Origin of the sequence: Cellulomonas edaphi, from assembly GCF_030362815.1 — a bacterium.
Lineage (GTDB): Bacteria > Actinomycetota > Actinomycetes > Actinomycetales > Cellulomonadaceae > Cellulomonas > Cellulomonas edaphi.
This window is the reverse complement of record NZ_JAUCGR010000001.1, coordinates 453,826-511,356: the sequence shown is the minus strand read 5'-3', so window position 1 is coordinate 511,356 and position 57,531 is coordinate 453,826. Positions and strand designations below refer to the sequence as shown.

Genomic DNA, 57,531 nt, shown 5'->3' with positions numbered 1-57,531 from the left:
GTGGTGCCGGTACTCGTGCCGGTGCCGACGCCGGTGCAACCGCACCACCATGCCCGAGGCGACCTCGTGCGTGGGGGACCTGACGGGTCGACGCGCGAGTGAGCCGCCACCGGCGTGCCGCGGGCCGTCGTGTCAGTGGTCGGGCGCACCCTGGAGCCATGGTGACGATCTCCTGCTCGTGCGGCTCCGCCTCGACCACTCGCGCCAACCCGCTGCGTGGCCTGTCCCTGCCCGACCGGGTCGACCTCGTTCGAGCGGCGTACTCCGTGCACGCCGGGTTCCTCTCCCTCGAGGTGGACGCGTCCTGGCACCCGTCCCAGGACGACGCGGCCGAGTCGTGCGTCGTCCTGGTGGACCTGGATGCGCTCGATGCCACGGAAGGCCTCGACCCGGCGGACGCGCGCACCCTGCGCAACCTGCTGGAGGTGGCGCACGTGCGGGGCCGTCTGCTGCCCCAGGCGGTGGAGCACGGCTCGGTGCGCTTCCGGGTCGCCCCGGCCGACGACTTCGACGGCACGGTGACCTATCTGGTGCTCGATGGCGCCACCACGGTGCTCGAGCAGTCCGGCCCTCTCGAGCGGGACCTCCTGGACCAGCTGGTGGGGCTCTACCAGAGCTTCGGGGTCGCGGCCCTCGTGCAGGTGGACGGCCTCGCGCCCCGCCTCGGGCTGCGCTCGGCGATGGATGGCGTGCTGCGGGCCCGGACGCCCTCGGTGGCCTGAGCCGGGCGGTCGGTCGCCGGCGCGCGGCACCTGCCGTCGTCGACGGCCCCTAGAGGGCCAGGTACTGGTGCGCGAAGGCGATCGCCATCCCGCCCTCGCCCACCCCGGACGCCACCCGCTTGACCGATCCCGACCGCACGTCGCCGGCGGCGAAGATCCCCGGGGCGGTGGTCTCCAGCGCGAACGGCTCGCGCGGCTGCGTCCAGCGACCGGAGTCGCGGGCGTCCGGTCCGGTCAGCACGAAGCCGTGCGAGTCGCGCGCCACCTCGGGCGGCAGCCACGACGTGACCGCGTCCGCCCCGATCATCACGAAGAGCACCTCGGCGTCTCGCTGCCGGACCGTGCCCGTCCGCCGGTCGGCGACCTCGATCGCCTGGAGCGCGTCCTGGCCGTGCAGGGCCACCACCTCGGACCGCGTCTCGACCACGATGTGCCGGTTCGAGGCGATCTGGTCGATGAGGTACTGCGACATGCTTGCCGCGAGCGACTCGCCGCGGACCACCAGGGTCACCGACCGGGCGTGCCGGGAGAAGAACAGCGCCGCCTGCCCGGCGGAGTTGCCGGCGCCGATGATGAACACGTCCTGGCCGTGCGCCAGGCCCGAGTCGCTGCGCGCGGCGCCGTAGTAGACGCCGTTGCCGACGAAGCGGTCGATCCCCGCGAGGTCGACGTGCCGCCACTCCACACCGGAGGTCACGAGGACCACCTGCGCGCTGATCTGCGCCCCGCCGTCGAGGGTCAGCGTCCTCGCGGACGCGTCGATCGCCTCGATCGCCCGCGTCACCACGATCTCGGCCCCGAGCCGCTTGGCCTGGCGCATCGCCTTGCTCGCGAGCTCGTCCCCCGAGACGCCGAACGGGAAGCCCGTGTAGTTCTCGATGCGCGTCGACGTGCCCGCCTGACCGCCCGGTGCGAACCTCTCGACCACCAGGGTGCGCAGCCCTTCGGCGGCACCGTTGACCGCCGCGGTGAGGCCCGTGGGACCCCCGCCGATGATCACGACCTCGTAGTGGTCGTGCGCCGGGAACACCGCGAGGCCGCCGGCGAGCGCGACCTCCCGCATGCTCGGGTCCACGAGCCTGCGTCCGTCGGCGAGCTCGACGACCGGGAAAGGGCCCGCGTGGTGGTCGGTGCTGATCGTCTCGAACGAGATGCGGTTGCGGTTGAGGAACGTGCGGACCTCGTGGACCCGGGGGTCGACCGGGGGCCCGATCACCACCATGTCCGGCGTCGGCTTCTCCGCCGCGATCTCCTTGAGCCCCTCCATGCGGCCCTTGGCCAGCGCACCGACGGTCGCCACCACCTGCGGAGCCGTCGCGGCCAGCGTGAAGAACGTGCCCACGTCGACCCGCAGGATGCGTGACGGCTCCACGGCGACGCACCCGGCGGGCATGTTCATGCTCAGCATCACCGGCACCTCGCCGTACAGCTCACCAGGTCCACGCGGCCCGATCACCCGCTCGACGCCGTTGACCTCCTTGGTGAGGTGGACGAGCCCCTCGACCACCGCGTAGAGCGCCCGGTCGTCGCCCTCGTGCACGGCGTACTCGCCGGGCACCAGGGAGATGTCCTCCACCGCCCGGGACAGAAAGGCCAGCTGCTCGGAGGTCAGGTCAGCGAACAGCGGGATGGCCCTCAACTCGTCGGCACTGATCACGTGAGCCTCGCCCTCGCCTCGTGGACCTCCTGTCCCTGCATCGTGGCAGAGGGGCGAGCGCCGCGGGCCGGCTCCCGGTGGATCAAGTACCCCGGCCTGGAGGGACCTTGGACCCGCGAGCGCGACCAGGGCCGGGAGGAGCGTAGGACCATGGCTGCCCTCCTGGTCTTCGAGTCGATGTACGGAAGCACGGCCGCCGTGGCCGAGGCGATCGCCGCCGGGCTGGCCGACGTGCGGGTCGGGGCGACGGTGTGCGAGGTCGGGCTCGTGCCGCCCGGCGCGGTGCAGGACGAGACGACGCTGCTCGTCGTCGGCGCTCCGACACACCAGCGCGGGCTCTCCACGCCCCGCTCACGCTCGGCCGCGCGCCACGACGGCGACCCCACGCTCTCGCCTGGTGACGGGGTGCGCGAGTGGCTCGACGCACTGCCCGGCCGGTGCGCGGGACGGCCCGCCGCGGTCTTCGACACCGCGCTGCTCGGGCGGCGCGCCGGCTCGGCCGCGCCCGCCATCGCGCGCCGCCTCGGCAAGGCCGGTGCCACGCTGGTGGTGCCCCCGGAGTCGTTCGCCGTCAGCGGCCGCAGCTCCGGGCTGCTGCCCGACGAGCTCGAGCGCGCCCGTTCCTGGGGGCGCTCGCTCGCCCTCTTCGCGGCGGCTGCTGCGCGCTGACCACGCCACGGCAACGCGGACGGCGCCCGCTCATCCCGTCCGGTTCCTTCCTCGGTATCGCTTTTCGCCCGGTACGGTCGCGTGATGACCTCCCCGCAGCACGGCCGGTCGGCGGCCGGGCCCGCGCGCGCCACCCTGGTCTTGCGGGCGCTGGCGGTCGTGGCGATCGTCGTCGCGGTCGCCGTCGCGGCGGCCATGGTGGGGCGGGGAGCCGACACGGCGACGATCGAGCCGCCGCCCGCGGTGACCACCGGAGCACCATCCCCGGCCGCGTCGAACCCCACCCCGCTGCCGTCCGCGTCGCCGGCCGAGCCCACGGCCACCCCGTCCGCGCGACCAACGGCGAAGCCCAGCCCCACCCGCACGACCGAGCCGCGAGCGGCGGCCAGGCCCTCGTCCGCGCCCGCCCGGTCCCCTGGCACCCGCGCGGAGGCTCGTCCGAAGGCGACCCCGAAGGCGACCCCGAAGCCGACTCCGAGGCCGGAGCCCTCCCGGACGTCGACCACACGCCCCACGCAGGAGGGCCGGCCGGGACCCCGCTCGCTGGTCGACGAGATCGTCACCCTGACCAACGCCGAGCGCGTTCGAGCGGGCCTGCCCCGCCTGGCGGTGTCGTCGTGCGCCACGAAGCAGGCGGCGTCCCGCACCGCCGTGCTCGTCGCCCAGGACCGCTTCGAGCATGACCCGCTCGGCCCCGTCGTCGAGGCGTGCGGCACGGGCACCGTGGGCGAGAATCTCGCGCTCGGCTACACGTCGGCCAAGGCGACGGTGGCGGGCTGGATGGGCTCCCCGGGGCACAAGGCGAACATCCTCGGCACGCAGTACACGAAGATCGGCGTCGGCTGCACCCAGGGGCCTCGAGGCCCGCTGTGCGCCCAGGTGTTCCTGGGCTGAGGCGCCGCCTACCTCTACCCTCGGCGTGTGACCGGGGTTCTCGACGACGACAGCGCAACGGGTGTGGACCCCTCGGCCACGCTCGAGCCGGACGTCCCACGCGTCGCCTCCCGCACCGCCCGCTGGGCCGCCGCGGGCATGGCGACCGCCGCCGCGCTGGTCTACGTCGCGTTCTCCTGGTCGCAGTGGCGCCGCTGGGAGTCCCCGTCGTGGGACCTGTCGATCTTCGCGCAGCTGGCCAGGCGGTACGCGCACCTCGAGGCGCCGATCGTCACCGTCAAGGGCGCCGACTTCAACCTCCTGGGTGACCACTTCCACCCGCTGCTGGCCACGCTCGGCATCCCCTACGCGATCTTCCCCAGCGCGTTCACGCTGCTGGTGGTCCAGGCCCTGCTCTTCGCGGTCTCCGTCTACGTCATCACCCGCCACGCGATCCGGGTCGTGGGTCTCGGCATCGGGCTCGCTCTCGGTGCCGCGTACTCGGTGAGCTTCGGGCTGGTGGGCGCGGTCGCGGTCCAGTTCCACGAGATCGCGTTCGCCGTCCCGCTGCTGGCGTTCTCGCTCGTGGCGCTCACCCGCGAGCGCTGGGTCGCGTGCGCCGCGTGGGCCGCTCCGCTCGTGCTGGTCAAGGAGGACCTGGGCCTCACGGTCGTCGCCATCGGACTGGTGCTCGCGTGGCGCAGCCGGGAGCGGATCGGGCTGTGGCTCGCGGCGTGGGGCGCGGTGTGGCTGGTGCTCACCACCAAGGTGCTGATCCCGGCCATGAGCAAGGGCGGGCAGTGGGACTACGCGGGCAAGATCGACCTGCGCCATCTCGTGACCCACCCGTGGGACGCGGCCATCTGGTTCGTCGACGACGGCCGCAAGGTCATCACCGTCCTGCTGCTGGTCGCCATCACCGGCGTGATCGGCCTGCGCTCGCCCCTCATGCTCGTGGCGATTCCGACGCTGCTGTGGCGCATGTGGTCCAGCAACTACGGCTACTGGGGCCACACGTGGCACTACAGCGCGGTGCTCATGCCGATCGCGTTCGTCGCGATGCTCGACGGCATCCAGCTGGCCGGCGCCTCCCCCCGTGCCTGGCTGCGGCGCGCAGCGGTCATGGCACCTGCGGTCGCCGTGACGGTGGCGGTCATGCTGGTCCCGCAGCTGGACATCCACCGGCTCGGTGATCCCGAGTTCTGGAGGCTGTCCGACCGCGACGCCGAGGCCCGCCAGGTGCTCGCGCTCATCCCCGACGACGCCGTGGTCGAGAGCGACATCGGCCTCATGAGCCACGTCGTGGACCGCACGGACGTCTACTACATGGGCAACGAGGGCAACCCCGCGCCGGACTTCGTGCTGCTCGACACGATCGCGGGCGGCTCGGGCACCGGGCCCGGCGAGGCCGCCACCTGGGCCGAGGCCCGGCACCCCGGAACCACCTACGAGCTGGAGTACGACGAGGCGGGATACGAGCTCGCCGTGCGCACGGGCGGCTGAGCCACCCCGCACGTTCACCCCGTGGCGGGTAGTGCGCGCCCACCCTGCGCGCCGCGACGATCCGCGTGTGTACTCCGGGATCCATGCCAACGTCACGGCGCGCGACGCCGCGGACGTGGGCGCGCCCGGCCGGGTCCCGCACCCTGCCGGCGCCTCGTCGTGGGAGATCCCGCGCGGGACGGCCCGCGACCGCCAGCTAACCAGCAGCATCGAGAAGGGATCCGACCGTGACTGAGCAACGCAACGGGTTTGCCGTGGGACTGACGCTGTTCGCCGCGACGATGATGATCGTCACGGGTGTGCTCCAGGCGCTGCAGGGACTGGTGGCGCTGTTCAACGACACCTTCTACGTGGCGGGCGCCACGTGGATCTTCGAGTTCGACATCACGGCGTGGGGCTGGATCCACCTGCTCGTGGGCGTGCTCGTCGCGGTGGCGGGCTTCTTCGTCCTCAGCGGGGCCGTGTGGGCCCGGACCATCGGCGTGATCGTGGCGAGCCTGAGCATCCTGCTGAACTTCGCGTGGCTGCCGTACTACCCGTGGTGGAGCATCATCATCATCGTCCTCGACGTCTTCGTGATCTGGGCGCTCACGGCGCACGGGCGCGAGGTGGCCGAGTGACATCGCCCGGTGCGGGCGGTCACCGCTCGCTCCTCCCCGCGGCACTGAGCCTCGCGGGGTGTCTGGCACTCGTGCTCACAGCGTGCTCGAGCACGCCCGAGTCCGACCTCACGGTCGCCCAGGCGAACGTGACGGCCAAGGAGAAGGCGCTGGCGGACGCCGAGCAGGCGGCGGCGGACGCCGGGGACGCCCTGTGCTCCGCCAGCTCGAGCTACATCACCGCGCTCGACCGGTACGGCGACGTCCTGCACCAGACCGCGGTGACCGTGGGCGACGTGCAGACGGCGGGCGCAGACCTGGGCAAGCCCGCCGCGGCCACGAAGGACGCCGCGCTGGACGCGAAGAAGGCCCAGGACGACGTGGCGCAGGCCCAGGAGGACCTTGACGACGCCCAGGCGGCGCTCGTCGAGGCGCAGGCCTCCGCGAGCGCCACGCCGCAGGAGCCGGCGAAGGCGGAGACGCCCACCCCGCTCGCGACCCTGCCCGCCGGCAGCGTCTCGCGCGTCGAGGAGGCGGAGGACGAGTTCGAGGCCACCCAGGAGGGCATCTCGGCGGACACGCCGCTGGTCGAGGCGGCTGAGAAGTTCAACGCCGCCGCCGTGGCCCTCGAGGCGGCGTGGATCCACCTGTTCGCCGACTCGGGCTGCCTCAGCGAGGACCAGGCCAAGCAGGCGGACGCGAACGTGAGCGCGTACACGAAGGCGCTGCAGACGTCGCTCAAGGAAGCCGAGCTCTACAAGGGCGACGTCGACGGGATCTACGGCCCGCAGACGGTCGCGGCCGTCGAGGAGCTGCAGAAGGCCAACGACCTGCCGGTCACGGGGACCATGGACAAGGCGAGCCAGCTCGCCCTCCAGAGCACCCTGGGTGCGAAGGCCGGGGTCGACGCCGCCGAGAGCACCGCGTCGACGGCGGCGCTGCAGCAGACGCTCACGCTGGCGGGCTACTGGGACGGTCCCGTCGACGGTGAGCCGTCCGACGAGCTCACCGCGGCCGTGAAGCAGGCCCAGAAGGACCTCGGCGTGCCGGCCACGGGGGAGGTCGACGCCGCGACCGTCGCCGCGTTCGAGCAGGCGCTCGCCGACCTGCAGGAGCCGGAGCCGGCCGCGTCTCCCGACCCGGCCGAGACGGCCGAGTCCGACCCCACGCCCAGCGAGACGCCGGAGGACTGAGGACGAGCACGAGGACGAGCCGGGAGCCCTCGGGTTCCCGGCTCGTTCGCGTGCGGGTCAGGCGCGGCGCCGACCGACCAGCGCCAGCACGGCCCCGGTCGCGCACGCGAGCGCACCGGCGATCGCGAGGTCCCGCGGCAGCGAGTCGGGGATCCCGAGGAACACCGTGATGCCCAGGATGCGGTGCAGGCCCCAGGGCAGGAGCGCCATCTGGTCGTTCCACGTCGCCAGGACCTGTTCCAGCCCAAGCGCGGCCACCACGACGCCGCCGACGAGCAGCACGGCGCCACCCGCGAGCGCGACGATCCCGCCGGCACGTCGGCGGCTGATCGATCCCGCCGAGCGCAGTGCCGCGAAGGTCGCCACGAACAGCCAGCAGAACGCGGCGAACGCCACCGTCACGTACGCGGTCCGCTGCCCGGGCAGGGTCCAGAAGCCGAACCAGTACCGTCCCGGGCCCCGCCAGGACAGGACCGCGAGGAGCAGCGCGCTCCGCAGCAGCGCCACGCCGCCGACGGCCGCGAGCACGGTCCACCACGACCGCCGGCCCAGGACACGGGCGGCCAGCACCCCGGCGACCAGGGCGAACAGCAGCCACGCGCCGAGAGTGAGAGCGAGGTGCGCGGGTGCCGCGAACCAGGTGTACGCGCAGCGCGACAGGACGAGCACCAGGGCCGGCACACCGATCACGACGATCCGGTCCGCAGCGCCGGACGGTCCGTCCACGCCCCCCAGCCGCCAGGGACGCACCGCCCCCGTCCACAGCAGGTGCAGCCCGCGGTGGCCCGGGAAGCGCGGACGCCCCTGCCTCCACGTGCCCAGCCCGAGCGCGACGACGAGCACCGCGAGCAGCCCGCGCGCCGTCCATGCCATCGCGAGGTCTCGACCGGCTCGCTCCAGACCCAGGTCCGCGGCCGTGAAGTTGTACGCGGGAAGCCGCGGGTCCGCTCCGTAGCGCGCCTCGTGGGCGGCGCGTGCCGTCGCGAAGCGCTGCCGCGCCGCCAGGCCCGCCGCGCGCGCGCTCGGCGACCCCGTGTCCAGCCACTGCGCGTGGCGCAGCACGGTCTCACGGTAGGCATCGAGGGTCGCGAACAGGTCCTGCTCGTACTCGACGGACGCGAGGAAGGCGGTCCGCTGCTCGGGGTCGGTCCACCCGGACGCAGAGGTGCCCGCGACGACGTCCCGCATCTGCGCCGCGGTGCGCGCGGCTCGGTGCCCCTGCTCGACGGCCTCGTCCAGGTGGTCCTTGGAGAGGGAGTAGATGGTGTCGAAGGTCGCGGTGTCGCCGGAGACGATGTCCCACTCGAAGATCCACATCATGGGCGGCGGCTCCAGGCCGAGCGCCTTCACCGACTGCTGCGCGTACGGGCCGATGTACAGGCCGTCGGTGATCGCCGACCGCGACAGCGCGAAGGCGCGCGAGATGGCCGCGACGGTCGCGCGGTCGGAGGAGAGCGTCTGGCGCACCCAGTCGGCACGTGCGGCGGCGAGGTCCACCTCGGGGTCGGCGGCGATCCGCGACGCGAGGTAGGAGTTGAGGTCCCACAGCTGCCAGAACCCCTGGCGCAGGTAGAGCGCGCGCGGCCCGGCATAGAGCGGACCACCGGTCTGGGACCAGTTCCAGATGCCCTCGACGTTCGGGTTGTCGGCGAGGAAGCGGCGCAGCGCACCCTGCTCGAGCGCGCCCAGGTCGTCCGGAACGGCGCCCTGCCCCTCGAACTCGCGCCGGGCCTGCAGCTCCACGATGCGTCGGTGGTCGCCCACGTCGAGCGTGGGGTTGAGCGACAGGTAGCTGTAGAAGTCCCCCGCCGAGTACTTGGTGGACACGATGAGGTGCGGGTCCGTGATCTTACCGAGCACCGTCTCGTAGGACTCCGGGTTGGTGTGCAGGTCACCGACGGCACCCAGCCCGACCGTCCAGGTGCGGAACACCACGTCCTTGTCCTGCTCCCCGGCGGTGGAGAGCAGCGCGCGCAGCATCGCCTGCACCGCGTCGGGCGTGGTCACGGCCACCTTCGAGCCGTAGTCCCAGCCCTCGAGCTGGTAGGCCGACCCGCCCTCGCCGATGCGGATCATCAGCCCGTCGACGAACGGCATGCTCGCGAACAGCTCGCGCACCCCCGCCTGGTACACCGACCACAGCTTCGGCGACGTAGTGTCCAGGCTGCCGACCGTCCGGTGCAGGTACTCCTCGAGCGGTGGGTTCACCGCGAGCATGTCCGTCATCAGGTAGACCTTCATGCCCATGTCGTGCGCGTACTGCCACACCGGGCCGAAGGCGCGGACCATCGCCCGCGCACGCGCCACGTGCGGGTCGCCCGCGGGGTAGACGCCGAGCTCGTCGAAGGTCACGTACTCGAGGAAGCCCTGGACGACCACGCCGTTGTAGCCCTGCTCCATGGCATGGTCCACGAGCGCGTGGAACTGGGTCTCGATCTCGGCCACCGCGTCGGCGTCCACCCACGGCGCCGCCGGCAGGAGCGCGGAACCGACCACGTCGGAGTTGAGCGAGTAGTCGTCCCCGGTCGCGAACTTCGCCGCGTCGTCGTCCAGCCCGACGGCCCCCACGTCGGTCAGGCGCGTCCCGAGCCGCGGGCCCTGCGTGACGTCCTGCTCCGCGACGGGGACGACCGTGGTCGCCGAGCGGATCCGGTCGGCGACCGTGTACAGACCGGCGCGTGCGCCGGCGGGCGTCCCGGCGACGACCGTCACGCCCGAGCCGGCTCGCAACCGGAACTGCTCACCCGTGAGGCCTGAGGCGGGGTCGACGTCCGCCGCGATGGTGCAGCACGTCGTCCTGGCCGCCGCGTCCGACGACACCCGCGGCCGCGGCAGCCCGCGCGCGCCGTACGCCGCGGCCACGGACCGCGCCGCCAGCTGCAGGTCCGGCGCGTCGGGTGCGACCACGGTGCGGACCTCGGGCGCGGGCACGTCGTCCCGGGCCGGCGCGGACGACTGCTCCTCCGCGGGCACCTGGGCGGGGCTGTGGCTCACCCCGAGCAGACCGCCCACCTGCCACGCGACGAGGGCGCCCAGCGCGAGCAGCACGACGACGACCACCGCGAGGGTGGCCGGGCGGGCGGAACGGTCATCGGTCCGACGGATCACGCGCGAAGTGTCGCACCCGGAGTCACCGGCGCCCAGCAATGTTGGGCACGTGTCCAACTAGTCACGACCGTCGCCCCGACGCGAACAGGCCGGACCCTGAGGGTCCGGCCTGTTCGATGATGTCCGGCGAAGACATCCTGTGTGCGCGAGGGGGGATTTGAACCCCCACGCCCTTTCGGACACTGGCACCTGAAGCCAGCGCGTCTGCCGTTCCGCCACTCGCGCGCGCCGAGAACATTAACACGTTCCGCACCCCACCCCGAACGAGCGGGCGAACCGGCCCGCCCGGAGGCGTTGAGCACCCCGCACACGGGTCTCGCGGATACCATCAAGGCGGATCGACCGCGATCATCGTCGCGCCGCTCCCACCGTCCGCACCCCGCGGCACGGGCGACGGCGTGAGAAGGAGGTGGGCGTGGGCTTCCTCGACAAGTTCGAGAACGGTGTGGAGCGGGTGGTCAACAACGCCTTCGCCAAGGCCTTCCGCGGCGAGCTCAAGCCGGTCGAGCTGGCGAGCGCGCTGCGCCGCGAGGTCGACGAGCGGGCCGCCGTGGTGGGCCGCGACAGGACCGTGGTCCCCAACGAGTTCACGATCGAGCTCTCGACTGCCGACTACGACCAGGTGGAGGCATGGGGTGCGGAGGCGCTGGCGGACGAGTTCGCCGCGAACGTCACCGACCACGCCGCGAGCCAGCGCTACGCCTTCGTCGGCCCCGTCACCGTGAGCTTCTCCGAGGACACCGCGCAGGAGGCCGGCCGCTTCAAGGTGCACAGCGCCACCGTGCGCGGCGCCGTGGCCCCGGCGGCCAGCAACGCCCCCAGCGCGCGCCACCCCCTGGTCGACATCGACGGGCAGCGCTACCTGCTCACCGGGCCGGTGACCGTGATCGGTCGCGGCTCGGAGGCCGACATCATCGTCGACGACCCCGGCGTCTCGCGGAAGCACCTCGAGATCCGCGTGACGCCCGAGGGCGTCGTCGCGAGCGACATGGGCTCGACCAACGGGCTGTTCGTCGAGGGGCACCAGGTGCCCGCGGCGACCCTCCTGGACGGCAACACCCTCACCATCGGTCGTACCCGGATCCTGTTCTGGACGGGTGGCGAACCGGACCCGGACGAGTGACGCCGACGCGATGAGCGAGCTGACGATCACCCTGCTGCGGCTGGGCTACCTGGCGCTGCTCTGGATCTTCGTGCTGTCCGCCATCGCCGTGCTGCGCCGTGACCTCTACGGCACGCGCATCGTCGAGCGCCGCGCCGCCCGCAAGCGCGTGGTCCCCGAGGCCGCGCCCCAGCAGGACGCGCCCCGGCCCAAGCAGCAGGCGCTGCGGCTCGTGGTCACCGAGGGCCCGCTGACCGGCACCATCGTCCCGCTGGGCTCGTCGTCCGTGCTGATCGGACGCGCGCCGGGCTGCACCCTGGTGCTCGACGACGACTACTCGTCCTCGCGCCACGCGCGGATCTTCCCGCAGAGCGGGTCCTGGTTCGTCGAGGACCTGGGCTCCACGAACGGAACCTTCCTCGGTGACCAGCGCGTCGAGTCCCCGACACAGCTCGCAACCGGTACACCAGTCCGCGTGGGCCAGAGCGTGATCGAGCTGCAGAGGTGACCGTCGCGCTCCGCTACGCGGCGCGGTCCGACGTCGGGCTCGTCCGCAGCAACAACCAGGACTCCGGCTACGCGGGTCCGCACCTGCTCATGGTCGCCGACGGCATGGGCGGTCACGCGGGCGGAGACGTCGCCTCGAGCGTCGCCGTCGCCGCGTTCGCCCCCCTGGACGGCGAGTCGCACGGTCCCGACGACGCGCTCGACGAGCTCGAGGCCGCGATGGAGGCCGCGCGCGACGAGATCATCGCCCGCAGCGAGGCCGAGCCCGAGCTCGCCGGCATGGGCACCACCGTCATCGCGATCCTGCGGGCAGGCAACAAGCTCGCGATGGTGCACCTCGGCGACTCGCGCGGCTACCTCATGCGCGACGGCGTCCTCACGCAGGTCACCACCGACCACACCTTCGTCCAGCACCTGGTCGACATCGGCCGGATCACCCCCGAGGAGGCCGAGCACCACCCGCAGCGCTCGGTGGTGATGCGCGTGCTGGGCGACTTCGACGCCGAGGTCACCCCTGACATGTCGGTGCGGGAGGCGCGGCCGGGCGACCGGTGGCTGCTGTGCTCGGACGGGCTGTCGGGCTTCGTCAGCGCCGACACCATCGCCGAGACGCTGCGCACGATCGACGACGTAGACCAGTGCGCGGACCGGCTGGTCCAGCTCGCGCTGCGGGCCGGCGGCGGCGACAACGTGACGGTCGTGCTGGCCGACGTCATCGAGCTCGACGACGTGGCCGACGGCGCAGGCCCCACGACGAACGCGACCGTGGTCGGCTCCGCCGCCGCGACGTTCGACGCGCCGACGAGCGCCGCCGACGGACCGGCAGCCCGCGCGGCGAACCTGACCAAGCCCGAGGCCGACGAGGCCCCGGAGTCCGACGAGGACGAGCCCGCCGGCTCCCCGCGCAGGCGCAAGCGCGTCTGGGCGCTCGCCGTCGGCGTCGTGGTGCTGCTCGTGGCGGTCGGGGTCGGCGCGTGGGCCTGGACCCAGACGCAGTACTACGTCGGTGTCTCCGAGGGCCAGGTGGCCATCTTCCGCGGGATCCCGCAGGCGCTGGGTCCCATCGAGCTGTCGACCGTCGTCGAGACGAGCGACGTCGCGGTCGCCGACCTGCAGTCCGCCTACCTGCGCGAGCGTGTCGACGAGACCATCCGCGCCGAGAGCCTCGAGGCGGCCCGCGTCCAGGTGCAGCTGCTCGCGCTCGACACCACGGTGCCGCTGCCGTCGCCCGAGCCCACCGTGGCGCCCACGGCCACCCCCACCGCCACGGCAACCCCCACCTCGACGCCGTCACCGAGCTCGCCGACGGTGTCGACCGCGCCATGACGACGATCGAACCGCACCGCGTCCGGGCCGGCCGAGGCTCGGAGCTCGGGCTGCTGCTGCTCGCGCTCATGGTCGGCATCGGCGCGTACGCCCTGGTGGGCCTGGGCGTCGAGGGCGAGGTGCCCGCCGACGTGGTCGGCTACAGCACGGGCCTGACCGCGCTCGCCCTGCTCATGCACGTGGTCCTGCGCTGGCGCGCGCCCTACGCCGACCCGGTGATCCTGCCCCTGACGGTCGGGCTCAACGGCGTGGGGCTCGCGATGATCTACCGGCTCGACCTCGCCTACGCCGCGAAGCCCAACCACGACAGCGGCTTCGCCGGACGCCAGCTCGCCTGGACCGCCATCTCCGTGGCCCTGGCCGCCGCCGTGCTGATCCTGCTGCGCGACCACCGCACCCTGCGCCGCTACACCTACACCGCGATGGTCGTCGGCCTCGGCCTGGTCGCCCTCCCGCTCGTGCCGGGCATCGGCCAGCAGATCAACGGCGCGCGCATCTGGGCGCACATCGGGCCCATCGGCATGCAGCCCGCCGAGTTCGCCAAGATCGCGCTGGCCGTGTTCTTCGCCGGCTACCTGGTCACGCACCGCGACACGCTCGCGCTGGCCGGCAGCAAGGTGCTGGGCCTGCAGCTTCCCCGCGCTCGCGACCTCGGGCCCATCATCATCGTCTGGGCCGCCTCGCTCGCGGTCCTGGTCTTCGAGCGGGACCTGGGCACCTCGCTGCTGCTGTTCGGCATGTTCGTGGCCATGCTCTACCTCGCCACCGAGCGCCTGAGCTGGGTCGTCATCGGCCTGCTCCTCTTCGTGGGCGGTGCGGCGCTGGCCGCGACCGCCTTCTCTCACGTCGGTGCCCGCTTCGAGGCCTGGCTGCACGCGTTCGACCCGGACGTCTACGGGCGCTCGCCCGGCGGGTCGGGTCAGCTGGTGCAGGGCCTGTTCGGGATGGCCGGCGGCGGGCTGTTCGGCACGGGTCTGGGCCAGGGGCGGCCGGACATGGTCCCCTACGCGGAGTCGGACTTCATCGTCGCCTCGCTCGGCGAGGAGCTGGGCCTGACGGGCCTCATGGCGCTGCTGATGATCTCGCTCGTGCTCGCGGAGCGCGGCCTGCGCACGGCGATCGGCGTGCGGGACGGCTTCGGCAAGCTGCTGGCCGGTGGCCTCGCGTTCGTCGTCGCGTTCCAGACGTTCGTCGTGGTGGGCGGCGTCACGCGCCTCATCCCGCTCACCGGCCTGACCACGCCGTTCCTGGCGTACGGCGGCTCGTCCCTGCTGGCGAACTGGGTGATCGTGGCCCTCCTGCTGCGCATCTCCAACGACGCGCGCCGCCCGGCGCCCGTGGTCTCCGCACTCACGCCGGCCGGCGGCATCCCCGTGCCGGCGCCGCAGGACGACCCGACCGAGCGGTTCGGGCGAGTCCGATGAACCAGCCGCTGCGCCGACTGGCCACCGTCGTCATCGTCATGTTCGTGGCGCTCATGGCCGGGGCCACCTGGGTCCAGTTCGCCCAGGCCAAGGACCTCAACGCCGACCCGCGCAACGCGCGCACGCTCTACCGGGAGTTCGGCAACGCGCGAGGACCCATCGTGGTCCAGGGCAAGGCCGTGGCCGAGTCGGTCAAGGTGGACGACCCCTTCCAGTACCAGCGCAGGTACAGCGACGGCGAGCTCTACTCCGCCGTGACCGGCTTCTACTCGATCGTCAACGGCAGCACCGAGCTCGAGTACGCCGAGAACGACAACCTCACGGGCCGCAGCGACCAGCTGTTCTTCACTCGCGTCCGCGACCTGCTCACCGGGCGCCAGCCGGAGGGCGCGGCCGTCGAGACGACGCTGAACCGGGCGGCGCAGAAGGCCGCCTTCGAGGGCCTAGGCGACCAGGAGGGCGCGGTGGTCGCCATCGAGCCCGCGACCGGCCGCATCCTCGCGCTCGTGTCGACGCCGGGCTACGACCCCAACGACCTCGCGTCGCACAGCAGCAAGAAGGCCTCCAGCGCGTACGCCCGGCTGCGCGACGAGGACGGGAACCCGCTGCGCAGCAACGCGACGCGCGAGACGTACCCGCCGGGCTCGACGTTCAAGCTGGTCACGGCCGCCGCCGCGCTCGAGAGCGGCGAGTACGACGAGACGAGCGAGATCCCCGCGCCGGTGCGGCTCGACCTGCCGCAGAGCACCGCGAGCATCGGCAACTTCGGCGGCGGCGGGTGCGGGGCGAACCCCATCACCCTGGCCCAGGCGCTGCGCGTGTCCTGCAACACGGCCTTCGCCCAGCTCGGCATGGACCTCGGCGACGACGCGCTGCGCGAGCAGGCCCAGCGCTTCGGGTTCGACGACGCGGACCTCACCATCCCCATGGGCACCGCGACGAGCCACTTCCCGGCCGACGCGAACGCCCCGCAGACCGCGCAGTCCGCGATCGGCCAGTTCGACGTCGCGGCGACGCCGCTGCAGATGGCGATGGTCTCGGCCGCGATCGCCAACGGCGGCCGCCTCATGACGCCGTACGTCGTCGACCGGGTGCGGGCGGCCGACCTCAGCGTCGTCTCCGAGACCAAGCCGTCGCTCCTGTCCACCGCGGTGTCGCCAGGAACCGCGAGCGCGCTCAAGGAGATGATGCTCGGGGTCGTCGAGAGCGGGACGGGCACCGCGGCGAAGATCTCCGGCGTGCAGGTGGCCGGCAAGACGGGCACGGCGCAGAACGCCGAGGGCCAGGCACCGCACGCGTGGTTCACCGCGTTCGCGCCCGCCGACAAGCCGCAGGTCGCGGTGGCCGTGATCGTCGAGCACGGCGGCAGCGCGGGCAACGAGGCGACCGGCGGCCGCGTCGCGGCACCGATCGCCCGTGCGGTCATCGAGGCGGTGCTGAACAAGTGAGGACTGCGGCGGGCGTGGCCCTGGGCGACCGGTACCGGCTGGTGCGGCAGATCGCCGTCGGTGGCATGGGCGAGGTGTGGGAGGCGTACGACGAGTCGCTCGCGCGCTCGGTCGCGGTCAAGGTGCTCAAGGCCGAGTTCGCGGGCGACCGGGGCTTCCTCGACCGGTTCCGCACCGAGGCGCGCAACTCCGCGGCTCTCTCGCACCCGAACATCGCCCAGCTCTTCGACTACGGCGAGCAGGACGGCTCCAGCTACCTCGTCATCGAGCTCGTCCTCGGCGAGCCGCTGTCCGACCTGCTCGAGCGCGAGCCGGTGCTGCCGTCGCGCAAGCTGCTGCCCGTGCTCGCGCAGACGGCGCGCGGCCTGCACCACGCGCACGAGATGGGCGTGGTGCACCGCGACGTGAAGCCCGGCAACATCCTGCTGGGGCGGGGGAGCCGCGTGAAGATCACCGACTTCGGCGTCTCGCTCGCCCAGAACCAGATGGTGATGACGGCCACCGGCATGGTGATGGGCACCGCCCAGTACCTCTCGCCGGAGCAGGCGGTCGGCCGGGCGGCGACGCCGCTGTCCGACCTCTACTCGCTGGGGATCATCGCGTACGAGGCGCTCGTCGGGCACCGCCCGTTCACCGGCCCCACGGCCGTCGACATCGCCGTCGCGCACGTGAACAACCCCGTGCCGCCGCTGCCCGCGACGGTCGACCGGCCGCTCGCCGACCTCGTGATGCGCCTGCTGTCCAAGGACCCCGCCGCGCGCCCGCAGTCGGGTGCCGAGCTGGCCGAGCAGTTCGACCGCCTCGTGCCGCGCACGCCGCCGACCGGCGTCCCGGTGCTCGTCACGACGACGCCGGAGCGCGCGCCCGACCCGCTCGTGCAGCCGGTGCGCGGCAACCCCGCCGCCCCGCCGTCGTTCCCCCCGCCCGCCGACCGCCGTCCGCCGGCGCGCACCTCCGGCCACGGCGCGCACGTGCACCGCACCGGGCGCGGCGAGACCGGCGTCCAGGTGGGCACGCGACGATTCGGATGGCCCCTGATCGCCCTGCTGCTGCTCCTCGTCGGGCTGCTCGGAGCCGCCCTGGCCGACAAGATGCTGGGCGCCTCCGGTACCGGTCCGGACACGATCCTGCTGGTCGCGCCGCAGGTCGTAGCCGGGCCGACAAGCGATCAGTACCCTCGTGACGGCGCGTTCGGTGCGATGATCCCCCAGGGTGAGCGTGACGCGGGCCCTCGAGCGACGGAAGTGAAGGACGCCTAGTGGTGGACGACGGATCCCGGATCCTCGCCGGACGGTACGAGGTCGGCGAGCTCATCGGCCGAGGTGGCATGGCCGAGGTGCACATCGGCCACGACACCCGGCTCGGACGCACGGTCGCGATCAAGATCCTGCGCTCCGACCTCGCTCGCGACCCCTCGTTCCAGAACCGCTTCCGCCGCGAGGCGCAGGCCGCGGCCTCCCTGAACCACCCCGCCATCGTCGCCGTGTACGACACCGGCGAGGACGTGATCACCGAGCCCACCGGCGTCGTCGGCCACGTGCCGTTCATCGTCATGGAGTACGTGGAGGGCCACACCGTCCGCGACATCCTGCGGGACGGGCACGCCGTCCCGATCGAGGAGGCCGTGGAGATCACGGCGGGCGTGCTCTCGGCCCTCGAGTACTCCCACCACGCGGGCATCGTCCACCGCGACATCAAGCCCGCCAACGTCATGCTCACGCCCACCGGCGCGGTCAAGGTGATGGACTTCGGCATCGCGCGCGCGGTGGCCGACTCCGCCGCGACCATGACCCAGACGCAGGCCGTCATCGGCACCGCGCAGTACCTGTCGCCCGAGCAGGCGCGCGGCGAGACCGTCGACACCCGGTCCGACCTGTACTCGACCGGGTGCCTGCTCTTCGAGCTGCTCACCGGCCGGCCGCCCTTCGTCGGCGACTCGCCCGTCTCCGTGGCCTACCAGCACGTGCGCGAGGCCGCGCCGGTCCCCAGCTCGCTCGCCTCCGACGTCCCGGACAGCCTGGACCGCATCACGCTCAAGGCGCTGGCCAAGGAGCGCGACTCGCGCTACTCCACGGCCGCGGAGTTCCGCTCCGAGCTCGAGGCCGTGCTGCGCGGCGGCGCTGTCTCGGCGCCGGCGGTCGGCGCGATCGTGCCGGCCGTGGCCGCCGCCGAGGCGACCCAGCTGCTCGCCCCGCAGGTCCCGGTCACGCAGACGCTTCCGCCGGCGCAGCCGCCGTGGGGCACCACCGGCCTGGCCGAGGTCGCCACCGTGCCCGACGAGGAGGAGCGCAAGCGCCCCTGGCTCGTGTGGCTGCTGGTCGCGATCGCGGTGCTGGCCGTCGCCGGCATCGCGGCCCTGCTCATCGCGAACGCCAACAAGAACGCGGGGCCCACCACGGTGGCGGTCCCCAACGTGGTCGGCAAGTCGGAGGCGGACGCGGTGAATGCGCTGACCGCCGCGGACCTGGTCCCGGTGCGCGCCGAGGGCTCGTCGACGACCGTGCCCGAGGGCGACGTCATCTCGACCAACCCCCCGGCCGACCAGGAGGTCGAGGAGAAGTCCAACGTCACCTACACCGTCTCGACGGGTCCGGGTGAGGTGGACGTCCCCGACGTCACGGGACGCACGGAGGCCGACGCGACGAAGATGCTCACGGACGTGGGTCTCGTCGTCGACCCCACGCGCAAGGACGACGACAACCCGAACTACCCCAAGGGCCAGGTCACCAAGACCAACCCGGAGGGCGGCCAGAGCGTCGAGGCCGGCACGTCCGTCCAGCTCTCGGTGTCCACGGGCAACGTCGACGTGCCGAGCTTCGTCGGCAAGGACCAGAAGGAAGCCGTCGACACCCTGAGCAACAAGCTCAACATGCGGCCGAACACCAAGGAGGTCGAGTCGGCCGACGAGGAGCCCGGGACCGTCCTGAGCCAGGACCGCGACGGGCTGCTCAAGCAGGGCACCGTCATCACGCTCGAGATCGCGGTGGCCCCCACCAACGCCGAGGTCCCCAACGTCATCGGGATGACGTACGAGGAGGCGGTTCAGGCCATCAAGGACGCCGGGATCACCGGCACGCCGAAGCGGATCGACGAGCCGTCCGAGACGGAGCCGGCCGGCAACGTGCTGTTCCCCGACCCGGGCGTCGGCTCGCAGGTCGAGCTCGACCAGGTGATCGAGCTGCACGTGTCCTCCGGCCCGCCGCAGACCCCGCCGGACCCCACCACTCCGGGGAACGACGACGGCACGAACCCCTGACCCGAGGTGCATGCAACGAGGGCCGGTGACCCGATGGTCACCGGCCCTCGCGGCGTCTGCAGGCTCGACTCAGAGGCGGACGAGCGGGTGCAGCCCTTCCGAGCGGGCCACCGCGTCCGTCGACCCGCACACCTCGAGCCAGTTGGCGAGCAGGCGGTGGCCGCCCTCGGTGAGCACGGACTCGGGGTGGAACTGCACCCCGTGCAGCGGCAGGGTGCGGTGCTGCAGACCCATGATGATGCCGTGCGTCGTCGCGGTGACCTCGAGCTCGTCGGAGACGGTCCCGGCGACGACCGCGAGGGAGTGGTAGCGCGTCGCGGTGAACGGCTGCGGCAGGCCGGCGAGCACGCCCGCGCCGTCGTGCGCGACCTCGCTGGTCTTGCCGTGCATGAGCTCGGGCGCGTGCGTCACGACGCCGCCGAAGACCTCGCCGAGCGCCTGGTGGCCCAGGCACACGCCGAGCATCGGCGTACCCGTTGCCGCGCAGTCGCGGATGACGTCCATGCTGGCGCCCGCGTCGGCGGGCGTCCCCGGTCCGGGGGAGACGAGGATGCCGTCGAAGTCACCGCGCTCGGCGAGCGGGGGGACGGCGTCGTTGCGCACCACGACCGTCTCGGCCCCGAGCTGGTCGAGGTAGCCGACGATCGTGTAGACGAACGAGTCGTAGTTGTCGATCACCAGGATCCTGGTCATCACTCACCCACCGTGGTCTCGTTGAAGGGCATGTGCGGGGCGATGGCGGGGTACACCCAGGCGAAGCAGGCCACGAGCACCGCCGCCGCCAGGGCCAGCAAGATGAGCACGCGCACCACCGTCGGCCCGGGGAGGTGCCGCCACAACCATCCGTACATCATCGTCCCTTCCTGGCTCGTCCTCAGCCAGCGTTCGAGACCAGCTCGGCGGGGGTCCCGCTCGAGACCGGCGCCCAGTAGTCGAGCTCGAGGTGCACGATGAACCGCTCGCGCGCGGAGTACATCGGGTGGCACGTGGTCATGGTCATCATGCGCTTGGTGGGCTTGGCGTACGGCTCGTTGGGGACCGGCGCGATCACGTCCACGTCGGTCGGGGGAACCACCTGGGTCGACACCACCCGGTAGACGTACCAGGTGTCGGTACCCTCGCTGCCGTCCAGCGTCGTGGTCCGCACGACGACCGGATCGCCCTTCTTGAGCTCGAGGATGCGGTTGAACGGCTTGGCGTACGTGGTGCGGTGGCCGGCGACGGCGAAGTTGCCGATGTCGCCCGGCATCGCGGTGCCCTCGTAGTGCCCCACCCCAAGGACATCGAGCACGGTCGCGCGGTCGGTGCCCTCGCTGATGGGCCGCTCGGGCTCCCCGTCCCAGCGCGGCACCTGCATGGTCGCGAAGGTGGTCGCGTGCTTCTGGTCCTTGAGCACGGGCGGATCGTCGTGGCGCGGCTTCGCGACCACCTCAGCCGGCTTCGTGGATCCCGGCGACGGCGCGACGGTCGGCGGCGCCTCGCGCACCACCTCGCGCACGATCTCGGCCTGCGCGCGGTTGCCCTGCACATCGGTCCACCACAGCTGCCAGACGAGGAAGCCGAACAGCAGGAGGCCGAGAGTGATGAGGATCTCGCCGATGACGCCGATCACCCCGTAGACCACGCGCGAGGCGCGCGACCGGCGTCGCGCCGCCGGTTCCGCGGGTTCGACGGCCGTCACGGGCCCACCTTGCCCGGGACGCCGCCGGCGTCGTCGAGGGCCGGCGACGGCTCGCCCGCCGCCGGCAGGCCCGGGAGGATCGGCGTCCCCGCGGGAACCGTCGCCGCCGTCAGCTCCGTGGCACCCGCGTAGGCCGGGAGGTCGAGCGCGCTCGACCTGACGCTCCAGCCCAGCCCCACCTCGGAGGCGTCGCGCTGGTAGGCCGCCACGTCCGGCGACGCGTCGAGCGCGGCGCGCAGGAGGTCCGGGTCGCCGATCGCCCGCACCTCGTACGGGGGGGAGTAGAGCTGGCCGTGCAGCCGGAGCACGTTGCCGACGCACCGGAACGCGCTGGTGGAGATCACCCGCTGGTCCATGAGTGCCATCGCCTCGGCGCCGCCCGCCCAGAGCGCGTTCATCACCGCCTGCAGGTCCTGCTGGTGGACGACGAGCACGTCGGGAGCGATGTCCTCGCGCAGGCGGGAGTCGGCGGGGGCGTCGTCGAGCCGCACCGTCAGGCCGCGCCCCGTGACCGGCGTGGCGCCCGACTCCACCAGGTAGGCGGCGGACGGCGTGCCCACGGTGGTGCCCGACGCCTCGTTGGCCGCCGCGGCGAGCTCGTCGACGTCCACGTGCAGGTCGTCGACCTCGCCGGTCAGGGTGTCGACCCGCGACAGCTCCTGCTTGGCGAGGTCGTCGAGGTCCTGCGGATGGCGGTCGCCGGACGCCTGCGCGAACTTCGCGTTGGCGGCGAAGAGCGCGCCGGACAGCGCCAGCACGATCGCCACCGACACCGTCCCGCGCGCGACCAGGCGCCGCGCGCGGTGCGGGTGGTCGCTCACGAGGTCTCCGGGTGCTCAGGGCGGTCGCTGCCGCGCACTACGCTAGGCCATGGTTCGCACGCGACGACGCGTTCGACCACCCATGCCCCACGGCCACCCGCGAAGCGCGCGGACCGGCCGCCGTCGGACAGGAGTAACCGGACGTGCCTGAGTCGAGGTCCCGCAAGAAGGCCGCGTACACCCCGCCGCCCGCCAAGTCGGCCGGTCCGAAGGTCAACCCTCCGTGGTTCGTCCCCGTGATGCTCGGGCTCATGGTGCTCGGCCTCGTCTGGATCGTCGTGACGTACCTGTCGCAGTCGCAGTACCCGATCCCGGCGCTCGGGCGCTGGAACCTGGCCGTCGGTGGCGCGCTCATCATCGCCGGGTTCGGCATGACGACGCGCTGGCGCTGAGCCCACAGCTTTCCCCGGTCTGTGCACAGGAGTTGCGCACACTGTGGATAACTACACCGGTGTAATTCCACAGGTGTGAGTAAGTCTGGGGACGGCTCAGAGGCTCGCGAGCGTGAAGTTCGCGTAGGTGATCCGGACCGCCACGAACATCGCCGCGGCGAGTGCCACGGGCACGAGGACGGCCACCAGACGGCGCTGGTTCTTGGGCGCGTAGGCGTACGCCGCGCCGAGCACGGCGCCGGTGACGAGGCCACCGGCGTGCGCCTGCCACGCGATTCCCGGCACCACGAACCCGATGACCACGTTCAGGACGATCACGCCGATGATCCCTGAGGCGTTGCCGCCCAGCCGCCGCATCACGAAGAAGATGGCGCCGAACAGGCCGAACACCGCGCCCGAGGCGCCCACCACCCAGGTGGTCCAGCTGTGGGTGGCGGTGGCCAGGAGCACCACGCCCACCTGGCCGCCGACGGCGCTCAGCAGGTACAGCGTGGCGAACCGCAGCCGCCCGAGCGCCTGCTCGAGGTACGGACCGACGAACCACAGCGCGATGAGGTTGGACGCGATGTGGATGGTCGACGCGTGCAGGAAGGCGGCGGTGACGAACCGGTAGGGCTCGGAGTCGCCCAGCACGGGGTTGAAGGCCAGCTGGTCCACCCAGGCGGGATTCACGAGCCCGACGATGTAGCTCGCGACGCACAGGCCGAGGAACGTCAGGGTGACCACGGGCAGGCCGGGCCGCGCGGTACCGCCGAGCACCGTCCTGCGCGCCGGTGCGGCCGCGGCAGCCTGCGCGACGCAGTCGACGCACTGGACGCCCACCGGTGCCGGTCGCTGACAGTCGGCGCAGACCGGCCGACCGCACCTCTGGCAGCGCACGTACGACACCCTGTCGGGGTGTCGCGGGCACACCGGAGGTGCGGTCGGCCGGCTGGCGGCGACGTCCTCGGAGATGTCAGTCCTCGATCTCGATGGACTCGATGGTGATGTCCTCGACCGGACGGTCACCCGGGCGGGTGCGCGTGGTCGCGATCGCGTCCACGACCGCCCGGCTCGCGTCGTCGGCGACCTTGCCGAAGATCGTGTGCTTGCCGGTGAGCCACTCGGTGGGGGCGACCGAGATGAAGAACTGCGAGCCGTTGGTGCCGCCGGGCTTGCCGGTGATCGGGTCGAGCTGCTTGCCGGCGTTGGCCATGGCCAGCAGGTAGGGCTGGTCGAAGCGCAGCTCCGGGTGGATCTCGTCGTCGAACCGGTAGCCCGGGCCGCCGCGGCCGGTGCCCAGCGGGTCACCGCCCTGGATCATGAAGTCGGGGATCACGCGGTGGAAGACCACACCGTTGTACAGGGGGTCGGTGCGCTCCTCGCCCGTGGCGGGGTCGGTCCACGGCTTGGAACCCGTGGCGAGGCCGACGAAGTTCTCGACCGTCGTCGGCGCGTGGTTGGGGTAGAGCTCGATCCGGATGTCTCCGGCGGACGTGTGCAGGGTCGCGAACATGGCGCCCAGTCTGTCACGCAGGCCCGCACGCGTCCGTGTGGGTTGTGTGCGATGACCCAGTTCCACCCTGCGCGCGTGCTGGCGGGATGGCAGAGTGAGCAGTCAGCGCAGCCGACCGAAACCGGGAGTGGACATGCCCTTCACGCGTCATCCGAACCTCGACGTCGACACGGAGAAGCTCAAGGAACAGGCTGCGGACCTCAGCTCCACCCTCAGCGGAGCGGCGAGCCAGGCCGCCGCCGGTGCGAAGCTGGCCGCAGGCAAGGCGCAGGACGCCGCCGGGAGTGCCAAGGAGTGGACGACGCCCAAGGTCGAGGCGTTCGTCGACTGGCTCGTCCCGCGCGTGGAGCACCTCTACAAGGAGAGCGTGAAGGCCGCAGCACCCAAGGTGCAGACGGCGGCCGAGAAGGCCAGCCCGGCCATCGACACCGCTCACGACAAGCTGGTGGACGAGGTGCTGCCGCGCTTGGTCCAGGCCATGAACGAGGCGGCCGTGCGCGCGGGCGCCGCAGCCCAGCACGCCGTCGACGCCGCGGCCGTCAAGGCGAACGCCGGCTCAGCCGCCGTCGCCGCAGCAGCCGCCGCCAAGGCGGAGAAGAAACACCGCGGCGGCAAGGTCCTGCTTCTCGTCCTCGGCCTGCTCGGCATCGGCGCGGCCTTCGCCGCGGCGCGGCGTTCGCGCTCCACGGTGGACCCGTGGGCCGAGCCGTGGGAGCCCACCGACTCGTTCGGCAGCACCACGACGTCGAGCGGGCGGGCCGACCTCGGGCACGCCGCCGACGCGCTCGGTGAGGCGGCCGGTTCCGCCGTCGCACGCGGCCGCGAGGCCGCGCACAAGGCCGCCGACGCGGTCACCTCGGCCACCGAGTCGCTCGGCGAGAAGGCGACCGAGGTCAAGGACGCCGCCGCGGAGAAGGTGGCCGAGGCCAAGGACGCCGCGGCCGAGACCGCCAAGAAGGTCACGCGCCGGGCGGCGCCCAAGAAGCCCACGACGCCCACGACGCCCGCGACGCCCACTACGACGCCTACGACACCCACGACGCCCGGCGACGCGGAGGCCTGAGCCACCCGCACTCGAGTCCGAGAGCCGCGACTGCCCCTCGGGGCGGTCGCGGCTCTCGCGTGTGTACCCCCCGCAGCTGTCGACGGTGGCCCGGCCGGCGTCAGTCCAGGAACAGCGCGCGCAGACGCTTGGTGGTGAACGTGAGGCCGATCGCGATCATGGCGACGAAGTAGGCGACGTGGAGCCCGGAGGCGCTCGAGAGCTCGCCCGTGGTCAGGCCGCGCACCAGCTCGGTGCCGTGCCACAAGGGCAGCGCCTGGATGAGCCACTGGATGGGCGTCGGGTAGACCGTGAGCGGGTAGAACGTCGCGGAGAACAGGAACATCGGCAGCAGGACGATGTTGATCCAGTCCATGTGCTGGAAGGTCTTCATGTAGCTCGTGATCGCCATGCCGATGCTGGCGAAACCGAACGCGACGAGCAGCACCGCCGGAACCGCGAGGAACGCCGTCCACGCCAGGTTGAGGCCGAGCACCTGCATCACCGTGAGGAACCCGAACGCGTAGACGCCACCGCGCAGGAGGGCGTACAGGATCTCGCCCAACGCCACGTCGAGCGGCCCCATCGACGTCGAGAGCATCGCGTCGTAGAGCTTGCCGAAGTGCATCTTGAAGAACACGTTCCAGGTGGAGTCGTACACCGCGCCGTTCATCGCCGAGACGGCCAGCAGACCGGGTGCGATGTAGGCCGCGTAGGAGATCTCCGTGCCGGAGGGCAAGGTCACGTCGCCGATGAACGAGCCGAGGCCCCAGCCCATGGCGAGCAGGTAGAAGACCGGCTCGAAGAAGCCCGAGACGACCACCACCCAGTTCGTGCTCTTGGTGGCGAGTAGTCCTCGGGCGACGACGACCCGCGCGTTGCCCGAGTACAGGGCGCGCGCACCGCCGGACCGCGCGTCCACGTCCGTCGACGCGCTCATCCGCGCAGCCTCCGCACGAACGTCCGGCGCGCGAGCACCCAGCCGACGCCGGCCATGACGAGCAGGACGGCGAGGTGCGCCACCCAGGGCCAACCGCCGGGCGTCGATCCGTACGACAGCTGCCGGCCCAGCTCGCTCGCGTGCCACAGCGGCGAGATCCAGCCGATCCACTGCAGGCCCACCGGGACGCTGTCGAGCGGGTAGAACGTGCCGGAGAACAGGAACAGCGGGGTGAAGATGAAGCGCTGCACCACCGCGAACTGGCCGCCGTCCTCGGTGAGCGTCGCCGAGTAGGCGAGCAGCGGCAGTCCGAAGGCCAGCCCAGCCAGCAGGCCGACGAACGGCATGGCGAGCCCGGCCCACGGGTTGCCGACTGCGCCGAACGCGACCACGAGCGCGTAGTACACCGCCGTGGTGAACAGCATCCGCGCGGCGACGGACAGCACGAGCCCGCTGCAGATCTGCTCGGGGGAGACGGGTGAGGCGTTCATGCCCCAGAAGATGCGGCGCCAGCGGAAGCCGGCCATGACCACGTAGGTGAACTCCTCCGTCGCGACACCGACCGCGGCGGCGACGAGCAACGCGGGCGCGACGAACCACACGTAGTCGACCGGGCCGGCCGGGCCGCTCGCCACCGGCTGGTCGATGAAGGCCGCGAGCCCGAGCCCGATGCCGAGCAGGTAGACGAGAGGGCTGCCGACGCTGCTCACGACGATCGTCCAGCCGTACGCGCGCATGGCGCGCAGCTGGTGCTCGGCGATGTAGAGCGCGCCGAAGCGCTGCGGGCGCTCAGCCGCCTGCAGCGCAGATGCCGTCATCGGCTCGACGGTGGTCACTCGATCAGGCTCCGCCCCGTGAGCCGAAGGAACACGTCCTCGAGCGAGGAGCGCCGCACCAGGCTCGTGGTGGGGTGCAGACCCTGGGTGGCGACGTGCTCGAGGAGCGCCTCGCCGTCGTCCGTGTAGAGCAGCACCCGGTCGGGCAGCACCTCGACGCGCTGCGCCGCTCCCTCGAGCCGCGCCGCCGCGGCGCGTTGCGTTCGGACCCGAACCGCAGCTCGACGACCTCCCGGCTCGAGTACTGCCGGATGAGAGCGGACGGGCTGCCCTCGGCCATGATCTTGCCGTGGTCGACCACCACGAGCCGGTCGCACAGCTGCTCGGCCTCGTCCATGTAGTGCGTGGTCAGCACCAGCGTGGTGCCGCGCTCCTTGAGCCGGAAGAGGCGGTCCCACAGCACGTGGCGCGCCTGGGGATCCAGGCCGGTGGTCGGCTCGTCGAGCATGAGGATGCGGGGCTCGTTGATCAGCGCCCGGGCGATGGTCAGCCTGCGCTTCATGCCGCCCGACAGGTCGTCGACCTTGGACCGGGCCTTGTCCGCGAGCTGCGCGAACTCGAGCAGCTCGTCGGCGCGGGTGGCGCACGTGCGGCGCGGGATGCCGAAGTAGCGCCCGTAGACGATGAGGTTGTCACGCACCCGGAGCTCGGTGTCGAGGTTGTCCTCCTGCGGCACCACTCCCAGCTGGGACCGGATGGCGGGCCCGTGCGTGTCCGGGTCGAGACCGAGAACGCGCAGCGTCCCGGCGCTCCGGGACGACACCGCGCCGACCATGCGCATCGTCGTCGACTTGCCGGCACCGTTGGGGCCCAGCAGGCCGAAGGACTCGCCCGGCGGCACCTCGAAGTCGATGCCCGCGACCGCGGTGAGGGAGCCGTAGGTCTTGGTCAGGCCCTCTGCGGCGATGACGGGTGCACTCACGCCCGACAACCTACGTGGCGACGCCGACACCGGCGACCACATTCGGCTTGACCGCGGGGCGCGGCCCGTGGAGCGTGCCACCATGACCGCGCTCGCCGATCTCTGGCCACCCGCCGCCCTCGTCGTGACCGACGGCGAGCTGACGCTGCGTGCCATCGACGACACGCTCCTCGTCGGGCTCGCCGAGCTGGCCGCCGAGGGGGTCCACGATCCCGCCTCGATGCCGTTCGTCGTGCCCTGGACGAGAGGCACGCGGCTGGAGATCGCCCGCTCGGTGCTGACCTACCAGTGGGGAGTGCGGTCGCGGCTCTCGCCCGAGTCCTGGGCGCTCGAGCTGGCCGTCCTGCGCGGCGACGAGCTGCTCGGGGTCCAGGCGATCAGCGCGGAGACGTTCCCTGCCCTCCGCGTCGCCGAGTCGGGCTCGTGGCTCGGCCGCCGGCACCACGGCCGCGGCGTCGGCACCCGGATGCGGCTCCTCGTCCTGCACCTGTTGTTCGACCAGCTCGGCGCACAGCTGGCGACGACGTCGGCCTTCGTCGACAACCCCGCGTCGCAGGCCGTCACGTCCCGCCTGGGGTACACCTCCAACGGGCAGGACCTCGTGCTGCGCGAGGGCGCGTCCGCCGTCAGCCGCAGGTACCGCCTGGCGCGCAGCGACTGGCTCGAGCGGCCGGCCGAGCACAAGCTCGACGTCCGGTACGAAGGGCTACCGGCGCTGCGGGAGTTCCTGCAGATCACGTAGTGCTCGCTGGTAGCGCCACCGGTAGACGCGCTGCGCCACGAGGAGGGCCGGGAACAGCGGCCGCCACACGCCCGACCCGGCGCGGATCAGCGAGCGGAGCGTCAGCAGCACGGCACCGTCCGGACGTCGCTGCACCACGAACGCCTCCTCGCCGCTCACGGGGTGCCCGGGAAGCGTGCCGTACGCGAAGCCGCAGCGTGCAGCCGTCTCCACCACGGCGACCACCCGGACGGGCTCGGTAACCGTCACCGGCCCCAGCCGAGCCTGCAGCACGTGGTCGGCGCCGAGGGCGACGCGGCCCCCTGGTTTCACGTGGAACCCGCTGCGCGTCTTCACGCCCCAGACGAGCACCGACGACGCCGCCCGCTCCCAGGCCTCCTCGCCGTGCCCGATCACGACCGTCGTCTCGAGCGCTCGGTACCCGGCCGGCGGCTCCCACGTCTCGGACCCGGGGCGGGTGGCGCCGACGTCGCCGTAGGTCAGCGGCACGCCCGCAGGTGTGGCGTCGTCGGAAGGCACACCGGATCATGTCACGGTCGGCGGCCCGCCCCGAGAAGTGCAGAAGGCGGCCCGCTCGCGCGGGCCGCCGATGGTGGAGCCAAGGGGACTCGAACCCCTAACCCCCTGCTTGCAAAGCAGGTGCGCTACCAATTGCGCCATGGCCCCGAGGCGCCGATCGCCGCGCCCGGGAGGATCACTCGAAGGTGTCGGTGACCTCTGCCCACAGGTCCCGCTCGTCGCGGTCCTGGACGAACTTGGTGTAGACGACGTATCCGGCGGCAGCCACGGCTGCCAGGAGCAGGAGCTTCTTCAACGTGTCCCCCACGGTTGGTCGGGAGTGGGCCTAACAGGACTTGAACCTGTGACCTCTTCCTTATCAGGGAAGCGCTCTAACCGTCTGAGCTATAGGCCCGAGTGCGCTGCGCGCCGGTCGAGACTACCCCAGCCACGGGGCACCACCCAAACCGGCGGCCGAGCAGGTCAGGAGACGCTGGTCACTCGTCGGTCATGGTCACGTGCACGCCGCCGACGAGCGCCGCCACGATGTTGTACAGGAACGCGCCGATCGTCGACAGCGCCGTCAGCAGGAAGACGTCGATGACGGCGATGAGGGTCGCGGCGGAGATGACCTTCTGGAACTCCACGTACTGCAGGATGTCCGGGCCGCCGGTCTCCTGCCCCGTCACCTGCGTCACCAGGTCGTCGACCTTGGTGAACACGTGCAGCTCGTTGAGGGTGAACCAGCCGACCGCGACGCCGACGACGATCATGATCCCGATCGCGACGGACAGCAGGAACGACAGCTTCATGACCGACCAGGGGTCCAGCCGGGAGATCGCGAGCCGGACGCGGCGCGGACCCGAGCTGGCCTGGACAGTCGGGATCCGCCCGGTGCTCGGCCGTGCGGCCGCACCAGCGGGGTTGGCGCCGGCGACCGGGCGGGTGCCTGCAGAGGCGGGCGGGGTCGCGACCGGGATGCTGGTCATGGGCGTGTCCTCGGGACGGGGCCGGGAGGCCGTGGTGATCGCGGCCGAGGTGGCGCCGGCGACCTTCTTGAGCCAGGAGGTGGTCGAGTCGACCGCCACCATCAGGGGAGAGGGCTGGTCGTCGCCGTCGGGCTGACCGGTCGCGTCGTCGTCCTCGCGCGCCCGGGCGTCGTCGGAGGGCTTGGAGGTGTCGTCGCGCGTCTTCGCCGCGGCCGCTGCCGCGGTCGCCGACGAGCGCACCGGGGGCTTGGGGCGGTCGGTGGGCGGCTTCGCGCCGTCTCCCTTCGCCGCGGGCGGCGGCTGCGTGACGGTCCGAGTCGTCTCCTCGTGCGAGGTGCTCGTGTCGACGCTGCTCGGAGCCGTACCACTGGTGCCGGCCGTCTTCGACGACCCGCTGGTCGTCGAGCGCCCGGTCGCGGCCGGTGTGGTCGGCTCCGCGGGAGCGACCGTCCACGCCGTGGAGCTCGCCGGGTTCGCGCGCGACGACGTCGTCGACCGGCCCGTGGTGCTCGGGCTGGTCGGTCGCTGGCGTGGCGGGATCGACGGTGGCGTGGAGTCGGTCATGCATCCTCCGCGGGCGGGGCGGCGTCGGTGGTCACTTCGGTGTCAACGGGTGCCGGATCGGTCCCGGCAGCATCGACCACGGTACCTGCATCGTCGGCCAGGTGGCGTTCTGTGTTGCGCGCCACAGCGATGATCCGGTCGCCGGAGTCCGGCTTGGCGAAGATGACACCCTGCGTCGTGCGGCCGGTCGCGTTCACCTCGGTGACCGCGGAACGCACGATCTTGCCGCGCTCCATGATGACCAGCACCTCGTCGTCGGCGTCCACCACGAGGGCGCCCACGAGGTCCCCGTTCGCCTCGGGCAGGTTGGCCACGCGCACGCCCAGGATGCCGCGGCCCTTGACCGCGTAGTTCTCGACCGACAGCTCCGTGCGCTTCGCGACGCCGCCCTCCGTCACCGTGAAGAGGTAGGACCCTTCGCGCACGACGTCGGCGGCGAGCAGCTCGTCATCGCCGCGGAACCGCATGCCCGTCACGCCGGACGTCGCGCGACCCATGGGACGCAGCGCCTCGTCGGACGCGGTGAATCGCACCGACTGGCCCTTGCGCGAGACCAGCACCAGGTCCTGGTCGGAGTCGACCAGGCGAGCCGAGACCAGCTCGTCCGCCCGGCCCTCCTCGTCCTCGCGCAGGTTGATGGCGATCACGCCGCCGGACCGGTTGGAGTCGTACTCCGAGAGCCGGGTCTTCTTGACCAGTCCGCGCTTGGTCGCCAGGACCAGGTGCTCGGCCTGCTCGTAGTCGCGGATGTCGAGCACCTGGGCGATCCGCTCGCCCGGCTGGAAGGCGAGCAGGTTCGCCACGTGCTGGCCCTTGGCGTCGCGGCCGCCCTCGGGCAGCTCGTACGCCTTGGCACGGTAGACGCGGCCCAGGTTCGTGAAGAACAGCAGCCAGTGGTGGGTGGTCGTGACGAAGAAGTGGTCGACGAGGTCGTCCTCGCGCAGCTGCGCGCCGCGCACACCCTTGCCGCCCCGGCGCTGCGCGCGGTAGTTGTCCGACCGCGTCCGCTTGGCGTAGCCGCCGCGGGTGATCGTGACCACCATCTCCTCCTCGGCGATGAGGTCCTCGATCGAGACCTCGCCGTCGAACGGCAGGATCGTGGTGCGGCGGTCGTCGCCGTACTTCTCGACGATCTCCTCGAGCTCGGCCGAGACGATGTCGCGCTGGCGCTGCTCCGAGGCGAGGATCGCGTTGAGCTCGGTGATCTTCTCCTCGAGCTCCGCGTGGTCGCGCAGGATCTTGTCCCGCTCGAGGGCCGCGAGCCGGCGCAGTTGCAGAGCGAGGATCGCGTTCGCCTGGACCTCGTCGATGTCGAGCAGCTCGATCAGGCCGGCGCGCGCCTCGTCCACGTCCGGCGAGCGCCGGATCAGCGCGATGACCTCGTCGAGCGCGTCGAGCGCCTTGAGGTAGCCGCGGAAGATGTGGATCGCTTCCTCGGCCTTGCGCAGGCGGAAGCGCGTGCGGCGCTGGATGACCTCGAGCTGGTGCGCGGCCCAGTGCCGCACGAACGCGTCGATGGACAGGGTGCGCGGCACCCCGTCGACGAGCGCCAGCATGTTCGCTCCGAACGTGTCCTGCAGCTGCGTGTGCTTGTAGAGGTTGTTGAGGACCACCTTGGCGACCGCGTCGCGCTTGAGCACGATGACCAGGCGCTGACCGGTGCGCCCCGACGTCTCGTCGCGGATGTCCGCGATGCCCGTGACGCGGTTCTCGCGCACCAGGTCGGCGATCTTCTTGGCCAGGGTGTCCGGGTTCACCTGGTACGGCAGCTCGGTGACGACCAGGCAGATGCGGCCCTGGATCTCCTCGACCTCGACGATCGCGCGCATCGTGATGGAGCCGCGGCCCGTGCGGTACGCGTCCTCGATGCCGCGGTGGCCCAGGATGGTCGCGCCGGTCGGGAAGTCCGGCCCGGTGATGAGCGTGAGCAGCGCGTTCAGCAGCTCCTCGTTGCTCGCCTCGGGGTGGGCGAGGTGCCACTGGACGCCGGCAGCCACCTCGCGCAGGTTGTGCGGCGGGATGTTGGTGGCCATACCGACCGCGATGCCCGACGAGCCGTTGACCAGCAGGTTCGGGAACCGCGACGGCAGGACGACGGGCTCCTGCGTGCGCCCGTCGTAGTTGTCCTGGAAGTCGACGGTCTCCTCGTCGATGTCCCGGACCATCTCCATGGCCAGCGGCGCCATCTTGCACTCGGTGTACCGCGGGGCGGCGGCGGGGTCGTCGCCCGGCGACCCGAAGTTGCCCTGGCCCGAGACCAGCGGGTAGCGCATCGACCAGTCCTGGACCAGTCGCACCAGCGCGTCGTAGATGGCGGTGTCACCGTGCGGGTGGAACTTGCCCATGACGTCGCCGACCACGCGGCTGCACTTGGAGAACTGCCGATCGGGCCGGTAACCGCCGTCGTACATCGCGTAGAGCACGCGCTTGTGCACGGGCTTGAGACCGTCGCGCACGTCCGGCAGGGCGCGCCCGACGATGACCGACATCGCGTAGTCCAGGTAGGACCGCTGCATCTCGAGCTGCAGGTCCACCTGGTCGATGCGGCCGTGCTCGATGCCGTCGGGGCCAGTCGTCTCAGTCACTAGGTTCCTTTGAGTTCGCTACGGATTCCGGGCGGGCCTCCTCAGATGTCGAGGAAGCGCACGTCCTTCGCGTTCCGCTGGATGAACGAGCGGCGGGACTCGACGTCCTCGCCCATGAGCACCGAGAAGATCTCGTCGGCCGCGGCGGCCTCGTCGAGCGTGATCTGCAGCAGGGTGCGGTGCTCGGGCGACATCGTGGTCTCCCACAGCTCCTGGTAGTCCATCTCGCCCAGACCCTTGTAGCGCTGGATGCCGTTCTCCTTGGGCAGGCGCTTGCCGGCGGCGAGGCCGTCCTTGAGGTACGCGTCGCGCTCCCGGTCCGAGTACACGTAGTCGTCGTGCGCGTTGCTCCACTTGATCCGGTAGAGCGGAGGCTGCGCGAGGTACACGTGCCCGTGGGTGATGAGGTCGGGCATGTACCGGAACAGCAGCGTGAGCAGCAGCGTCGTGATGTGCTGACCGTCGACGTCGGCGTCCGCCATGAGCACGATCTTGTGATAGCGGAGCTTCGAGATGTCGAAGTCCTCGCCGATCCCGGTGCCGAACGCCGTGATGAGCGCCTGGACCTCCTGGTTGCCCAGCGCCTTGTCCAGGCGGGCGCGCTCGACGTTGAGGATCTTGCCTCGGATCGGCAGGATCGCCTGCGTCTTGGGGTTGCGGCCACGGACGGCCGAACCGCCGGCCGAGTCACCCTCGACGATGAACACCTCGCACTCGGCGGGGTTGTTCGACTGGCAGTCCTTGAGCTTGCCTGGCATGCCCCCTGACTCGAGCAGACCCTTGCGCCGGGTCGCCTCGCGCGCCTTGCGGGCTGCCATGCGCGCGGCGGCCGCCTGGATCGACTTGCGGATCACGTCGCGCGACTCGTTGGGGTGCGAGTCGAGCCAGTCCGCGAGCTGGTCGTTGACCACCTTCTGCACGAACGTCTTCGCGATCGTGTTGCCAAGCTTGGTCTTGGTCTGGCCCTCGAACTGCGGCTCGCCCAACTTCACCGAGATGACCGCGGTGAGCCCCTCGCGGATGTCGTCGCCCGTGAGGTTGTCGTCCTTGTCCTTGAGGATTCCCTTGTCCCGCGCGTAGCGGTTGATGAGCGTCGTCATCGCCGCGCGGAAGCCCTCCTCGTGCGTGCCACCCTCGGTCGTCGAGATGGTGTTCGCGTACGTGTGCACCGACTCGGAGTACGCGCTGGTCCACTGCAGCGCGATCTCGACCGAGATGCGCTGCGTGGTGTCCTCGGACTCGAAGGCGATGACCTCCGGGTGCACCAGCTCGACCTTCTTGGCCGAGTTCAGGTGCTTGACGTAGTCGAGCAGGCCGTCGTCGTACTTGTACGTGACCACGCGGCTGGTCGGCTGCTCGTCCTCGCCGGCGACCTCGTCGTCGGTCCCCAGGTGGGCGGGACGCTCGTCGGTGAGCGTGATCTGCAGACCCTTGTTCAGGAACGCCATCTGCTGGAACCGCGCGCGGAGCGTCTCGAAGTCGTACTCGACCGTCTCGAAGATCGCGTCGTCGGCCCAGAACGTCTGCTGGGTGCCGGTCTCCTCGGTGGCCGCGCCCTCCTGGAGGCCACCCACCGGCTTGCCGCCGTTCTCGAAGTCCATCTGCCAGACGTGACCGTCGCGCTTGACGACCGTCTCGACCCGCTTCGACAACGCGTTGACCACCGAGATGCCGACGCCGTGCAGGCCGCCGGAGACCGCGTACCCGCCGCCGCCGAACTTGCCACCGGCGTGCAGGATCGTCATGACGACCTCGACGGTCGGCTTGCCCTCCGTGGGGTGCAGCGCGACCGGGATGCCGCGTCCGTTGTCGACGACGCGCACGCCGCCGTCGGCGAGCAGGGTGACCTCGATGTGGTCGCAGTAGCCGGCGAGGGCCTCGTCGACCGAGTTGTCGACGACCTCGTACACGAGGTGGTGCAGGCCGCGCTCGCCCGTCGACCCGATGTACATCCCGGGACGCTTGCGAACGGCCTCGAGGCCCTCGAGAACGGTGATCGCGCTGGCGTCGTATCCGCCGTTGTTGTCAGGCTTCGGGGTGCTCTGCTCGGCCACGGGCGGTGGTGCTCCTCAACGGGGTTGCACGCCATCGAGCGCGCCGCCGGACCGGTGGGAGGGCGGATCACTCCATGACGCTGGACTTCCGGGCACCAGGGCGCCAGGAATGACCTTGTCAGTCTACCTGGCGGAAGGTGCTAGACCTCGCTCTTGGAGCCCTTTGGGGACAGGGCGTTCACATCATCCGAACGTGTCACGCTCACCGCGTCCCTTGACGCGCTTGGGCCCCCTGCCGAAGCCCGGTCCGCCGGGTCCCAGCACCACGATCTCCGTGACCGCTCCCTCACCCAGCTCCTCGGCGAAGTTGCGCAGCATGGCGGGCACGCTCCAGGTCAGGTTGGTGGCCCACGCGGTCGACGACGCCCGCATGGTCAGCACCCCGCGCTCGAACGACTCGTACGCCGCGTGCTGAGCCACCTGCTCGCCGAGGATCTGCGCCCACCGCGCCTGCATCGTGCCGCCGGTCACGCCGGCGGCCCAGCCGAACTGACCGACCACGGCCCCGAGCGTGGTGGACAGGGTGAGCGGGTCACGACCGCCGGCGCCCGAGCCGCTGAGCTGCGCCTCGAGAGGCCGGCGGGCGCGCGGCGGATCCCCCGGGCGGATGCCGCGACGCTGGGCCGCGTCGCGTGCCCGGCTCAGCGCGGCTGCCGCGACCTGTCGTTCGGGGACCAGGTCGACGATGTCGCGCAGCGGTGCGCCCTCGGCCGGGCGCCGCGGGGGGAGGCCCTCAAAGGACACGGGCCACCTCGCCACCCATCACGTCCACCCGCGCTCCGCTCAGGGGCTCGGGCACGTCGTCCGGCACGGCCGCGGTGATCAGCACCTGGCGCGCGGGCGCCACGAGCTCGGCGAGCTTCTCGCGCCTGCGCACGTCCAGCTCGGCGAACACGTCGTCGAGGATCAGCACCGGCTCGCCGTCGGGCCCCCAGTCGGCCGCGTCCCCGCCGTCCGTGAGCACGGTGTACGACGCGAGGCGCAGCGCGAGCGCGTAGGACCACGACTCGCCGTGGCTCGCGTAGCCCTTGGCCGGCAGTCCGCCGAGCGTGAGCACCAGGTCGTCGCGGTGCGGCCCGACGAGGCAGACGCCCCGGTCCAGCTCCTTGCCACGCAGTCGGCCCATGGCCTCGAGCAGCTGGGCCTCGACCAGCTCGACGGAGTCCCGGGGGCCACCCTCGGTCTCCAGCGCCGCGTCGAGTGAGGCCCTGTACGTGACCACCGCCGCGCCCTGACCCGAGCTGACCTGCTCGTACGCCCGTGCGACGTGCGGCGCGATGGTCTCGACGAGCGCTCGCCGCTCGACCACCAGCCGTGCTCCCACCTGCGCGAGCTTGGCGTCCCAGACGTCGAGGGTGCGCAGGTCGGACCCACCGCCCCGACGCGCCGCACCCGCGGACTTGAGCAGCGCCGACCGCTGCCGCAGCACGCGGTCGTAGTCCTGGATCACCGAGGCGATGCGCGGAGTGAGCTGCACCAGCAGGTCGTCGAGGAACCGGCGGCGCCCGTCGGGATCGCCCTTGACCAGGGCGAGGTCCTCGGGCGCGAACAGCACGGTGCGCAGGATCCCCAGCACGTCCCGCGCCCGCACCGGGTTGCCGCCGTTGACCCGAGCACGGTTGGCCTTGCCCGGTGTCACCTCGATCTCGACGAGCGTCGCGCGCGGGTTGCCCGCCTCCAGCTCGCGCACCACGCGCGCCCGCACGACCGCCCGTCCCGCGCCGGCACGCACCATGGCCGCGTCGGTCGGCACGCGGTGGCTGCCGAGCGTCGCCGCGTAGCCGATCGCCTCGACCAGGTTGGTCTTGCCCTGACCGTTGGGACCCACCAGCGCGGTGATCCCGGGGTCGAGGGCGAGATCGACCTGCGCGTAGGAGCGGAAGTCGGTCAGGTTGAGGTGGGCGACGTACATCTCTCGATCAGGCGGACGGTGGCACCGCGGCACCCGCAGCCGGTGTGGTGCTCGAAGCTGCCGGCCCCGTCGTGCCGGCCGGCTTCACGGCGTGACCGCCGAACTGCTGGCGCAGCGCGGCGACGGCCTTCATCGCGGGCGACTCGCCCTGGCGGCTCGCGAACCGCGCGAAGAGCGCGGCCGAGATGACCGGCGCGGGCACGGCCAGGTCGATCGCCTCGTCGACGGTCCACCGGCCCTCGCCCGAGTCCTCCACCCAGTCGTCGATCGCGGCCAGGCCCGGGTCCTGCTCGAGCGCCTGGACCAGCAGCTCCAGGAGCCACGACCGGACCACGGTGCCGTTGGTCCACGCCCGCATGGTGCCGTGCACGTCGGTGACCAGGTCCTTGGCGGCGAGCAGCTCGTAGCCCTCGGCGTAGGCCTGCATGAGCCCGTACTCGATGCCGTTGTGCACCATCTTGGCGAAGTGCCCCGCACCCACCGCGCCCGCGTGCACGAAGCCGTTCTCCCGCGGGCCCTCGGGGCGCAGCGCATCGAAGACCGGCATCGCCTTGGCGACGAGCTCGGCGTCGCCGCCGACCATGAGGCCGTACCCGTTCTTCAGGCCCCAGACACCGCCGGAGACGCCGGCGTCCAGGAAGCCGATGCCGTGCTCGGCGAGCAGGTCGGCGTGCGGCTGGTCGTCCTGGTAGTAAGAGTTGCCACCGTCGATGACGACGTCGCCGGTCGTCAGCAGGCCGGCGAGCTCGCGGATCACACCGTCGGTGATCTCGCCGGACGGGACCATGACCCAGACGATCCGCTCACCGGCGGGCAGCTTCCCGACGAGGTCGGCCAGGCTGGTCGAGTCGCTCACGTCCTGGTTGCGGTCATACCCCGTGACCTCGATGCCCGCACCGCGGATGCGCTCGCGCATGTTGGCACCCATCTTGCCCAGACCCACCAGACCGACGTGCATCGCGTTCGCCTCTTCTGTTCTGCTCCGTTGATGTGCGTGTGGTTGCGCACCGGCACCTGCAGGTCTCACTGTGCCCCGGCGTGGGCGCGCATGCACGCGCGTCCGGGAACGGCTGGTGCGCGGGTCGGCCGCGGCCAGGTCAGCTGGCGAACCGGATGGGGACCAGCAGATACCGGTAGTTCTTCTCGTCCTCGCCCTCGAGCGAGCCCTGGCCGGTGAACTCGACCGGCTTGTTGGGGTGCGTGAAGGACAGGCGCACGAAGGGCGTGTCGAGCGCACCCAGCCCGTCGAGGAGGAACTGCGGGTTGAACGCGACCGAGATCTCCTCGCCCACGAGCGTCGACTCGAGGGCCTCCGACGCCTGCGCGTCGTCGCCCTGGCCGGCGTCGAGCACCACCTGCCCCTCGGTGAACGACAGGCGGATGGGGGTGTTGCGCTCGGCGACGAGGGCGACACGCTTGGCGGCGTCCGCCAGCTGCTGGGTGCCGACGACGGCGTGGATCGGCGTCTCGTCCGGGAACAGGCGGCGCACGGCCGGGTAGTCGCCGTCGACGAGCAGGCTGGTGGTGTGCCGTCCGGCGGCCTCGAAGCCGATGAGGTCCACACCGCCGCCCGTGGAGAGCGCGACCGTCACCGAACCGGCGCCCCCGAGCGACTTCGCCGCGTCGGACAGCGTGCGCGCACGCACCAGCGCGACGGTCGAGATGTCCGGGCTGGCCGGCGTCCACGTGAGCTCGCGCAGGGCGAGGCGGTAGCGGTCGGTCGCCAGGAGCGTGATCTTCTCGCCCTCGATCTCCACCCGGACACCCGTCAGCAGGGGGAGGGTGTCGTCGCGGCTGGCTGCGACGGAGACCTGCGCCACGGCGTGCGTGAGCTCCTCGCCGTCGACCGTGCCGCTCACGGGGGGCATCGCCGGCAGGTTCGGGTAGTCCTCGACCGGCATCGTCAGCAGCGTGAAACGGCTCGCACCACAGGTGACGACGACCTTGGTGCCTTCGAGCACCACGTCGACCGGCTTGGCGGGCAGGGCCCTGGAGATCTCGGCGAGGAGTCGCCCGGAGACGAGAACGGTGCCGGGCTCCGAGACGTCAGCGGGGATCTGCGAACGAGCGGAGACCTCGTAGTCGAAGCTCGAGAGCTGGATGGATCCGGTCGCGTCCGCCTCGATGCGCACGCCGGCCAGCACAGGCACGGGCGGTCGCGTCGGCAGGCTGCGAGCCGTCCACGTGACGGCGTCTGCGAGAACGTCACGTTCGACCCGGAACCTCATGGACTCACCTCTCGTCGTGCACGTGTGGTGCAGCGGCCGGTGCCGCTCGTCGGCGTCGGCCCGTTGTCGTGCGTGGCTGATCGCGCCGTTCCTGTGGCCCCTCGTCATCGAATGACATGGATGTGTCCAGGCGGCGTCAGGCGAAGACTACGCGAGTGGTCCGACAGCCGGTACAGCCGAGGGGAGGAATGTGATTCGCCGCTCGCCGCAGCCGACGTCGCAGCCCAACGCCGGTGTGTGGATCAAGGACAGCAGAGAAGTGTCGTCGTCGTCATCGGTGGTGTGGAAACTGTGGATCGCGTCCCTCCGTGCAGGTCACGTCGCGATTTCTGTGTGGACGGTGCATGTGGCTGAGTTCGGGAAACCCGTGGACGCTCGTGGACGGCTGCGCGGCGGCCATCCTGCGTCCACCGAGACGTGTGCCGCCGTCCACACGCTCGACGCCGTCATCCACCGTCGTCCACAGGCGTGTGCACAGGTGTGAACATTCGTCCCATGCTTCTCTCAAGTTGGGGACGAATGTTGACGCAGCGAGCTCCGGCGTGATCGCCGCGTCCTTGACAACGACGTCATCTCGTGCACCGTTTGTCCGAAAAGGACCAGATCTGCAGGTCAGCGAGCTGGATTCGCGCAGGTTCAGCCGAATGGGTGAAGAGATTCACACATCCCCAGGTCGGATCACCTGGTTGTGGAAAAACCTGGGGAAAGTCAGCCCCGGCTTTGCTGCTTGATCCGGTTGGTGAGCTCGGTGACCTGGTTGTAGATCGAGCGGCGCTCCGCCATGAGCTCGCGGATCTTGCGGTTGGCGTGCATGACCGTGGTGTGGTCCCGCCCACCGAACGCCTGGCCGATCTTGGGTAGCGACAGGTCCGTCAGCTCGCGGCACAGGTACATGGCGATCTGGCGCGCAGTGACGAGGACGCGGGACCGGCTCGAGCCGCACAGGTCGTCGATGGACAGCCCGAAGTAAGCGGCGGTCTGGCCGATGATCTGCGTGGCCGTGATCTCCGCGGTCTCCTCATCGGTGATGAGGTCCTTGAGCACGATCTCCGCGAGCGACAGGTCCACCTGCTGGCGGTTCAGGTTGGCGAACGCCGTCACGCGGATGAGCGCGCCCTCGAGCTCGCGGATGTTGGTCGAGATCTTGGAGGCGATGTACTCCAGGACGTCCGGCGGTGCCTCGAGCCGCTCGCTGGCGGCCTTCTTGCGCAGGATCGCGATCCGGGTCTCGAGGTCGGGCGGCTGCACGTCGGTGATGAGGCCCCACTCGAACCGCGACCGCATGCGGTCCTCGAAGCCGTTGAGCTGCTTGGGCGGCAGGTCGGAGGTGATCACGACCTGCTTGTTCGCGTTGTGCAGCGTGTTGAACGTGTGGAAGAACTCCTCCATCGTCTGTTCCTTGCCCTGCAGGAACTGGATGTCGTCGATGAGGAGCACGTCGACCTCGCGGTAGCGGCGCTGGAAGGCGCCGGCCTTGCCCTCGGAGATCGAGTTGATGAAGTCGTTGGTGAACTCCTCCGAGTTCACATACCGCACGCGGACGCTCGGGTAGAGGTTCTGCGCGTAGTGGCCGATCGCGTGCAGCAGGTGCGTCTTGCCCAGACCCGAGTCGCCGTAGATGAACAACGGGTTGTAGGCCTTGGCCGGCGCCTCGGCGACGGCCACCGCGGCCGCGTGCGCAAACCGGTTCGAGGAGCCGATGACGAACGTCTCGAACAGGTACTTGGGGTTGAGCCGGGCCGGCTCCGCGGGGGCTCGGCGTCCTCCGCCAGTACTGGCGCGGTCGGCCACGGCAGCGAGGCGAGGCGTCTCCGTGTGCTCCTCGGCCACGGGATCGGGCTGCGTCGGAGCGACCACGCGGAGCGCGGGGGGAGCGTCGTCGGCGAGGTCCGGGTCGACCGTGATCGCAAACCGAGCCTCCCGGCCCAGCGCGACGCTCAGGGCGTCGCTCACCTCGGGGCGGACGCGGGACTCGAGGTAGTCCTTGGTCAGGTCGTTGCCCACGGCCAGCAGCAACGTTCCGTCGAGGAGACCGAGCGGCTTCGCCAGACGGACGAAAGCGAGCTGGCGGGGCGTGATGTCGGGGCTGGACTCGAGCGTCGACACCACGTGTCCCCACACTCGGGTCAGCTCTTCGTCCTGGGGCACGTCCTACCTCGGTTGTCTTGATCGCGTGGAGCGACGAGTCTCGCACGGCTCACGTTGTCCACATAGTTGTCCACACCTGTGAGCGGAGGGGACGTTGGCTATGTTGCTGACGACGACGCGGTGCTGGACACGTCTGCGTGTGCGGCTCGACACGCGTCGTTGCCCAACGGTCCACAGCTGTGGGCGGCGGGCGACCGGGGTCGATGCTAGTGCCGCGCGGCCGGGCTGCGGGAGGCCCCGACCGGGTGAGGTGCGCGACCGTGCGGCGTGTCGCTCCGTGCAGGTGTGAGGCAGGTCCCGTACCTTTCCGCCTCCCGGCATTTGACCGACCCCTGGCGGCGGCGTACCGTGGTCAAGCCTTTCGATGGCTCCTTCAGGCGCGCCCAGACGTCAACACGCCGTGCTCCGTGCGCGACGTGCTCGTGGAGTGGTCGATCTCAGCAGTCAGACCTGGCCGCGCGCACACGCGCGGCATCCCGATGGAGCAGTAGGAGAAACCTCGTGAGCAAGCGCACGTTCCAGCCGAACAACCGGCGCCGCGCCAAGACGCACGGCTTCCGTCTGCGCATGCGCACCCGCGCTGGTCGCGCGATCCTCGCCGCGCGTCGCCGCAAGGGCCGCGCGGAGCTCTCGGCCTGACACCAGCGCCGGTGCTGCCAGCCGCGCACCGGATGCGCCGTCCTGCCGATTTCGAGCAGGCGGTGCGGCGTGGTGCGCGTGGCGGACGCGACACGCTCGTGGTGCACATGACGGTACGAACCGACCCCGGGCCTGGCCCGGTGGTCGGTTTCGTCGTGTCCAAGGGTGTCGGCAACGCGGTCACCCGCAACCTGGTCAAGCGCCGGCTGCGAGCTCTCACGCACGCCCGGCTGACGCGGCTGCCCGAGGTGTCGTCGGTGGTCGTGCGGGCACTGCCTGCCTCGGCGACGGCGTCGTTCGCCACCCTCGGGTCGGACCTCGACGCCGCGTTGGCCACGGCGCAGCGTCGACTGAGCCGGGCAGGGTGATCGTGGTCGTCCTGCGGACCTTGCTCCGACTCCCTGCCCTGGCTCTGCTCCTGCTTCTGCGCGGCTACCAACGGTTCATCTCCCCGATGCGGCCGCCCACGTGCCGGTTCTACCCGTCGTGCTCGCAGTACGCGGTGATCGCGGTGCGCCGCCACGGTGCGCTGTACGGCACCTGGCTGGCGATCCGCCGGCTCCTGCGGTGCCATCCCTGGAACCTGGGTGGCATCGATGACGTTCCACCTGCGCGACGTGCGCACCACCATGTCTCTGTGGCTCAGCCCACGCACTGACACCTGACTGAGGAGCTCTGCCGATGGGCTGGTTCGATAGCCTGCTTCACCCGATCATGGTCGTGGTCGCCTGGATCATGGTCATGTGGCACAAGGGCTGGACCGCGATCGGTCTCGACCCCGACGGGGGACTGGCCTGGACGCTCTCGATCGTCGGCCTGGTGATCGTGATCCGGATCGCCCTGATCCCGTTGTTCTTCAAGCAGATCAAGGCGTCGCGAGGGATGCAGCTGCTGGCGCCGGAGATGAAGGCGATCCAGAAGAAGTACAAGGGCAAGACGGACCCGGCGTCCCGCGAGGCGATGAGCCGCGAGACGATGGCGCTGTACCGCAAGCACGGGACCAACCCGTTCGCGTCCTGCCTGCCGATCCTGCTGCAGTCGCCGATCTTCTTCGCCCTGTTCCGGGTGCTCAACTCGCTGCCGCAGATCTCCACCGGCACCTACCAGGGCGACCAGGACCACATCGGCCCGCTGACCAAGGAGCTCGCCTACTCGGCCGAGCACGCCACGATCTTCGGCGCCCCGCTGTCCGGCACGTTCATGAAGGCCGACGGGAACGTCAACATCCAGATCGTCAGCGCGGCGCTGATCATCGCGATGTCCGCGACCACCTTCCTCACGCAGCGCCAGCTGACCATGAAGAACATGCCGCCGTCGGCGCTCGAGGGTCCGATGGCGCAGCAGCAGAAGGTCCTGCTGTACGTCCTGCCGCTGATCTTCGCGTTCTCGGGCGTCAACTTCCCGATCGGTGTCCTCATCTACTGGACCACCACCAACCTGTGGTCGATGGGCCAGCAGTTCTACACGATCAGACGCATGCCCGCTCCGGGCTCCGCCGCCGAGAAGGCCGCGCTCGAGCGCAAGGCGCGCAAGGCCGCACATCGCGGAGGGGGCGCCCTCGCGGAGGAGGCCCCGGCTGCGGTGATCGAGGAGCGGCCGCGAGGTCAGCGCGAGCAGCCGAAGCGCAAGGACCGTTCCAAGCCGCGGCCCCTCGCCGAGCCGGGCGCCACCGCCGCGCAGCCGAGCGCAACGTCCAAGCCTGCCGTCGCTCCGTCGCCGCCCGCGGACAGCACGCCGCCGGCTGCGGGCGGTAGCACGGGGAAGTCCAAGCCGAAGCCGAAGCCGAAGAAGTAGAGCGCAGAGCGCTCGTTGATCGGAGACACCATGAGCACACCCCTGCCTGACGCTCCCACGGAGCCGACCACGTCGCGCCTCGAAGAAGAGGGCGAGATCGCCGCCGACTACCTCGAGGAGCTGCTGGACATCGCCGACCTCGACGGTGACATCGACATCGACATCGACCACGGGCGTGCGGCCCTCGAGATCGTGTCCGAGGACCCCCTGGACACGTCGCTGCGCCGGCTCGCCGGGCGTGACGGCGAGGTGGTCGACGCCCTGCAGGAGTTGACGCGCCTTGCCGTGCAGACCAAGACCGGCGAGCGCAGCCGTCTGATGCTCGACGTCGCCGGCTACCGAGCCGGTCGGCGCGCCGAGCTGGTGACCGTGGCGGAGGAGGCGATCGCGCGCGTGCGCGAGACCGGCGCCGCCGTTGCCCTGGCGTCCATGAACCCCTTCGAGCGAAAGGTCGTGCACGACACGGTCGCTGCGGCCGGGCTGACGAGCGACTCCGAGGGCGTCGAGCCGCACCGGCACGTGGTGATCCGCGGCGCGTAGGTGGGCGTCCGTGCTCGGGCTCGACGGCCTGGCTGCGCGGAGGTGGTCCTGGGGGCGGGGCGGCTGGTGTTTACCCGCCGCCCCGCCCTTGTGTGTGCTTCGGGGAAGGCCTGAATGGGAGGCGGTTGGGCGCCGGTGCTGCTCGTTCGGACGTGGGTTCCGACTGGCGCGGCTGTTCCGAGCGTTCCGCGCCACGGGCTCTGCGGCGGGCAGGCTGCGCACCCGGACCGGAAGCGGCGTGTGGTTGAGGTCGCAGCATCGAGGCGAGCGCCCGCGTACCGTCGCGCGTGCGCGGCCCCGAACTGAGCGCCGCGGGTGTTTCACGTGAAACACGGCGGGCGGTGCGAACCCATCACTCTCCAGGTTTGGCGCCGCGGTGATGCGCGGGTGGTGCGGTCGAGGGCGATGGGGTGGTGGGCGGTGCGCACGGCGCGTTGCGGTGGTGCAGGCGGTGCGAACGCCGCGACCCCGGGCGGTGGGCGTGCGCATGGCGCGACCCCGGGCAGTGGTGGGGGCGATGCGCATGGCGTGCGTGCCGCGGTGGTCTCCTTCGCGCGCTGGGCTGGTGCGGGCAAGCCCTCAATGAGTGCGGTGGAGTGTGGCGCCGCCGCCGCAGTGCCCGCGGGGGGGCCGCTACTCGTTCCGGTCCGTCCCGTAACGTGCGCATCGCCGTTGCTCAGTCCGTCCTCGTGGCGGCGCTTGGCATTGTTGTTTCACGTGAAGAACCGTCGGTAAACGAGGGACCGACCACATGTCTTCCGCCTAGACCGGTGGTGATCGGCTCCGCACCGCGTGCGAGCTCGTTTCACGTGAAACATCTCCTTGCCGCGGTAGGGCCGGGCGCTTCCAGGCGGCGGCCACGCTGATCCGCCTGAGGCGAGCCGGCGGTGTCTCCAACACCCACGGCGCGTAGCCTCCGCGGCGAACGACACAGTCCGTGGGGCTGTGGTGCCCGCTGCGCCTCGCGAGCGCGCTGCGCCTGCCTCTGGGCGCCGCGTCCGAGGGGTTGTGCACGGTCCCGAGTGGAGGTTCCGTCCAGCGTTAGGGTGGGGCGTCCCGCCCGCTCGCGGACCGACCGGCGCTGAGCGAGTGTTCACACGCGGGCAAGTGGTTTCACGTGAAACAAGGAGTGTGCCGAGTGGTCGAGGCGAACGACGCCACCGAGGTCGCATCAGACCCTCTGGACGGCGACCCGCGACTCCCGACGTACTTCGGTAGTGCGTGGCCGGCCGTGACCGGCTTTCACGAGCTGCTCGTCAGTGATGGGGTGCTCCGTGGGCTCATCGGCCCGCGGGAGGTGAGCCGGCTGTGGGAGCGGCATCTGCTCAACTCGGCGGCGGTGGTCCCCTTCCTGCCGGCCACGGGGCGGATCGTCGACCTGGGGAGCGGGGCTGGGCTGCCGGGTGTGGTGGTGGCTGCGATGCGGCCGGACGCCGAGGTCGTGCTGCTCGAGCCGATGGAGCGACGGACGGATTGGCTCAGCGAGGTTGCGGAACGCCTCGAGCTGGCGAATGTCGTGGTGCGCCGAGGCCGCGCGCAGGACGTCCACGGCGATCTGGTGGCCGACGCCGTGACGTCACGTGCAGTCGCCTCCCTGGACAAGCTCTATCGCTGGTCGCTGCCGCTGCTGTCACGCGGGGGCGTGCTCGTGGCGATGAAGGGCGAGAAGGCGCAGGACGAGGTGGACGCCGCCGCAGCGGTCGGCGCGCGTCTCGGAGCTGGCCCCGCCGAGGTCCTTGTGGCCGAGTCGCTTCCGGGCGTGGACGTGACACGCATCGTTCGAGCCGTCCGAGAGGACGTCAGGCGTGTTCGGTAGGAAGAAGAAGGAGCAGGGCGACTTCCAGCGGGCCGCCGACGCCGGTATCTCTCTCGGCCTCGCGGGAGCTTCGGACGGACGCGTTCTCTCAGGGGAGGACGGGGCCGCTGCCCACGTCTCGGTCCCGGGCGACGTCGATCATGCGATCGCGGACCCGACGGGCGCGGCCCGATCGTTCTCTGGCACGACGACGGCGACGGCGACTGTGTCGGACATCCCGGCGCGTGACGCCGCCCTCGACGGCGAGCGGACGCACCAGATGACGAACGCACCGGACGCGCAAGGCGTCGGCACCGACACGCCTGCGCTCCCGTACGGATTGGCCGAGGATCGAGCGGAGCGGCCGGACGGCGCAGTCGCGGATGTGCCCCGAGCCGCAGTGGCGTCCTCAGCGAGCGAGGGGGCGTTCGAGCACATCAGCCCGGGCATCGTGCCCGGCCCCACGATCGAGCCCCGCATCTACACAGACGGCGCTGCCGGTGGGGTGAAGGCACCTGATGTGCCAGGACGAACACTCACATCAGCTCACTCGGCCGCACTCGCCGCGCCCTTGACCCATAGCTCACCGCACGGCGGCTCCGTGTCGGCGCGCGTCACAGAGCCGCCAGCACCCGCAGCAGAGCTCGGCGGGCAAACGGCAGAGCTCGGCGGGCAAACGGTCGAGCCCGGCGCCGCAGATCGCACACACGGGGGAGAGGTAGCAGGCGATTCGGCTCCGGCAGTCCCTCCCGGCGCGGGAGCCACCGAGGAGCGGACGGATCCGGCCGGGCCCCGTGCAGCCCACGACCCGGTTGGCGGTTCAACGGATCACGTTTCACGTGAAACAGTGACCCCAGCGGATTCGCTCCGCTCCACGGACACGCCACACCCACGGAGCCATCCACCTGTGAACGAGATCGATCCCGACGAGCGACGCCGCGCCGCGCTCGTCGAGAGCCTCCCCGCTGTGAGCGACGAGACGCCCCTGATGGCGGAGCTGCGCCTTGATGCACGCCGGCGCATCGAGCTGCGTGGTCGACGATTCCCCGCGCCGCCCGAGACGCGCGTGATCACGGTCGCCAACCAGAAGGGCGGCGTCGGCAAGACGACCACGACGGTCAACATGGCAGCGGCCCTGGCTCAGTCGGGACTGCACGTTCTGGTGCTCGACAACGACCCGCAGGGCAACGCGAGCACCGCCCTCGGCATCGACCACCGCGCCGGGACACCGTCCATCTACGAGGTCCTCGTGGAGAGCAAGCCCATGGCGGAGGCGGTGCAGGTCAGCCCGCACATCCCGACGCTGTGGTGCCTGCCGGCGACGATCGACCTGTCGGGCGCCGAGATCGAGCTCGTGTCGATGGTTGCCCGGGAGACACGGTTGCGGACAGCGCTGGACGGCTACCTCGAGTGGCGGGCGGAGAACGGGCTGCCCCGGCTCGACTACGTGTTCGTCGACTGCCCGCCCAGCCTGGGGCTACTCACGGTCAACGCGTTCGTCGTGGGCCGGGAGGTGATGATCCCGATCCAGTGCGAGTACTACGCGCTCGAAGGACTGAGCCAGCTCCTGAAGACGATCGAGCTCATCCAGGCGCACCTCAACCAGGGTCTGCACGTGTCGACCATCTTGCTCACCATGTACGACGCGCGTACCAACCTCGCCCAGCAGGTCGCCGAGGAGGTGCGCACCCACTTCCCGGAGCGGACGCTGCGCACGTCGGTGCCGCGCTCGGTGCGGATCTCCGAGGCCCCCAGCTACGGACAGACAGTGATCACGTACGACCCGGGATCGTCGGGTGCGTTGGCCTATCTCGAAGCCGCGCGTGAGCTCGCAGAACGAGGCGCCGGCGCTGGACGCGAGACGACCCATGCCACGCAGGACGGCCAGGAGGCTGCACGATGAGTGAGAAGCGACGAGGACTGGGCCGCGGACTCGGTGCCCTGATCCCGACGGCACCGGAGGGGGACGCGCGCGCGAACGGGGGAGAGCGGCCCGCGGACCTGTTCTTCGGGCAGCCGCGCACCGGCACCGCGACCGTGGCTCCCGATGCGCCCCAGGTGATCGAGGCGAAGGAACCCGCGCTCCGCGACGCACCCCAGGATGCGGCCGCCGCCCAGGACCAGGACGGCCTCGTGCCCGTGCCCGGGGCACGCTTCGCGGAGCTGCAGGTCGGCTCGATCGTCCCGAACCCGCGGCAGCCGCGTACGGTCTTCGACGAGGACGCGCTGGCCGAGCTGGTCGGCTCGATCAAGGAGATCGGTGTCCTCCAGCCCGTCGTCGTGCGGCCGGTCGGCGACCACTACGAGCTCATCATGGGCGAGCGTCGGTGGCGTGCGACGCAGGAAGCCGGCCTGGAGACGATCCCGGCGATCGTGCGGGACACGGACGACGAGGACCTGCTGCGCGACGCGCTTCTGGAGAACCTCCACCGCTCGCAGCTCAACGCGCTCGAGGAGGCGGCCGCCTACCAGCAGCTGCTCGACGACTTCGGGTGCACGCACGAGGAGCTCGCGACCCGGATCAGCCGCTCCCGGCCTCAGATCTCCAACACCCTGCGCCTGCTCAAGCTGCCGCCCCTGGTACAGCGCCGGGTCGCGGCGGGCGTGCTGAGCGCCGGCCACGCACGGGCACTGCTGGCGCTCAACGACGGCGCGGCCATCGAGCGCCTCGCGCAGCGGATCGTCGCCGAGGGGCTGTCGGTGCGCGCCGTCGAGGAGATCGTCGCGCTCGGGCAGGACGACGCACCTCGTCGACGGACCGCTCCGCGCGCGGGCATCCGCAACGAGGCACTCGACGATCTCGCCTCACGGCTGTCGGACAAGTTCGAGACGCGCGTGAAGGTGAGTCTCGGCAAGTCACGGGGTCGGTTGACGGTCGAGTTCGCGTCCGTGCAGGACCTCAACCGGATCCTGTCCAGCTTGGCCCCGGAGGACCCCGGCCTGCTCAAGGACTAGCCCGAATGGGGACGTACCGGACGCCGATCCGCGCTTGTACGTGCCGGTCAGCGAGCCAGAGAAGCCGTTACGAGGGATCGGTACAACTCGCCGAGGTTGTGCCCAGCGGCCTCTGCGGCCTGGGGCAAGAGGGACGTCTCGGTCATTCCGGGCGCGACGTTCACTTCGAGGAACTCGACCGCACCGTCCGGCGCCACGATGAGATCCGTCCGCGACAGCCTGGACAGCCCGAGCGCGCGGTGCGCCGCGACGGCGACCGAGGCGACCTCTGTCGCGGCCGCATCCGACAGCCGGGCCGGCGCGAAGTACTCGGTGCGGCCGGGGTTGTATCTCGCGTCGTAGTCGTACGGACCGTCGGTGACGATCTCGACGGCCGGGAGGGCTTCCGGTCCCGAGCCGGTGTCGACCACCGAGACCGCGACCTCGGTCCCGACGACGGCGCGCTCGACGAGTGCGGTGTCGCTGTAGGAGAAGCAGTCGACCATCGCGCGCGGGAGGTCGTCCGCCGAGGACACGAGGTTCACGCCCAACGCCGAGCCGCCGCGGGAGGGCTTGACCACCAGGGGGAGCCCGAGGCGCTCGACGATCGCGGTCAGCACCCGCGAGGCCCCGAGCTCGCGGAAGAGCGACTGCGGGAGCGTGACGAACTCCGGCGTGCGGATGCCTGCGCGCGCGACGACGGTCTTGGCGATCGGCTTGGACCAGGCGACGCGACTCTCCCGCGGTCCGGTGCCCAGCAGGGTGAGGCCCAGCAGCTGCACCATGTCGCGCACGGAGCCGTCCTCGCCCGAGGCGCCGTGCAGCAGCGGCCACACGACGTCCGGGCGCAGCTGGGTGAGCGCGGGCACCAGGTCGGAGTCGACGTCGTGGACGCTCACGTCCACCCCGGCCGTGCGCAAGGCCTCGGCCACGCGCCGACCGGACCGGAGCGAGACGTCGCGCTCGTGCGAGAGGCCGCCGGCCAGCACGGCGACCCGTGGGGAGGCAGCAGCCATCAGGCGACGTCCGGGCCGGGAGCCTCGACCACGGCGTCCGGCGTGGAGGCTGTGGTGCCGAAGAGCTCGACGAGCTCGCGCTCGCCCGCGACGACGCCAGCCAGGCGTCGCACCCCCTCGCGGATGCGCTCGGGCGTCGGGTAGCAGTAGGACAGGCGCATGTGCGTCGAGCCGCTGCCGTCGTAGTAGAACGCGGTGCCCGGGACGTACGCCACGCGGGCGGTCACGGCGCGGGGAAGCATGTCCTTGGAGTCGAGCCCGTCGGGCAGCCTCACCCAGACGTAGAACCCGCCGTCGGGGACGTTCCAGGACGCCTCGGGCAGGTGCTCGCCGAGTGCCGCGATCATGGTGTCGCGACGTTCGCGGTAGAGCTCGCGGTAGGACTTGATCTGCCCCTGCCAGTCGCACGTGGACAGGTAGGTCGAGATGGCGATCTGGGCGGCGGTGGAGGGGCAGAGGATCGCGGACTCCGAGGCGAGCACCAGCTTCTCGCGCACGGCGTGCGGCGCGACCACCCATCCCACCCGGTACCCGGGCGCGAAGGTCTTCGAGAACGAGCCGAGGTACAGCACGCCCTCCTCGTCCAGCGAACGGATCGCCGGCCGCGGCGGGCCGTCGAAACCCAGCAGGCCGTACGGGTTGTCCTCGAGCACGAGCACGCCGTGTCGCCGCGCGATCGCGAGGATCTCCGGACGGCGGGCCGTGGACAGCGACACCCCGGCGGGATTGTGGAAGTTCGGCACGGTGTAGAGCAGCTTGACCCTCCGACCGGCGGCGGCGAGCCCGGCAAGCGTCTCCTCGAGCGCGGCGGGGACGAGCCCGTGCTCGTCGATGGGCACGTGCACCACGTCCGCCTGGTACGCGCGGAACACGCCGAGAGCGCCCACGTACGACGGCGCCTCCGCGACGACGACGTCGCCCGGGTCGACGAAGATGCGCGTGACCAGGTCCAACGCCTGCTGCGACCCGGTGGTGACCACGACGTCGTCGGGGTGGGCGTCGATGCCCTCGAGCCGCATGATGTCCAGGACCTGCTCGCGCAGCGTCTCGTCGCCCTGGCCCGAGCCGTACTGCAGGGCCTGGAGCCCGCGCTGGGAGACGACGCGAGCCGCGACGTCCGAGAGCACCTCGAGGGGCAGGCCGTCCAGGAACGGCATCCCGCCGGCGAGGGAGACCACCTCGGGACGGTTCGCCACCGCGAACAGGGCGCGGATCTCGGATGCTCGCATGCCGTGCGTGCGCTCGGCGTAGGAGCCGAGCCACGGGTCGAGGCGGGTGCCGGCGGCGGCGGCGGACGTGGGAGGGCCCGCCGTCTCGCCGGCAGGCACGATGCGCTCGATCATCCGTGCAGTGTCGCACGCACGCGCATCGGGCCCGGTCAGGCGGTCACACCGTGGCGAGCACGCCCTCGATCTGCTCGGCGATGCTGGCCTTGGGCCGGGCTCCGATGGTCGACTGCACCAGCTCGCCACCCGCGTAGATGTTGAGCGTCGGGATGGAGACCACGCCGTAGTCGCCGATCACCCGGGGGTTTTCGTCGGCGTTGACCTTCACGATCTTCACCCGACCCTCGTAGGTCTTCGAGAGCTCCTCGAGCACCGGCGCGACCATGCGGCAGGGACCGCACCAGGGCGCCCAGAAGTCGACCACCACGGGGATGTCGGAGCCGAGCACCTCGGCAGCGAAGGTGTCGTCGGTGACGTCGCGCATCATGCCTCCACGAGGACGGGGGTCTGGTCCGACAGGCTCGCCAGGTAGTGCTGCGCGTCGAGCGCCGCGGCACACCCGGAGCCGGCCGCGGTGATGGCCTGGCGGTAGGTGTGGTCGACGAGGTCGCCGCAGGCGAACACGCCGGACAGGTTGGTGGCGGTGGTGCGACCGATCACCTGCACGTAGCCCTCGTCGTCCAGGTCGACCTGGCCCACCAGCAGCTCCGAGCGCGGTACGTGGCCGATCGCGACGAACACGCCCGTCGCGGGGTGCTCGCGCTCCTCACCGGTGACGGTGTCGCGCAGCGTCACGCCGGTGACCTTGGCGTCGCCGTGGATGGCGACGACCTCGGAGTTCCAGGCGAACTCGATCTTGGGGTCGCTGGCCGCGCGGTCGGCCATGATCTTCGAGGCCCGCAGCTCGTCGCGGCGGTGCACCATGGTGACGCGCTTGCCGAACCGGGTCAGGAAGGTCGCCTCCTCGACGGCGGAGTCGCCACCGCCCACGACGATGATCTCCTGGTCGCGGAAGAAAAAGCCGTCGCACGTGGCGCACCACGAGACGCCGCGGCCCGACAGGCGCTTCTCGTCGTCCAGGCCGAGCTCGCGGTACGCCGAGCCGGTCGACAGGATGACGGAGCGCGCGGAGTAGGTCTCGCCGCCCGAGACGGTGATCGTCTTGACGGGACCGCCGAGCTGGAGCGAGGTGGCGTCGTCCCACAGCACCTCCGCGCCGAAACGCTCGGCCTGCTTCTGCAGGTTCTCCATGAGCTCGGGGCCCTGGATGCCGTCGGGGAAGCCCGGGAAGTTCTCGACCTCGGTGGTGTTCATCAGGGCGCCGCCCGCGGTCACCGAGCCGGCGATCACGAGAGGCGCGAGCCCGGCGCGGGCGGCGTAGATGGCGGCGGTGTAACCGGCGGGGCCGGATCCGACGATCACGACGTCGTGCACGGTGCTGTCCTGGGTCACGAAGATCTGTCCTTGCACTCGAGAAGTGGGCTGTCGCAGTCAACGAATCCTAGAGGCGATCTGTTCCTGCGAGCCGCACGATCACCGCTCAGGACAGCTCGATCTCCGCGAGCTCGAGCCGGAAGGCGCCGTCGCCGGCGGTCGGCAGCTGCGTGATCCAGAGCGTGAGGGTGCTCAGCTCGGTGGCCGGGTCGAGCTTGAGCACGGTGGTGGAGTCGAAGGACCCCGAGGCCAGCAGCTTGCCGCCGCTCGGGTCGTTCTTCCCCGTGGCGCGCACCTCGACCTTGCCGCCGCTGCCGTTGACGCGGAGCGTGACCTTGTGGACGGTCGCGGGGTCCTCGAGCTTGATGACGTATCCCACACCGTTCTTGAACCCGGCGAAGTCGTCCTGCTTGTAGGTCTGCGTGTACCAGTACGTCGACTCGTCGCCGTCGAAGGCGCGGTCGACGGCCTCCTCGTGCTCCCCGTCGTCGTCCGAGGGGTCGACCGTGGTCGCGGACGCGATGACCGGCGGGACGCCGTTGTCGGCCGGAGTGGTGGGCGTCTCGGACGGCGTCGGCGACTTCTCGGGCGTCGGCGTGACGCTTGCCGAGGGCGACGCGGAGGTGCGTTCCGCCGTCGGCGCGCCGCTGTCGAGCGAGCTGAACAGCGCCTTGAACGCGAGCACCACGCCGATCACGACGGCGATGCCGACCAGGATCAGCACGAGCGCCGTCGGGTTGAACCGCCGCCGCTCCTCGGTCTCGTACTCCTGCTCCTCGACGATGCGGTCGAAGTCGAACGGGGAGACCGGTGGAACCTGGGACGCCTGCGCAGCTGGGGGGACCGGAGCGGGTGCCGCCGGCGTCTGCTCCGCCCACGCGGAAGACGCGGCCGACATGGCCGACGTGGCCGACGCGGCACTGCTCGCGGCGGCCGCGCCGAACGCGCTGGTGCGCGTGGGCGCCGCAGGCGGAGGGGTGCCGGGACGGTTGACGCCCGCGGGCGGCGGCTGCGCGTCGTACGACGTGCGGATCGACTCGCGCTGCACCGCGATCGGCGCGGTGTCCTCCATGTCGTCGACCGTGAAGTCGTCGGCGAGACGCTGGGTCGCGTCGCCGGCCGCAGCTGCGGCGAGCGCGGCGTCCATGGCGAACGGCTCCGCGCTGGCCTCGGGCACCACGGGGATGGCGCCGGTGGTGACCTGCACCGCGCGGATGGCGCCCCACGGCTCGAGCTCGCGCACGAGCTCGCCCGGGGTGTGCGGACCGTCGTCGTTGGGGCCGAGGGTCACGGCGCACAGGGTGTCCAGGTCGCCCGGGACGTCGGGGATCAGGTCGGCGGGCGGGACGGGCCGGTCGTCGACGGTCGGCGCCGCGGGCAGGCTGACGTCGAACGAGGGCAGCGAGGCGTCGGGCGACCAGGTGCCCGTCAGCGCGGCGTAGAGCACCCGGACCAGGCCGACCGTGTCGGCGCGCGTCGTGGTGTGCGCGTCCCGCGTGATGATCCCGAGCATCCCGGCGTCGAGGCCGAGACCGCTCACCACGATGCGACCGTCGTCCGTGACGTGCAGCGACGTGGGCCGAAGGGCCAGGTGGTGCACGCCGCGACGGCGCGCGACCTCGAGAGCGGCGGCGGCTTCGCCGACGACCGCCCGCGCCTGGTCGGCCGTCAGCGGCCCGCGCGCGAGCAGGTGGGCCAGCGAGGGCCCCGTGACCTGCTCGGACACGACGTAGCCGTGCCCCTCGTGGGTGCCGACGTCGAGCACGCGGACCAACCGTGCGTCCGTCACGAGGGCGGCGCGACGGGCACCGTCGAGCGCGGCCGAGATCTGGCCGGAGGAGAGCACCTGCACACGCACGGGGCGGTCGAGGATCTGGTCGGTGGCCTGCCATGCGGAAGCGCCGGGGAGATCGGAGTCGACGGGCTGGATGACGCGGTACCTGCCCGAGAGCACGGTGCCCCGCCCGACGGCCTCGCTCACAGCACCTCCCGCATCATCGACCTGCCGCGATCCGCCCTCCGGCGGTCGCGGCCCTGAGGGAAGCCTAGACGCGCGGCCGCGGACCTTCGCGAGCAACGGCCGCATGAGGGCGTCGAGCTCGCCCACGTGCATCAACCGCAGCAGCACCAGGTAGGCCACGCCCATGACGGTGCCGACCACGACGCACTCGAGGATGGCGGACGTGTTGGTGCGCGGCAGCACGTGCGACATGACGAGGACGACGATCCCGCCGATCGCGGCCGCGACGACGCCCGCGAAGACGGCCTGGACGTGCACCCGCAGCACGCGGGGTCCGTCGACCGTGCGGATCCGGGACCGCAGCAGCCACAGCGCCAGGAGCGCGCCGACGAGGTAGGACAGGCTCATCGAGGCGCCGGCGCCCGCCACCCACCACCGCGGCTCGAGCAGCTCGCGGCCGAGGAGCGTGCCGCCGGCCACGATCGCGGCCATGACGATCTGGATGGGCACCATGCCGCGGGCGTCCTCGTACGCGTAGTACACCCGCTGGCACATGGACCAGGCGCCGAACGCCGGCAGGCCGACGATCATGGCGACCACCACGGGCGCCACGGCGTCCACCTGCCGCGGACCGGACGTCCACAGCAGGATCTGCGTGATCGGCACGGCCAGCACCGCGACCACCGCCGTGGCCAGCACGGTGAACAGACCGACCACGCGCAGCCCGCTGGACAGGGTCGCGCGCACGCCGTCGACGTCCTTCTCGTGCGCCTGACCGGCGAGCCGGGTGAACAGGGCGGTCGCCAGCGACACCGTCACCAGCGAGTGCGGCAGCATGAAGATGAGGAACGCCCAGTCGTAGGCGGCGTTGCCCGCGGTGGGACCCACGGCGCCCGGCGCGTTGGGGGCGTCGGAGGCGACCTGCGACACGACGATGTAGCCGAGCTGGCCGATGGCGAGCCCGGCGAGCGTCCAGCCGGCGACCTTGCCCGCACGGCCGAGACCCGAGTCGCGCAGCCCCCAGCGGACCCGGTAGTGCACGCCGGACGCGCGCAGCGCCGGGATCAGCACCACCGCCTGGGCGATGACGCCGAGCGTGGCCGCCCCCGCGAGCAGCGTGGTCTGCCCGACGGTCCAGTTCGCCGCGATGGCGATGCCGTCGGGGCCGGCCTTCGCTACACCGAACATCCAGATGAAGACGGCGAACCCGGCGATCGAGACGATGTTGTTGACCACGGGGGCCCACATGTAGGGACCGAACGAGCCGCGGGCGTTGAGCACCTGCCCGAGCAGCGCGTACATCCCGTAGAAGAACATCTGCGGCACGCACCAGTACGCGAAGGTGGTCGCCAGGTCCACCTGGGCGCTGGTGAAGCCCTTGCCGTAGATGTGCACCAGCAGCGGCGCGCACAGCGTGAGGACCAGGGTGATGCCGGCGAGGACCGCGAAGCCGAACGTCAGGAGCCGGTCGACGTACTCCTGCCCGGTCCTGCGCCGGTAGGCCTGGACGACCTGTGGCACGAGCACCGCGTTGAGCACGCCGCCCACGAGCAGCATGTACAGGATGTTCGGCAGCTTGTTGGCGACCGAGAACGCGTCCGCGGCCTGGCCGGTGGCGCCGATGGCGCTCGCGAGCACCATCTGCCGCAGCAGGCCCAGCATGCGGGAGGCAGCCGTGCCCGACGCCATGAGCGCGGCACCGCGACGCACGTCTCCCGAGCTGGTCCCGCTCATGGGCCGGCTTCCTCGTCGGGCACGCCGCCCAGCACGGGCAGCGGCGGGGCCGGGCCGGTCTCGGCCTCGGTGCGCGCGCCTCGGCGGGCGCTCTGCCCGCGGCGGACGGTGCGGACGATGCCGAGCACGAGCCCGATCGCGAGCAGCGCGCCCACCACGTACGTGCCGACGCTCTCGATGGTGGGCGCGACGCGTGCGCTGAAGACGCGCGGGAGGGCGACCGTCGCGCCGTCCGAGGACTCCAGGCTGGCCGTGACCTCGACGTCGCAGTTGGCGGCCGCGCGCAGCCGCACGGAGATGCTCGTGCTCGACACGGCGTCGACGGTCACCGGATCGATCGGCTCGACCCGCAAGCACGCCTTGCGTGGGGTCATCACCAGCTGCACCTCGGCGGTGACGTCCAGGTCGTTGCGCACCACCACGCGCATGTCAGCCGATGCGCTGAGCACGTTGATGTCGCTGAGCGGCGCGATCGACAGGCCCACGGTCCGGGCCGTCACGGTCTTGACGACCGCCTTGACCAGCTCGCCGCGCCCGGTGGGGTCGGCGCGCCACGCCAGGGACAGCGGTGCGAGCGTCTCCTGGTCCACGCCCGCCAGCAGCGCGGAGGGGTCGGGCGTGACGGAGGAGAACGCGACCGCGTGCTCGCGCGCCTCCGCAAGCGCGTCGACGGAGGCGGGTGCCAGCTCGGAGTCGTCGTGCCCGTCGCGCGGGCGCTGGGCGGCTTCGCCCGCGGGTCCGACGAGCAGCGTCGACGCGCTGTCCACCTGGACCCAGGGCGCGTCACGGAACGCCGTCATGAGCGTCGCGACCGCCGCGGGATCGGGGGTCGCGTCGCGGCCGGGGGTCAGCAGCACGGGGCGGGGCTGGTCGTCGTGCTCGCGTGCGACCACGGCCAGCTCGGCAAGGGCGCGCTGCGCGACGATCGCGGGAGTCCCGGCGGGTTCGACGGCCTTCGGGTCGACGAGCATGGCCGACAGCGTGCCGTCGGGGACGAGCCGGTCGACCCGCCCGGACTCGGTGTCGATGACCGAGTGGGTGTTGGACGACGCAGCGCCGATCGCCGGGTTCGCGGCCACCACCGCCGCGACCCCCGCACCGGCGGCGAGCGTGGCCGTGGGCTGGTCGAGCACCTGGCCGACGGCCGACCACGTCATCGTGCGGCGCCCGGTGCCCACCGCGTCGGACGTGCGGGACAGGGCCATCGCGGCGTCGAGGAGGTC

General features: G+C 71.5%; 51 protein-coding genes, 3 tRNA genes and 1 pseudogene (1 of these 55 only partly in view). 25 read left to right on the top strand and 30 right to left on the bottom strand.

Features of this window, described 5'->3' with window-relative positions; genetic code table 11:
• The first annotated feature begins 158 nt into the window (after window positions 1-158).
• Window positions 159-722 (top strand): hypothetical protein, encoded by a 564-nt coding sequence (locus tag QRT05_RS02505; RefSeq protein ID WP_289444963.1) that lies wholly within the window; start codon window positions 159-161, stop codon window positions 720-722.
• A 49-nt stretch (window positions 723-771) separates the two neighbouring features.
• On the opposite strand, the gene QRT05_RS02500 is transcribed toward QRT05_RS02505, so the two are convergent.
• The gene (locus QRT05_RS02500; protein ID WP_289444961.1) at window positions 772-2,379 is read right to left on the bottom strand and encodes an FAD-dependent oxidoreductase; all 1,608 of its coding nucleotides are present in this window, start codon (window positions 2,377-2,379) and stop codon (window positions 772-774) included.
• Window positions 2,380-2,529: 150 nt separating this feature from the next.
• Between QRT05_RS02500 and QRT05_RS02495 the strand changes: the two genes are divergently transcribed.
• From QRT05_RS02495 to QRT05_RS02470, 6 genes are all read left to right on the top strand, one after another.
• Window positions 2,530-3,048 carry a flavodoxin family protein gene (locus QRT05_RS02495; protein ID WP_289444960.1) on the top strand — a complete coding sequence of 173 codons (519 nt, stop codon included), beginning with the start codon at window positions 2,530-2,532 and terminating at the stop codon, window positions 3,046-3,048.
• A gap of 84 nt (window positions 3,049-3,132) precedes the next feature.
• Complete coding sequence (locus QRT05_RS02490) at window positions 3,133-3,942, top strand: CAP domain-containing protein (protein ID WP_289444958.1); 810 nt, start codon at window positions 3,133-3,135, stop codon at window positions 3,940-3,942.
• 27 nt (window positions 3,943-3,969) lie between these two features.
• Window positions 3,970-5,424, top strand: coding sequence for a DUF2079 domain-containing protein (locus QRT05_RS02485; protein WP_289444956.1), 1,455 nt, complete (start codon window positions 3,970-3,972; stop codon window positions 5,422-5,424).
• A gap of 67 nt (window positions 5,425-5,491) precedes the next feature.
• The gene (locus QRT05_RS02480) at window positions 5,492-5,659 is read left to right on the top strand and encodes a hypothetical protein (protein WP_289444954.1); all 168 of its coding nucleotides are present in this window, start codon (window positions 5,492-5,494) and stop codon (window positions 5,657-5,659) included.
• Window positions 5,652-6,044, top strand: coding sequence for a DUF7144 family membrane protein (locus tag QRT05_RS02475; protein WP_289444952.1), 393 nt, complete (start codon window positions 5,652-5,654; stop codon window positions 6,042-6,044). The genes QRT05_RS02480 and QRT05_RS02475 overlap by 8 nt, the downstream gene beginning before the upstream one ends.
• Window positions 6,041-7,216 (top strand): peptidoglycan-binding domain-containing protein, encoded by a 1,176-nt coding sequence (locus QRT05_RS02470; RefSeq protein ID WP_289444949.1) that lies wholly within the window; start codon window positions 6,041-6,043, stop codon window positions 7,214-7,216. Before QRT05_RS02475 ends, QRT05_RS02470 begins: the two co-directional genes overlap by 4 nt.
• 57 nt (window positions 7,217-7,273) lie before the next feature.
• On the opposite strand, the gene QRT05_RS02465 is transcribed toward QRT05_RS02470, so the two are convergent.
• Together QRT05_RS02465 and QRT05_RS02460 are read right to left on the bottom strand one after the other, a co-directional pair.
• Complete coding sequence (locus QRT05_RS02465) at window positions 7,274-10,324, bottom strand: hypothetical protein (protein WP_289444947.1); 3,051 nt, start codon at window positions 10,322-10,324, stop codon at window positions 7,274-7,276.
• Window positions 10,325-10,466: 142 nt separating this feature from the next.
• A tRNA-Leu gene (locus QRT05_RS02460) sits at window positions 10,467-10,549 on the bottom strand.
• 190 nt (window positions 10,550-10,739) lie between these two features.
• Here QRT05_RS02460 and QRT05_RS02455 point away from each other — a divergent pair.
• Genes QRT05_RS02455 through pknB form a run of 7 tightly spaced genes read left to right on the top strand, consistent with a single transcriptional unit; the run spans window position 10,740 to window position 19,387 of the window.
• Window positions 10,740-11,447 (top strand): FhaA domain-containing protein, encoded by a 708-nt coding sequence (locus tag QRT05_RS02455; RefSeq protein ID WP_289444945.1) that lies wholly within the window; start codon window positions 10,740-10,742, stop codon window positions 11,445-11,447.
• Window positions 11,448-11,457: 10 nt separating this feature from the next.
• Window positions 11,458-11,934, top strand: coding sequence for an FHA domain-containing protein FhaB/FipA (locus QRT05_RS02450; protein ID WP_289444944.1), 477 nt, complete (start codon window positions 11,458-11,460; stop codon window positions 11,932-11,934).
• Window positions 11,931-13,259, top strand: a complete 1,329-nt coding sequence (locus QRT05_RS02445) for a Stp1/IreP family PP2C-type Ser/Thr phosphatase (protein WP_289444942.1) — start codon at window positions 11,931-11,933, stop codon at window positions 13,257-13,259. Before QRT05_RS02450 ends, QRT05_RS02445 begins: the two co-directional genes overlap by 4 nt.
• A complete protein-coding gene (locus QRT05_RS02440) occupies window positions 13,256-14,683 on the top strand; it encodes an FtsW/RodA/SpoVE family cell cycle protein (protein WP_289444940.1) in 1,428 nt (475 codons plus the stop codon). Before QRT05_RS02445 ends, QRT05_RS02440 begins: the two co-directional genes overlap by 4 nt.
• Window positions 14,680-16,131 carry a peptidoglycan D,D-transpeptidase FtsI family protein gene (locus QRT05_RS02435; protein ID WP_289444938.1) on the top strand — a complete coding sequence of 484 codons (1,452 nt, stop codon included), beginning with the start codon at window positions 14,680-14,682 and terminating at the stop codon, window positions 16,129-16,131. Before QRT05_RS02440 ends, QRT05_RS02435 begins: the two co-directional genes overlap by 4 nt.
• Window positions 16,128-17,390, top strand: a complete 1,263-nt coding sequence (locus QRT05_RS02430; RefSeq protein ID WP_289444936.1) for a serine/threonine-protein kinase — start codon at window positions 16,128-16,130, stop codon at window positions 17,388-17,390. Before QRT05_RS02435 ends, QRT05_RS02430 begins: the two co-directional genes overlap by 4 nt.
• Complete coding sequence (gene pknB, locus QRT05_RS02425; protein WP_289444934.1) at window positions 17,390-19,387, top strand: Stk1 family PASTA domain-containing Ser/Thr kinase; 1,998 nt, start codon at window positions 17,390-17,392, stop codon at window positions 19,385-19,387. The genes QRT05_RS02430 and pknB overlap by 1 nt, the downstream gene beginning before the upstream one ends.
• Window positions 19,388-19,456: 69 nt before the next feature.
• Here pknB and QRT05_RS02420 read toward each other — a convergent pair whose 3' ends face one another.
• Genes QRT05_RS02420 through QRT05_RS02405 form a run of 4 tightly spaced genes read right to left on the bottom strand, consistent with a single transcriptional unit; the run spans window position 19,457 to window position 21,889 of the window.
• Complete coding sequence (locus QRT05_RS02420) at window positions 19,457-20,080, bottom strand: aminodeoxychorismate/anthranilate synthase component II (protein WP_289444932.1); 624 nt, start codon at window positions 20,078-20,080, stop codon at window positions 19,457-19,459.
• Window positions 20,080-20,241, bottom strand: coding sequence for a hypothetical protein (locus QRT05_RS02415; RefSeq protein ID WP_289446128.1), 162 nt, complete (start codon window positions 20,239-20,241; stop codon window positions 20,080-20,082). The genes QRT05_RS02420 and QRT05_RS02415 overlap by 1 nt, the downstream gene beginning before the upstream one ends.
• A 20-nt stretch (window positions 20,242-20,261) precedes the next feature.
• Window positions 20,262-21,068 (bottom strand): class E sortase, encoded by an 807-nt coding sequence (locus QRT05_RS02410; protein ID WP_289444930.1) that lies wholly within the window; start codon window positions 21,066-21,068, stop codon window positions 20,262-20,264.
• Window positions 21,065-21,889, bottom strand: a complete 825-nt coding sequence (locus QRT05_RS02405) for a DUF881 domain-containing protein (protein ID WP_289444928.1) — start codon at window positions 21,887-21,889, stop codon at window positions 21,065-21,067. The genes QRT05_RS02410 and QRT05_RS02405 overlap by 4 nt, the downstream gene beginning before the upstream one ends.
• Before the next feature lie 143 nt (window positions 21,890-22,032).
• Between QRT05_RS02405 and crgA the strand changes: the two genes are divergently transcribed.
• Window positions 22,033-22,281 carry a cell division protein CrgA gene (crgA, locus tag QRT05_RS02400; protein WP_289444926.1) on the top strand — a complete coding sequence of 83 codons (249 nt, stop codon included), beginning with the start codon at window positions 22,033-22,035 and terminating at the stop codon, window positions 22,279-22,281.
• 96 nt (window positions 22,282-22,377) lie between these two features.
• On the opposite strand, the gene QRT05_RS02395 is transcribed toward crgA, so the two are convergent.
• Window positions 22,378-23,103 carry a rhomboid family intramembrane serine protease gene (locus QRT05_RS02395; RefSeq protein ID WP_326522624.1) on the bottom strand — a complete coding sequence of 242 codons (726 nt, stop codon included), beginning with the start codon at window positions 23,101-23,103 and terminating at the stop codon, window positions 22,378-22,380.
• 133 nt (window positions 23,104-23,236) lie between these two features.
• Complete coding sequence (locus QRT05_RS02390; protein WP_289444924.1) at window positions 23,237-23,776, bottom strand: peptidylprolyl isomerase; 540 nt, start codon at window positions 23,774-23,776, stop codon at window positions 23,237-23,239.
• Window positions 23,777-23,909: 133 nt separating this feature from the next.
• Between QRT05_RS02390 and QRT05_RS02385 the strand changes: the two genes are divergently transcribed.
• Window positions 23,910-24,839, top strand: a complete 930-nt coding sequence (locus QRT05_RS02385) for a hypothetical protein (RefSeq protein WP_289444923.1) — start codon at window positions 23,910-23,912, stop codon at window positions 24,837-24,839.
• Window positions 24,840-24,939: 100 nt separating this feature from the next.
• On the opposite strand, the gene QRT05_RS02380 is transcribed toward QRT05_RS02385, so the two are convergent.
• The 3 genes and pseudogenes from QRT05_RS02380 to QRT05_RS02370 form a co-directional block, all read right to left on the bottom strand.
• Window positions 24,940-25,758 (bottom strand): ABC transporter permease, encoded by an 819-nt coding sequence (locus tag QRT05_RS02380; protein ID WP_289444921.1) that lies wholly within the window; start codon window positions 25,756-25,758, stop codon window positions 24,940-24,942.
• Complete coding sequence (locus QRT05_RS02375; protein ID WP_289444919.1) at window positions 25,755-26,576, bottom strand: ABC transporter permease; 822 nt, start codon at window positions 26,574-26,576, stop codon at window positions 25,755-25,757. Before QRT05_RS02375 ends, QRT05_RS02380 begins: the two co-directional genes overlap by 4 nt.
• A gap of 14 nt (window positions 26,577-26,590) precedes the next feature.
• A pseudogene (locus tag QRT05_RS02370) lies at window positions 26,591-27,558 on the bottom strand (ABC transporter ATP-binding protein).
• 40 nt (window positions 27,559-27,598) lie between these two features.
• Here QRT05_RS02370 and QRT05_RS02365 point away from each other — a divergent pair.
• Window positions 27,599-28,258: a GNAT family N-acetyltransferase gene (locus tag QRT05_RS02365; RefSeq protein WP_289444917.1), complete on the top strand. Its 660-nt coding sequence runs from the start codon at window positions 27,599-27,601 to the stop codon at window positions 28,256-28,258.
• Here QRT05_RS02365 and QRT05_RS02360 read toward each other — a convergent pair.
• The 12 genes from QRT05_RS02360 to dnaA all read right to left on the bottom strand — a co-directional run bounded on the left by QRT05_RS02360 (window position 28,223) and on the right by dnaA (window position 41,236).
• Window positions 28,223-28,777, bottom strand: coding sequence for a DUF1990 family protein (locus QRT05_RS02360; RefSeq protein ID WP_289444915.1), 555 nt, complete (start codon window positions 28,775-28,777; stop codon window positions 28,223-28,225). The two genes, QRT05_RS02365 and QRT05_RS02360, sit on opposite strands and share 36 nt — an antisense overlap.
• Before the next feature lie 71 nt (window positions 28,778-28,848).
• Window positions 28,849-28,924, bottom strand: a tRNA-Ala gene (locus QRT05_RS02355).
• Between the two features lie 28 nt (window positions 28,925-28,952).
• Window positions 28,953-29,084, bottom strand: coding sequence for a DLW-39 family protein (locus QRT05_RS02350; RefSeq protein WP_407650282.1), 132 nt, complete (start codon window positions 29,082-29,084; stop codon window positions 28,953-28,955).
• A gap of 13 nt (window positions 29,085-29,097) precedes the next feature.
• Window positions 29,098-29,171: transfer RNA gene (locus QRT05_RS02345), tRNA-Ile, on the bottom strand.
• An 82-nt stretch (window positions 29,172-29,253) separates the two neighbouring features.
• On the bottom strand, window positions 29,254-30,309 hold the full coding sequence (locus QRT05_RS02340; RefSeq protein ID WP_289444914.1) for a DUF3566 domain-containing protein: 1,056 nt from the start codon (window positions 30,307-30,309) through the stop codon (window positions 29,254-29,256).
• A complete protein-coding gene (gene gyrA / locus QRT05_RS02335; protein ID WP_289444912.1) occupies window positions 30,306-32,894 on the bottom strand; it encodes a DNA gyrase subunit A in 2,589 nt (862 codons plus the stop codon). Before gyrA ends, QRT05_RS02340 begins: the two co-directional genes overlap by 4 nt.
• A gap of 41 nt (window positions 32,895-32,935) precedes the next feature.
• Entirely contained in the window at window positions 32,936-34,948 is a 2,013-nt protein-coding gene (gene gyrB / locus QRT05_RS02330; protein ID WP_289444910.1) for a DNA topoisomerase (ATP-hydrolyzing) subunit B, read from the bottom strand.
• Between the two features lie 183 nt (window positions 34,949-35,131).
• Entirely contained in the window at window positions 35,132-35,692 is a 561-nt protein-coding gene (locus tag QRT05_RS02325; protein ID WP_289444908.1) for a DUF721 domain-containing protein, read from the bottom strand.
• Complete coding sequence (recF, locus tag QRT05_RS02320) at window positions 35,682-36,860, bottom strand: DNA replication/repair protein RecF (protein ID WP_289444906.1); 1,179 nt, start codon at window positions 36,858-36,860, stop codon at window positions 35,682-35,684. The genes QRT05_RS02325 and recF overlap by 11 nt, the downstream gene beginning before the upstream one ends.
• 7 nt (window positions 36,861-36,867) lie before the next feature.
• Entirely contained in the window at window positions 36,868-37,887 is a 1,020-nt protein-coding gene (gene gnd / locus QRT05_RS02315) for a phosphogluconate dehydrogenase (NAD(+)-dependent, decarboxylating) (RefSeq protein ID WP_289444904.1), read from the bottom strand.
• A gap of 70 nt (window positions 37,888-37,957) precedes the next feature.
• A complete protein-coding gene (gene dnaN / locus QRT05_RS02310; RefSeq protein WP_289444903.1) occupies window positions 37,958-39,088 on the bottom strand; it encodes a DNA polymerase III subunit beta in 1,131 nt (376 codons plus the stop codon).
• A gap of 708 nt (window positions 39,089-39,796) precedes the next feature.
• Window positions 39,797-41,236 (bottom strand): chromosomal replication initiator protein DnaA, encoded by a 1,440-nt coding sequence (dnaA, locus tag QRT05_RS02305; RefSeq protein WP_289444901.1) that lies wholly within the window; start codon window positions 41,234-41,236, stop codon window positions 39,797-39,799.
• A 501-nt stretch (window positions 41,237-41,737) separates the two neighbouring features.
• On the opposite strand from dnaA, the gene rpmH reads away from it, so the two are divergent.
• The 8 genes from rpmH (at window position 41,738) to QRT05_RS02265 (ending at window position 48,959) form a co-directional block, all read left to right on the top strand.
• Window positions 41,738-41,875 (top strand): 50S ribosomal protein L34, encoded by a 138-nt coding sequence (gene rpmH / locus QRT05_RS02300; protein WP_010849920.1) that lies wholly within the window; start codon window positions 41,738-41,740, stop codon window positions 41,873-41,875.
• A gap of 11 nt (window positions 41,876-41,886) precedes the next feature.
• Window positions 41,887-42,243: a ribonuclease P protein component gene (gene rnpA, locus QRT05_RS02295; RefSeq protein ID WP_289444869.1), complete on the top strand. Its 357-nt coding sequence runs from the start codon at window positions 41,887-41,889 to the stop codon at window positions 42,241-42,243.
• Window positions 42,240-42,533 carry a membrane protein insertion efficiency factor YidD gene (gene yidD, locus QRT05_RS02290; RefSeq protein WP_289444867.1) on the top strand — a complete coding sequence of 98 codons (294 nt, stop codon included), beginning with the start codon at window positions 42,240-42,242 and terminating at the stop codon, window positions 42,531-42,533. The genes rnpA and yidD overlap by 4 nt, the downstream gene beginning before the upstream one ends.
• Before the next feature lie 23 nt (window positions 42,534-42,556).
• A complete protein-coding gene (gene yidC / locus QRT05_RS02285; protein WP_289444865.1) occupies window positions 42,557-43,669 on the top strand; it encodes a membrane protein insertase YidC in 1,113 nt (370 codons plus the stop codon).
• A 30-nt stretch (window positions 43,670-43,699) separates the two neighbouring features.
• Window positions 43,700-44,209 (top strand): Jag family protein, encoded by a 510-nt coding sequence (locus QRT05_RS02280; RefSeq protein ID WP_289444863.1) that lies wholly within the window; start codon window positions 43,700-43,702, stop codon window positions 44,207-44,209.
• 1,138 nt (window positions 44,210-45,347) lie between these two features.
• Complete coding sequence (rsmG, locus tag QRT05_RS02275; protein WP_289444861.1) at window positions 45,348-46,025, top strand: 16S rRNA (guanine(527)-N(7))-methyltransferase RsmG; 678 nt, start codon at window positions 45,348-45,350, stop codon at window positions 46,023-46,025.
• Window positions 46,015-47,907 carry a ParA family protein gene (locus QRT05_RS02270; RefSeq protein WP_289444859.1) on the top strand — a complete coding sequence of 631 codons (1,893 nt, stop codon included), beginning with the start codon at window positions 46,015-46,017 and terminating at the stop codon, window positions 47,905-47,907. The genes rsmG and QRT05_RS02270 overlap by 11 nt, the downstream gene beginning before the upstream one ends.
• Window positions 47,904-48,959 carry a ParB/RepB/Spo0J family partition protein gene (locus tag QRT05_RS02265; protein WP_289444857.1) on the top strand — a complete coding sequence of 352 codons (1,056 nt, stop codon included), beginning with the start codon at window positions 47,904-47,906 and terminating at the stop codon, window positions 48,957-48,959. Before QRT05_RS02270 ends, QRT05_RS02265 begins: the two co-directional genes overlap by 4 nt.
• Window positions 48,960-49,006: 47 nt before the next feature.
• On the opposite strand, the gene QRT05_RS02260 is transcribed toward QRT05_RS02265, so the two are convergent.
• From QRT05_RS02260 to QRT05_RS02235, 6 genes are all read right to left on the bottom strand, one after another.
• Window positions 49,007-49,954 (bottom strand): D-alanine--D-alanine ligase family protein, encoded by a 948-nt coding sequence (locus tag QRT05_RS02260; protein WP_289444854.1) that lies wholly within the window; start codon window positions 49,952-49,954, stop codon window positions 49,007-49,009.
• Window positions 49,954-51,297 (bottom strand): aminotransferase-like domain-containing protein, encoded by a 1,344-nt coding sequence (locus QRT05_RS02255; protein ID WP_289444852.1) that lies wholly within the window; start codon window positions 51,295-51,297, stop codon window positions 49,954-49,956. Before QRT05_RS02255 ends, QRT05_RS02260 begins: the two co-directional genes overlap by 1 nt.
• A gap of 43 nt (window positions 51,298-51,340) precedes the next feature.
• A complete protein-coding gene (gene trxA / locus QRT05_RS02250; protein ID WP_289444849.1) occupies window positions 51,341-51,664 on the bottom strand; it encodes a thioredoxin in 324 nt (107 codons plus the stop codon).
• On the bottom strand, window positions 51,664-52,632 hold the full coding sequence (trxB, locus tag QRT05_RS02245; protein WP_289444847.1) for a thioredoxin-disulfide reductase: 969 nt from the start codon (window positions 52,630-52,632) through the stop codon (window positions 51,664-51,666). The genes trxA and trxB overlap by 1 nt, the downstream gene beginning before the upstream one ends.
• Window positions 52,633-52,720: 88 nt before the next feature.
• Window positions 52,721-56,308 carry a murein biosynthesis integral membrane protein MurJ gene (gene murJ / locus QRT05_RS02240; protein WP_289444845.1) on the bottom strand — a complete coding sequence of 1,196 codons (3,588 nt, stop codon included), beginning with the start codon at window positions 56,306-56,308 and terminating at the stop codon, window positions 52,721-52,723.
• On the bottom strand, window positions 56,305-57,531 hold the 3' portion of the coding sequence (locus QRT05_RS02235) for a DUF6049 family protein (RefSeq protein ID WP_289444843.1). Its footprint extends 894 nt past the window's final position; 1,227 of the gene's 2,121 nt are visible here — the last part of the coding sequence; its start codon lies off the right edge, out of view — the gene reads right to left on this strand; its stop codon occupies window positions 56,305-56,307. The genes murJ and QRT05_RS02235 overlap by 4 nt, the downstream gene beginning before the upstream one ends.

Excerpts from the sequence above, each read along its gene's own strand:
- trxA (WP_289444849.1), bottom strand. The coding sequence starts at position 51,664 with ATGCGCGACGTCACCGACGACACCTTCGCTGCCGAGGTGCTCGGCTCC.
- QRT05_RS02505 (WP_289444963.1), top strand. The coding sequence starts at position 159 with ATGGTGACGATCTCCTGCTCGTGCGGCTCCGCCTCGACCACTCGCGCC.
- QRT05_RS02265 (WP_289444857.1), top strand. The coding sequence starts at position 47,904 with ATGAGTGAGAAGCGACGAGGACTGGGCCGCGGACTCGGTGCCCTGATC.
- QRT05_RS02255 (WP_289444852.1), bottom strand. The coding sequence starts at position 51,297 with ATGATCGAGCGCATCGTGCCTGCCGGCGAGACGGCGGGCCCTCCCACG.
- dnaN (WP_289444903.1), bottom strand. The coding sequence starts at position 39,088 with ATGAGGTTCCGGGTCGAACGTGACGTTCTCGCAGACGCCGTCACGTGG.
- QRT05_RS02490 (WP_289444958.1), top strand. The coding sequence starts at position 3,133 with ATGACCTCCCCGCAGCACGGCCGGTCGGCGGCCGGGCCCGCGCGCGCC.
- yidC (WP_289444865.1), top strand. The coding sequence starts at position 42,557 with ATGGGCTGGTTCGATAGCCTGCTTCACCCGATCATGGTCGTGGTCGCC.
- QRT05_RS02390 (WP_289444924.1), bottom strand. The coding sequence starts at position 23,776 with ATGTTCGCGACCCTGCACACGTCCGCCGGAGACATCCGGATCGAGCTC.
- QRT05_RS02420 (WP_289444932.1), bottom strand. The coding sequence starts at position 20,080 with ATGACCAGGATCCTGGTGATCGACAACTACGACTCGTTCGTCTACACG.
- QRT05_RS02385 (WP_289444923.1), top strand. The coding sequence starts at position 23,910 with ATGCCCTTCACGCGTCATCCGAACCTCGACGTCGACACGGAGAAGCTC.
- QRT05_RS02340 (WP_289444914.1), bottom strand. The coding sequence starts at position 30,309 with ATGACCGACTCCACGCCACCGTCGATCCCGCCACGCCAGCGACCGACC.
- QRT05_RS02365 (WP_289444917.1), top strand. The coding sequence starts at position 27,599 with ATGACCGCGCTCGCCGATCTCTGGCCACCCGCCGCCCTCGTCGTGACC.
- QRT05_RS02415 (WP_289446128.1), bottom strand. The coding sequence starts at position 20,241 with ATGATGTACGGATGGTTGTGGCGGCACCTCCCCGGGCCGACGGTGGTG.
- QRT05_RS02495 (WP_289444960.1), top strand. The coding sequence starts at position 2,530 with ATGGCTGCCCTCCTGGTCTTCGAGTCGATGTACGGAAGCACGGCCGCC.
- murJ (WP_289444845.1), bottom strand. The coding sequence starts at position 56,308 with ATGAGCGGGACCAGCTCGGGAGACGTGCGTCGCGGTGCCGCGCTCATG.
- QRT05_RS02375 (WP_289444919.1), bottom strand. The coding sequence starts at position 26,576 with ATGACGGCATCTGCGCTGCAGGCGGCTGAGCGCCCGCAGCGCTTCGGC.
- QRT05_RS02450 (WP_289444944.1), top strand. The coding sequence starts at position 11,458 with ATGAGCGAGCTGACGATCACCCTGCTGCGGCTGGGCTACCTGGCGCTG.
- QRT05_RS02435 (WP_289444938.1), top strand. The coding sequence starts at position 14,680 with ATGAACCAGCCGCTGCGCCGACTGGCCACCGTCGTCATCGTCATGTTC.
- recF (WP_289444906.1), bottom strand. The coding sequence starts at position 36,860 with ATGTACGTCGCCCACCTCAACCTGACCGACTTCCGCTCCTACGCGCAG.
- QRT05_RS02260 (WP_289444854.1), bottom strand. The coding sequence starts at position 49,954 with ATGGCTGCTGCCTCCCCACGGGTCGCCGTGCTGGCCGGCGGCCTCTCG.
- QRT05_RS02280 (WP_289444863.1), top strand. The coding sequence starts at position 43,700 with ATGAGCACACCCCTGCCTGACGCTCCCACGGAGCCGACCACGTCGCGC.
- QRT05_RS02440 (WP_289444940.1), top strand. The coding sequence starts at position 13,256 with ATGACGACGATCGAACCGCACCGCGTCCGGGCCGGCCGAGGCTCGGAG.
- QRT05_RS02380 (WP_289444921.1), bottom strand. The coding sequence starts at position 25,758 with ATGAGCGCGTCGACGGACGTGGACGCGCGGTCCGGCGGTGCGCGCGCC.